At 43.2% G+C, this 57,671-nt stretch carries 55 protein-coding genes and 1 tRNA gene; 19 read left to right on the top strand and 37 right to left on the bottom strand.

The window, feature by feature from the left end; genetic code table 11:
* Positions 1-89: 89 nt before the first annotated feature.
* The 6 genes from JOC94_RS11855 to JOC94_RS11830 form a co-directional block, all read right to left on the bottom strand.
* On the bottom strand, positions 90-1,313 hold the full coding sequence (locus JOC94_RS11855; protein ID WP_205179411.1) for an RtcB family protein: 1,224 nt from the start codon (positions 1,311-1,313) through the stop codon (positions 90-92).
* Between the two features lie 309 nt (positions 1,314-1,622).
* On the bottom strand, positions 1,623-2,954 hold the full coding sequence (locus JOC94_RS11850) for a YjiH family protein (protein ID WP_077113812.1): 1,332 nt from the start codon (positions 2,952-2,954) through the stop codon (positions 1,623-1,625).
* 81 nt (positions 2,955-3,035) lie between these two features.
* A complete protein-coding gene (locus JOC94_RS11845; protein ID WP_077113813.1) occupies positions 3,036-4,010 on the bottom strand; it encodes an agmatinase family protein in 975 nt (324 codons plus the stop codon).
* A 3-nt stretch (positions 4,011-4,013) separates the two neighbouring features.
* On the bottom strand, positions 4,014-5,270 hold the full coding sequence (gene hutI / locus JOC94_RS11840; RefSeq protein WP_077113814.1) for an imidazolonepropionase: 1,257 nt from the start codon (positions 5,268-5,270) through the stop codon (positions 4,014-4,016).
* 27 nt (positions 5,271-5,297) lie between these two features.
* On the bottom strand, positions 5,298-6,968 hold the full coding sequence (gene hutU / locus JOC94_RS11835; RefSeq protein ID WP_077113815.1) for a urocanate hydratase: 1,671 nt from the start codon (positions 6,966-6,968) through the stop codon (positions 5,298-5,300).
* Between the two features lie 147 nt (positions 6,969-7,115).
* Positions 7,116-8,591: a helix-turn-helix domain-containing protein gene (locus tag JOC94_RS11830; RefSeq protein ID WP_077113816.1), complete on the bottom strand. Its 1,476-nt coding sequence runs from the start codon at positions 8,589-8,591 to the stop codon at positions 7,116-7,118.
* Between the two features lie 120 nt (positions 8,592-8,711).
* Here JOC94_RS11830 and JOC94_RS11825 point away from each other — a divergent pair, with 120 nt between their 5' ends.
* The 3 genes from JOC94_RS11825 to JOC94_RS11815 all read left to right on the top strand — a co-directional run bounded on the left by JOC94_RS11825 (position 8,712) and on the right by JOC94_RS11815 (position 13,156).
* Positions 8,712-9,998: a cytochrome P450 gene (locus JOC94_RS11825; protein ID WP_077113817.1), complete on the top strand. Its 1,287-nt coding sequence runs from the start codon at positions 8,712-8,714 to the stop codon at positions 9,996-9,998.
* 328 nt (positions 9,999-10,326) lie between these two features.
* Complete coding sequence (locus JOC94_RS11820) at positions 10,327-11,946, top strand: spore germination protein (protein ID WP_077113818.1); 1,620 nt, start codon at positions 10,327-10,329, stop codon at positions 11,944-11,946.
* Positions 11,936-13,156 carry a Ger(x)C family spore germination protein gene (locus tag JOC94_RS11815; protein ID WP_077113819.1) on the top strand — a complete coding sequence of 407 codons (1,221 nt, stop codon included), beginning with the start codon at positions 11,936-11,938 and terminating at the stop codon, positions 13,154-13,156. Before JOC94_RS11820 ends, JOC94_RS11815 begins: the two co-directional genes overlap by 11 nt.
* A 36-nt stretch (positions 13,157-13,192) precedes the next feature.
* Here the strand turns inward: JOC94_RS11815 and JOC94_RS11810 are convergent, their stop codons facing one another.
* Positions 13,193-14,284: a GerAB/ArcD/ProY family transporter gene (locus tag JOC94_RS11810; protein ID WP_077113820.1), complete on the bottom strand. Its 1,092-nt coding sequence runs from the start codon at positions 14,282-14,284 to the stop codon at positions 13,193-13,195.
* 112 nt (positions 14,285-14,396) lie between these two features.
* Between JOC94_RS11810 and JOC94_RS11805 the strand changes: the two genes are divergently transcribed.
* Positions 14,397-14,636 carry a hypothetical protein gene (locus tag JOC94_RS11805; RefSeq protein WP_077113821.1) on the top strand — a complete coding sequence of 80 codons (240 nt, stop codon included), beginning with the start codon at positions 14,397-14,399 and terminating at the stop codon, positions 14,634-14,636.
* Between the two features lie 287 nt (positions 14,637-14,923).
* On the opposite strand, the gene JOC94_RS11800 is transcribed toward JOC94_RS11805, so the two are convergent.
* Positions 14,924-15,376 (bottom strand): hypothetical protein, encoded by a 453-nt coding sequence (locus tag JOC94_RS11800; RefSeq protein WP_077113822.1) that lies wholly within the window; start codon positions 15,374-15,376, stop codon positions 14,924-14,926.
* 5 nt (positions 15,377-15,381) lie between these two features.
* Positions 15,382-16,386, bottom strand: a complete 1,005-nt coding sequence (locus JOC94_RS11795; RefSeq protein WP_077113823.1) for a DUF3231 family protein — start codon at positions 16,384-16,386, stop codon at positions 15,382-15,384.
* Positions 16,387-16,900: 514 nt separating this feature from the next.
* Between JOC94_RS11795 and JOC94_RS11790 the strand changes: the two genes are divergently transcribed.
* On the top strand, positions 16,901-18,019 hold the full coding sequence (locus JOC94_RS11790; RefSeq protein ID WP_077113824.1) for an NAD(P)/FAD-dependent oxidoreductase: 1,119 nt from the start codon (positions 16,901-16,903) through the stop codon (positions 18,017-18,019).
* 31 nt (positions 18,020-18,050) lie between these two features.
* Here JOC94_RS11790 and JOC94_RS11785 read toward each other — a convergent pair whose 3' ends face one another.
* Positions 18,051-18,245, bottom strand: a complete 195-nt coding sequence (locus JOC94_RS11785) for a hypothetical protein (RefSeq protein WP_077113825.1) — start codon at positions 18,243-18,245, stop codon at positions 18,051-18,053.
* Between the two features lie 666 nt (positions 18,246-18,911).
* Here JOC94_RS11785 and JOC94_RS11780 point away from each other — a divergent pair.
* Complete coding sequence (locus tag JOC94_RS11780) at positions 18,912-19,904, top strand: zinc-binding dehydrogenase (protein ID WP_077113936.1); 993 nt, start codon at positions 18,912-18,914, stop codon at positions 19,902-19,904.
* A 238-nt stretch (positions 19,905-20,142) separates the two neighbouring features.
* Here JOC94_RS11780 and aspA read toward each other — a convergent pair whose 3' ends face one another.
* From aspA to JOC94_RS11760, 4 genes are all read right to left on the bottom strand, one after another.
* Positions 20,143-21,570 (bottom strand): aspartate ammonia-lyase, encoded by a 1,428-nt coding sequence (gene aspA / locus JOC94_RS11775; protein ID WP_077113828.1) that lies wholly within the window; start codon positions 21,568-21,570, stop codon positions 20,143-20,145.
* Between the two features lie 351 nt (positions 21,571-21,921).
* The gene (locus JOC94_RS11770) at positions 21,922-23,262 is read right to left on the bottom strand and encodes an MATE family efflux transporter (RefSeq protein WP_077113829.1); all 1,341 of its coding nucleotides are present in this window, start codon (positions 23,260-23,262) and stop codon (positions 21,922-21,924) included.
* 29 nt (positions 23,263-23,291) lie between these two features.
* Positions 23,292-24,116 (bottom strand): carbon-nitrogen hydrolase family protein, encoded by an 825-nt coding sequence (locus JOC94_RS11765; protein ID WP_077113830.1) that lies wholly within the window; start codon positions 24,114-24,116, stop codon positions 23,292-23,294.
* A 14-nt stretch (positions 24,117-24,130) separates the two neighbouring features.
* A complete protein-coding gene (locus JOC94_RS11760; protein ID WP_205179409.1) occupies positions 24,131-25,396 on the bottom strand; it encodes a sigma-54 interaction domain-containing protein in 1,266 nt (421 codons plus the stop codon).
* 218 nt (positions 25,397-25,614) lie between these two features.
* Here JOC94_RS11760 and JOC94_RS11755 point away from each other — a divergent pair, with 218 nt between their 5' ends.
* The 4 genes from JOC94_RS11755 to speB all read left to right on the top strand — a co-directional run bounded on the left by JOC94_RS11755 (position 25,615) and on the right by speB (position 29,064).
* Positions 25,615-26,415: a carbon-nitrogen hydrolase family protein gene (locus JOC94_RS11755; protein ID WP_083717719.1), complete on the top strand. Its 801-nt coding sequence runs from the start codon at positions 25,615-25,617 to the stop codon at positions 26,413-26,415.
* Between the two features lie 16 nt (positions 26,416-26,431).
* Positions 26,432-26,584, top strand: coding sequence for a hypothetical protein (locus JOC94_RS11750; protein WP_171974031.1), 153 nt, complete (start codon positions 26,432-26,434; stop codon positions 26,582-26,584).
* Positions 26,585-26,615: 31 nt separating this feature from the next.
* Entirely contained in the window at positions 26,616-28,013 is a 1,398-nt protein-coding gene (locus tag JOC94_RS11745; RefSeq protein WP_077113832.1) for a purine-cytosine permease family protein, read from the top strand.
* Positions 28,014-28,107: 94 nt separating this feature from the next.
* A complete protein-coding gene (speB, locus tag JOC94_RS11740) occupies positions 28,108-29,064 on the top strand; it encodes an agmatinase (RefSeq protein WP_077113833.1) in 957 nt (318 codons plus the stop codon).
* Positions 29,065-29,203: 139 nt separating this feature from the next.
* Here speB and JOC94_RS11735 read toward each other — a convergent pair whose 3' ends face one another.
* Positions 29,204-29,785: a superoxide dismutase family protein gene (locus JOC94_RS11735; RefSeq protein ID WP_139345726.1), complete on the bottom strand. Its 582-nt coding sequence runs from the start codon at positions 29,783-29,785 to the stop codon at positions 29,204-29,206.
* 184 nt (positions 29,786-29,969) lie between these two features.
* Here JOC94_RS11735 and JOC94_RS11730 point away from each other — a divergent pair, with 184 nt between their 5' ends.
* On the top strand, positions 29,970-30,815 hold the full coding sequence (locus tag JOC94_RS11730) for a lipoate--protein ligase family protein (protein ID WP_077113834.1): 846 nt from the start codon (positions 29,970-29,972) through the stop codon (positions 30,813-30,815).
* Positions 30,802-31,746, top strand: coding sequence for a lipoyl synthase (lipA, locus tag JOC94_RS11725; RefSeq protein ID WP_077113835.1), 945 nt, complete (start codon positions 30,802-30,804; stop codon positions 31,744-31,746). Before JOC94_RS11730 ends, lipA begins: the two co-directional genes overlap by 14 nt.
* A 52-nt stretch (positions 31,747-31,798) precedes the next feature.
* Here lipA and JOC94_RS11720 read toward each other — a convergent pair whose 3' ends face one another.
* From JOC94_RS11720 to JOC94_RS11710, 3 genes are all read right to left on the bottom strand, one after another.
* Positions 31,799-32,356: a GNAT family N-acetyltransferase gene (locus tag JOC94_RS11720; RefSeq protein WP_408021919.1), complete on the bottom strand. Its 558-nt coding sequence runs from the start codon at positions 32,354-32,356 to the stop codon at positions 31,799-31,801.
* Between the two features lie 316 nt (positions 32,357-32,672).
* Positions 32,673-33,893 carry an MFS transporter gene (locus tag JOC94_RS11715; RefSeq protein ID WP_077113837.1) on the bottom strand — a complete coding sequence of 407 codons (1,221 nt, stop codon included), beginning with the start codon at positions 33,891-33,893 and terminating at the stop codon, positions 32,673-32,675.
* Positions 33,894-34,006: 113 nt separating this feature from the next.
* Complete coding sequence (locus JOC94_RS11710) at positions 34,007-34,600, bottom strand: TetR/AcrR family transcriptional regulator (protein ID WP_077113838.1); 594 nt, start codon at positions 34,598-34,600, stop codon at positions 34,007-34,009.
* Positions 34,601-34,956: 356 nt separating this feature from the next.
* On the opposite strand from JOC94_RS11710, the gene JOC94_RS11705 reads away from it, so the two are divergent.
* Positions 34,957-35,030 (top strand) — tRNA-Pro (locus JOC94_RS11705).
* Between the two features lie 471 nt (positions 35,031-35,501).
* On the opposite strand, the gene JOC94_RS11700 is transcribed toward JOC94_RS11705, so the two are convergent.
* The 7 genes from JOC94_RS11700 to JOC94_RS11670 all read right to left on the bottom strand — a co-directional run bounded on the left by JOC94_RS11700 (position 35,502) and on the right by JOC94_RS11670 (position 41,643).
* Positions 35,502-36,509, bottom strand: a complete 1,008-nt coding sequence (locus JOC94_RS11700) for an AraC family transcriptional regulator (protein ID WP_077113839.1) — start codon at positions 36,507-36,509, stop codon at positions 35,502-35,504.
* A 212-nt stretch (positions 36,510-36,721) separates the two neighbouring features.
* Positions 36,722-37,189, bottom strand: a complete 468-nt coding sequence (locus JOC94_RS11695; RefSeq protein ID WP_253191944.1) for a flavin reductase family protein — start codon at positions 37,187-37,189, stop codon at positions 36,722-36,724.
* A complete protein-coding gene (locus JOC94_RS11690) occupies positions 37,182-37,484 on the bottom strand; it encodes a hypothetical protein (RefSeq protein WP_077113841.1) in 303 nt (100 codons plus the stop codon). The genes JOC94_RS11695 and JOC94_RS11690 overlap by 8 nt, the downstream gene beginning before the upstream one ends.
* Before the next feature lie 212 nt (positions 37,485-37,696).
* The gene (locus JOC94_RS11685) at positions 37,697-39,166 is read right to left on the bottom strand and encodes an aldehyde dehydrogenase family protein (protein ID WP_077113842.1); all 1,470 of its coding nucleotides are present in this window, start codon (positions 39,164-39,166) and stop codon (positions 37,697-37,699) included.
* A 69-nt stretch (positions 39,167-39,235) separates the two neighbouring features.
* Positions 39,236-40,366, bottom strand: coding sequence for an LLM class flavin-dependent oxidoreductase (locus JOC94_RS11680; protein ID WP_077113843.1), 1,131 nt, complete (start codon positions 40,364-40,366; stop codon positions 39,236-39,238).
* 119 nt (positions 40,367-40,485) lie between these two features.
* A complete protein-coding gene (locus JOC94_RS11675) occupies positions 40,486-41,037 on the bottom strand; it encodes an NADPH-dependent FMN reductase (RefSeq protein ID WP_205179404.1) in 552 nt (183 codons plus the stop codon).
* Positions 41,038-41,493: 456 nt separating this feature from the next.
* A complete protein-coding gene (locus tag JOC94_RS11670; protein WP_171974032.1) occupies positions 41,494-41,643 on the bottom strand; it encodes a hypothetical protein in 150 nt (49 codons plus the stop codon).
* 149 nt (positions 41,644-41,792) lie between these two features.
* Between JOC94_RS11670 and JOC94_RS11665 the strand changes: the two genes are divergently transcribed.
* Positions 41,793-42,458: a DUF4097 family beta strand repeat-containing protein gene (locus tag JOC94_RS11665; RefSeq protein ID WP_083717721.1), complete on the top strand. Its 666-nt coding sequence runs from the start codon at positions 41,793-41,795 to the stop codon at positions 42,456-42,458.
* Between the two features lie 223 nt (positions 42,459-42,681).
* Here JOC94_RS11665 and opuFB read toward each other — a convergent pair whose 3' ends face one another.
* The 5 genes from opuFB to JOC94_RS11640 all read right to left on the bottom strand — a co-directional run bounded on the left by opuFB (position 42,682) and on the right by JOC94_RS11640 (position 46,768).
* On the bottom strand, positions 42,682-44,190 hold the full coding sequence (opuFB, locus tag JOC94_RS11660; RefSeq protein ID WP_077113845.1) for an osmoprotectant update ABC transporter permease/substrate-binding subunit OpuFB: 1,509 nt from the start codon (positions 44,188-44,190) through the stop codon (positions 42,682-42,684).
* Positions 44,183-45,133, bottom strand: a complete 951-nt coding sequence (locus JOC94_RS11655) for an ABC transporter ATP-binding protein (protein WP_077113846.1) — start codon at positions 45,131-45,133, stop codon at positions 44,183-44,185. Before JOC94_RS11655 ends, opuFB begins: the two co-directional genes overlap by 8 nt.
* Positions 45,134-45,203: 70 nt before the next feature.
* Complete coding sequence (locus JOC94_RS11650; protein ID WP_077113847.1) at positions 45,204-45,755, bottom strand: DUF4825 domain-containing protein; 552 nt, start codon at positions 45,753-45,755, stop codon at positions 45,204-45,206.
* Positions 45,748-46,419, bottom strand: a complete 672-nt coding sequence (locus tag JOC94_RS11645; protein WP_077113848.1) for a hypothetical protein — start codon at positions 46,417-46,419, stop codon at positions 45,748-45,750. Before JOC94_RS11645 ends, JOC94_RS11650 begins: the two co-directional genes overlap by 8 nt.
* Positions 46,412-46,768 (bottom strand): PadR family transcriptional regulator, encoded by a 357-nt coding sequence (locus JOC94_RS11640; RefSeq protein ID WP_077113849.1) that lies wholly within the window; start codon positions 46,766-46,768, stop codon positions 46,412-46,414. The genes JOC94_RS11645 and JOC94_RS11640 overlap by 8 nt, the downstream gene beginning before the upstream one ends.
* A gap of 123 nt (positions 46,769-46,891) precedes the next feature.
* Here JOC94_RS11640 and JOC94_RS11635 point away from each other — a divergent pair, with 123 nt between their 5' ends.
* Positions 46,892-47,677, top strand: a complete 786-nt coding sequence (locus JOC94_RS11635; protein ID WP_077113850.1) for a TIGR00266 family protein — start codon at positions 46,892-46,894, stop codon at positions 47,675-47,677.
* A 376-nt stretch (positions 47,678-48,053) separates the two neighbouring features.
* Here JOC94_RS11635 and JOC94_RS23545 read toward each other — a convergent pair whose 3' ends face one another.
* On the bottom strand, positions 48,054-48,134 hold the full coding sequence (locus JOC94_RS23545) for a putative holin-like toxin (RefSeq protein ID WP_408021918.1): 81 nt from the start codon (positions 48,132-48,134) through the stop codon (positions 48,054-48,056).
* Positions 48,135-48,273: 139 nt separating this feature from the next.
* Here JOC94_RS23545 and JOC94_RS11630 point away from each other — a divergent pair, with 139 nt between their 5' ends.
* The gene (locus tag JOC94_RS11630; protein WP_321189700.1) at positions 48,274-48,834 is read left to right on the top strand and encodes a short-chain dehydrogenase; all 561 of its coding nucleotides are present in this window, start codon (positions 48,274-48,276) and stop codon (positions 48,832-48,834) included.
* 45 nt (positions 48,835-48,879) lie between these two features.
* On the opposite strand, the gene JOC94_RS11625 is transcribed toward JOC94_RS11630, so the two are convergent.
* Positions 48,880-49,323 (bottom strand): GNAT family N-acetyltransferase, encoded by a 444-nt coding sequence (locus tag JOC94_RS11625; protein ID WP_077113852.1) that lies wholly within the window; start codon positions 49,321-49,323, stop codon positions 48,880-48,882.
* 118 nt (positions 49,324-49,441) lie between these two features.
* Here JOC94_RS11625 and pdxR point away from each other — a divergent pair, with 118 nt between their 5' ends.
* Positions 49,442-50,854 carry a MocR-like pyridoxine biosynthesis transcription factor PdxR gene (gene pdxR, locus JOC94_RS11620; protein ID WP_077113853.1) on the top strand — a complete coding sequence of 471 codons (1,413 nt, stop codon included), beginning with the start codon at positions 49,442-49,444 and terminating at the stop codon, positions 50,852-50,854.
* Here the strand turns inward: pdxR and JOC94_RS11615 are convergent.
* Positions 50,845-51,165: a hypothetical protein gene (locus JOC94_RS11615; RefSeq protein WP_077113854.1), complete on the bottom strand. Its 321-nt coding sequence runs from the start codon at positions 51,163-51,165 to the stop codon at positions 50,845-50,847. The two genes, pdxR and JOC94_RS11615, sit on opposite strands and share 10 nt — an antisense overlap.
* Positions 51,166-51,302: 137 nt before the next feature.
* On the opposite strand from JOC94_RS11615, the gene JOC94_RS11610 reads away from it, so the two are divergent.
* Complete coding sequence (locus tag JOC94_RS11610; RefSeq protein WP_077113855.1) at positions 51,303-52,043, top strand: MerR family transcriptional regulator; 741 nt, start codon at positions 51,303-51,305, stop codon at positions 52,041-52,043.
* 327 nt (positions 52,044-52,370) lie between these two features.
* Here JOC94_RS11610 and JOC94_RS11605 read toward each other — a convergent pair whose 3' ends face one another.
* The 4 genes from JOC94_RS11605 to JOC94_RS11590 all read right to left on the bottom strand — a co-directional run bounded on the left by JOC94_RS11605 (position 52,371) and on the right by JOC94_RS11590 (position 56,278).
* Positions 52,371-52,937: a class D sortase gene (locus tag JOC94_RS11605; protein WP_077113856.1), complete on the bottom strand. Its 567-nt coding sequence runs from the start codon at positions 52,935-52,937 to the stop codon at positions 52,371-52,373.
* A 585-nt stretch (positions 52,938-53,522) separates the two neighbouring features.
* Complete coding sequence (locus tag JOC94_RS11600) at positions 53,523-54,773, bottom strand: ABC transporter permease (protein ID WP_077113857.1); 1,251 nt, start codon at positions 54,771-54,773, stop codon at positions 53,523-53,525.
* On the bottom strand, positions 54,766-55,707 hold the full coding sequence (locus JOC94_RS11595) for an ABC transporter ATP-binding protein (RefSeq protein WP_077113858.1): 942 nt from the start codon (positions 55,705-55,707) through the stop codon (positions 54,766-54,768). Before JOC94_RS11595 ends, JOC94_RS11600 begins: the two co-directional genes overlap by 8 nt.
* Before the next feature lie 256 nt (positions 55,708-55,963).
* On the bottom strand, positions 55,964-56,278 hold the full coding sequence (locus tag JOC94_RS11590; RefSeq protein ID WP_077113859.1) for a cupin domain-containing protein: 315 nt from the start codon (positions 56,276-56,278) through the stop codon (positions 55,964-55,966).
* 411 nt (positions 56,279-56,689) lie between these two features.
* Here JOC94_RS11590 and JOC94_RS11585 point away from each other — a divergent pair, with 411 nt between their 5' ends.
* Positions 56,690-57,547: a nuclease-related domain-containing protein gene (locus JOC94_RS11585; RefSeq protein ID WP_236017073.1), complete on the top strand. Its 858-nt coding sequence runs from the start codon at positions 56,690-56,692 to the stop codon at positions 57,545-57,547.
* Positions 57,548-57,671 lie beyond the last annotated feature (124 nt).

The raw sequence follows: 57,671 nt of genomic DNA, 5'->3' as shown, positions 1-57,671 counted from the left end.
TTCTTTTAATCTCAAGTAGCGTTATTTTTCCACAACGGTTTAAGTAGGGCGAAATATTCTTTTGATTTTCATCATCTTACCTAAAATCTTTAATCTTTATACGGATCGAACTCGTTCGCACCTGCCATACATACCCCTATAGGTCTGAGTTCATGTAGTATTTCGATCGTTTCACTATGGGCGTTCAAAACGGTACGAAGCTTTTTGTATACAAATGGGCTTTCATCTGTACCCGCTCCCCGCAACTCCACTCCATAAGCTTCGATTGCTTCTTTCATTTGCTGAGGTGTAATTTTTCCCCCTCTGCGCCTTCGGGTTTTCCAATTCATTTTACCTGCCGCTTCCGTTCTGCTCATCATTCGACCGGCTCCATGAACAGTGCTATAATAGGCGTCTTTATTCTCTTGGCTATCTTTTCCTTTTACAATAACTGAAATATCGGCCATGCTGCCACCAATAAAGCCCAGTTGGCCGGGTGCCGAAGGTGTTGCTCCTTTTCTCACTACTATATACTCACGACCATTATGAGCTTCCTTCCAGGCGAAATTATGGTGATTGTGTACTTCAAATGTAGATACGGCTCCCAAAATATTTAAAACTTGTGTCATAACATAATCACGTCCGGCATAAGCATACCTTCCCGCTAATGTCATAGCCCTGAAATACATATCTCCGAGCTCACTATTTAAGTCGATCAATGTTGGTGGTTGGTCCATGCTTTCTCCCGGGGCTTTGTCTGAAAAATTTCTACCATTCGCCAAGTTTAAAAATCCACTCGCCGTTTTATGGCCGAAACCCCGGCTGCCAAAATGGTTGGCAACCCAAATGTCACCGGTCTTTTCCTCTACAAATATATCTACAAAATGATTACCGCTGCCTACAGTACCCAATTGTTTTCTTGCCAATGCCTTTAAGGAGTCATGTTCATGTATTCCGATTTGCTTGTAGACGTCCCAATCCGGATCGTCAAATAATTCGTGGTCTACTCTTTCGTTATTATTGCGCCCTAGACCAAACGATATGTTTTTTGCAATTTCATCCATAATGCCGGAAATATTATGTTGAACATCTTCATATTTTAAATTCGTTCTGACCGCTTTATTCCCGCAGGCAATATCATAGCCAACTCCAGAAGGTGAAACTTGTCCATCATACACAACTACTCCGCCGACTGGCTGCGAGTATCCTTTGTGATGATCGGCCATTAGCAACGTTTGCACCACATTTCCATGCTTAGAGCAAGTTATGGCTTGTGATACCGCACTTTCTAGAGGTTCTCCCCATACTCTTACATTATCTATTACTTGATACATTTTTTACTCCTTTTTGATCCATATTTTACGAATAAGTTTTTTGCCAGTGCTGCCAAACATCTGAAGCTCTCTTATTAGTTTAATATCGAACAACATCTTTTTAAAGATATGTAAGAGAAATTTGCTCATTTTTGAGATATCTACACTATTATCATACACCACCAACATCCCTCAGTTTCAACATGTCTAGGGCAAGATGACTCTCCCCCCTGCCCTATTTCGATTAAAAAACTCATGCACCGCACCCCTACGGCTTCCAATGCAAAAATAACAGGAGAGAGGCCTCCCCTCTAAATCTATTATTCTTTTCTACAAAATCAAATAGGCTATCGGCGTCACGATTAAGATTGTAAGAATAACCCGCTCAATCCAAATAATGATCAGTTGCGGAATCGTAATCGGAATTTCGGTTGCGACGATACATGGAACGACAGCGGAAAAGAAGATAATTCCGGAAACGGATACAACTGCAATGACGAATTTCACGATGAGCGCCGCCTCGGTGACAAACAGTCCCGGCAGGAACATTTCCGCGATGCCTAAAGAAGCGGCTTTTGCCACAAACAATGGATCGGGTAATTGTACGATAAAAGTAAAGGGGTAGAAGATATAGCCGAGCCAATCAAAGACAGGAGTATATTCGGCCAAAACGAGGCCAAGCAGTCCAATCGAAAGAATCGAAGGCAGGATAGCCATGGCCATTAGCAAGCCGTCTTTCAAATTCATCCATACGTTGTCCAGTAATTTTGGCGCCTCTTGGACTGTGTTTTTTGCTTCTTTCCAGGCAGCAGCAAAACGACTTTCTTGAATTTCCACTTCGGGCTGTGGAGTCGCACCCTCATGATATTCGTTTGCCATTTTTGAAAGCGGCCAGATTCTTACCGTAATTGCGGTAACCACAAATGTCACGATGAGCGTGATCCAGAAATACGTATTCCATATGTCCATTAAGTCGAGTGTTTTTGCAACAATAACCATAAATGTGGCTGAAACAGTTGAAAAACCTGTGGCAATAATAGACGCTTCTTTCGCGGTATATTTTCCTTCTTTATAGATTCGATTTGTAATTAAGAGACCCAGAGAGTAGCTTCCAACGAAAGACGCCACGGCGTCGATGGCAGAGCGTCCGGGTGTTTTCCAAACGGGTCGCATGATTGGCCGCATGATCACCCCAATGTATTCAAGTAGGCCGTACCCAACGAGCAAAGCCAAAAAGACGGCTCCGATCGGAACAAGCAGTCCTACAGGAATGACCAATTTCTCAAACAGGAATGGTCCCATGTCCGGATGGAACAGCCAAATTGGTCCGAATTGAAATACAAGCATGAGACCAACGAACAACCCCACTAATTTGAAAATTGAGAAAATAATATCTACGCTTGACTTTTTCCATGTTCCCGAAATAAAGGGATACATGGCTCCTGCAGCAATCACCATCAATCCATAGTACGGTGTAAACGTCCCAAGGTTTGTTTGAATGAAAGAGACAATATGATCCAACATGATTGAGTTTCGTTCCCCTATCGTAACAGGAATGAAAAACATAAAGACGCCGATAAAACTATAAACAAAAAATTTCCACATTTGTGTATTTGAGTCCGGTTTTATAGCTGTCTCTTCCTTTCTTCTTGCTGCATCCATGTTGATTTCCTCCTATTTGTTTTATGCTCACCAAGTTCATCTTGACCGCCGGCCCAGCCGGCGGCACAACAACTTGTGGTCTTATGTCTTCCTCGCCCCCAGCACTCTCCCCGTTACAAACTGAAGCCAGGCGTAAACACCCGCTTTCACGGTTTCAGCCACGGGAGAGTCTTTTGTCGGATCGAGGCAGACAAAATCGATATAGTGAACTTCCTTCCACTTGCCGATTTCAATGAGCGAGCCAAATAGTTCAATGGTCGTCATACCACCCGGGGTGGATGCGGGAACTCCAGGGGCTTGGGTGATATCCAGTACATCCATATCCACCGTGACGTAAATACGGTCCACTTTTTCAGCCAGGCGGCGCAGCGCTGCACCAACAGCGCTGGTAACGCCTTGTTCCCTCGCTTGTTTCAAAGTCACCATGTTGATCCCATGTTCTTTGGCATAGTCGATTAAAGGACGTGCGTTAAAATAGCCATGGAGGCCAATATTGTAGATATTCTCTCCTTTGACTGCACCGCCATCCACGAGTTGCCGAATAGGGGTTCCGTTTGCCGGACCCAATTCCGCCGGGTCACGGACATCCAAATGGGTATCGAGTTGAAGAATGCCGATTGTTTCATCAGGAAATGTTTCTTTTATTCCACGAACGGCACAGGCGGTTGTGGAATGATCCCCGCCGATCATAGAAAGGGTCGAATCAGGATAATGTCGTGAAAGATATGCCGCAGCCGTTTCAATCCGTTTGTGCGATGTTACAATATCGGTTGTGTGCATGGCGACATCCCCGGCATCCGCCACATGAAACCCTGATAAATCGACGTTTTCATCTAAATTGTATGTGGCGAAGCTTTTCCACATTTTGCGAAATTCCAGCGGATATAAAGACGCTCCCGAAACGCTGATCGAGGAGCGTGAAATGGGCGCTCCAAACAGGATCAGGCCGGGTGTCTCCCCTTCTTTAAGGGAGCGCACCCATTGGTGAACAATATCAGGTTCGCCATCAGCCTGATTCCAAAACCATTCGGGTTTTCTCAGCCAGTTATCTCCCATTTGCTACACCACCTGAATTCCTTTTTTCCAGACTGACTTGACGTGATTTACTCCGAATAAGTATTGCAGTTTCTGGTAGTTTTCAATATCCCACATGACAACATCCGCCTGCTTGCCTTGTTCCAGCGAGCCGACTTTGTCTTGGCGGTTGATGGCGCAGGCAGCGTTATACGTGGCGGCCGTCAATGCTTCTGCTGGTGTCATGCGCATTAAGATGCATGCCAAGTTCATGACGAGCGGCATTGATGTGGTCGGGGATGAACCGGGATTGCAATCAGTGGAGATGGCTACGGGGACGCCAGCGTCCACCATTTTTCGGCCGGCTGCCGCCTGTTCTCTTAAGTAAAGCGCCGTAGCGGGCAGCAGACAGGCGATAACACCAGCGTCGGCCATGGCCCTGATTCCCTGATCAGACGCTTTGAGCAAATGTTCCGCTGAAATGGCGCCAACTTTGGCAGCCAACTCTGCTCCGCCGTATGGTTCGATTTCATCGGCATGGATTTTTGGAATGAGGCCATAGTCTTTTCCCGCTTCCAGTATTCGTTCGGACTGCTCCGGAGTAAACACGCCTTTTTCACAAAAAACATCATTAAATTCAGCAAGCTTTTCCTCCGCTACTACTGGAAGCATTTCTTTGATCAAATGATCCACAAATTCATCTTCCCGTCCTTTATACTCGGGTGGAACAGCATGGGCGCCCATAAAAGTCGGAACGATATCAATCGCGTGGGCTTCCTGCAGCTTTTGCATGACCCGAAGCTGCTTTAACTCAGTCTCTATATTCATTCCGTAGCCACTTTTCCCTTCTGCGGTGGTGACTCCATGAGTCAAAAATGAATCCAGGCGCCGCATCGTTTGTTCCATCAATTCTTCTTCCGTCGCTTCCCGGGTCATCCGCGTTGTCGCGTGGATGCCGCCGCCCGCGTTCATGATCTCCATATATGTCGCGCCTTCCAACCTCATCTCAAACTCCCGTTCACGGCTACCGCCATACACAACATGTGTGTGCGGGTCGACAAGGCCAGGGGTGACGAGACAACCGGAAGCATCGACGACTTCCGCTTCATTTTCCCGCTCCCCATATTGTTCTTCCAGTTTTGCCGTCGTTCCAACCGCCTTAACCACGCCATCTTCAAGCCACAAGCTTCCGTCTTCAATGAGGCTGAGCTCCGACATTTCCTCTTTTACCCTTGGTCCTTTTCCATTCAAAGCAAGTGTCGCCAGTTGTGAAGCATGTTTGATCCAAACAGGTTTTGTCACTCTACCGTCCCCCCAAAAGCGATTTTTTCAAGTTTTGTTCGCAAGCATCGGTATTTGAACGCCTTTTTCACGCGCTGTTTTTTCCGCTAATTCGTATCCGGCATCTGCATGTCTTACGACGCCCATGCCAGGATCAGTCGTCAACACTCGCTCCAAACGGGATTCAGCTTCTTTCGTTCCATCCGCAACAATGACCATTCCGGCATGCAGGGAATAGCCCATGCCGACTCCTCCGCCATGGTGAACTGAAACCCATGTGGCTCCTCCGACCGCATTGATAAGCGCGTTTAATATCGGCCAGTCTGCCACAACATCTGAACCATCTTTCATTGCCTCAGTCTCCCTGTTTGGCGAAGCGACAGAGCCGGAATCCAAATGGTCACGGCCAATAACGATCGGCGCTTTCAACTTTCCGCTTGCCACCATGTCATTTATGATTTTTCCGAAGCGGGCGCGCTCTCCATATCCAAGCCAGCAAATACGTGAAGGTAGTCCCTGGAATTGGATTTTCTCCCGGGCCATGCGAATCCAGTTGCATAAATGTTTGTTATAGCTAAATTCACGTAAAATGACTTCATCCGTCTGATAAATATCTTCCGGGTCACCGGATAAGGCCGCCCAGCGGAAAGGCCCCTTTCCTTCGCAAAATTGCGGCCGGATATAAGCAGGGACGAAGCCAGGGAAATCGAAGGCGCTTTCGACCCCTTCGTCTTTTGCAACTTGGCGGATGTTGTTGCCGTAATCAAAGGTGACCGCGCCTTTATTCATCATCTCAAGCATTGCTCTCACGTGCGCCGCCATCGCTGCTTTTGAGCGTTTTACATAATCCTCAGGATTCGCTTTCCGAAGCTTAGCCGCCTCTTCCAGTGACATGCCCGAAGGAATATATCCATTTAGCGGATCATGGGCAGATGTTTGATCCGTCAAGACGTCCGGAATAAAACCGCGCTCAATCATTTCAGGCAGCAACTCCGATGCGTTACCTAATAACCCAATCGAAAGAGCCCTTCCTTCTTGTTTCGCTTCTTTGGCAAGCCTGATCGTTTCGTCTAAAGAAGTCGCCTTTACATCTGTGTAACGGGTTTCAATTCTCCGGTCGATCCGTTTTTCATCGACTTCAATTGCGATGCAAACTCCGCCATTCATCGTGACTGCAAGCGGCTGGGCACCTCCCATACCACCTAGTCCCGCCGTTACCGTAATCGTGCCTTTTAATGAACCGTTAAAATGCTGTTTGGCAAGTTCTGCAAAGGTTTCGTACGTTCCTTGAACGATTCCCTGGGAACCAATGTAAATCCAGCTTCCAGCCGTCATTTGACCATACATCATCAGCCCTTTTTGATCGAGCTCATGGAATGTTTCCCAGTTGGCATAAGCTGGAACGATGTTGGAGTTGGCAATTAGGACACGCGGCGCATTTTCATGGGTATGAAAAATGGCTACCGGTTTTCCTGATTGAACGAGTAATGTCTCATCGTTTTCCAATTTTTTTAATGATTTTACGATTGCGTCAAAACAATTCCAGCTGCGGGCAGCCTTTCCGATTCCCCCATACACGACGAGTTCATCGGGATTTTCCGCCACATCCGGATCCAAATTGTTCATAAGCATACGAAGTGCCGCCTCTTGGAGCCACCCTTTCGTATGAAGCTCTGTTCCCCGATATCGGATAACACGCTCATTTGTAATCGGTTTCAAAATAGTCAACCTCCTTTTCTATCATTATTGTAATTGTATACTGCTGTCTTTCTCTTTATAAATTAATAGTATTCTTATAAAATATTTCACTTTTATTTTATTCTGAGCACTTATTTTTAAATGGTTTCAAAACAAAGACATCATCTGTCAACTTAAATGACCCAGACCCATCCGATATTCTGTCGGTGTCTTCTTTTCCATTTGCTTAAATTTCGCGTTAAAATAGGTCCGGTACTGATAACCTACCAAACGAGCAATTTCATCAAGCGATAAATTTGTCTCTTTTAGAAGTCGCTTCGCTTCGCCCATTTTGATTTCATGTAATGTTTCGCGGAATGTTTTTCCCGACTCCGCCGCAAACCTCCGGCTTAATGTACTTTTATGAATCTGGAGTGTATTGGCACAGTCCTCCAAATTCCACTGCGGGTTCCAATAATTAGACTCCATCAAGCTTTTTACTCGGTCAACGAGTGTCTTAAAATCAGCATCAATACGCCCGTCCTGTTCTGTCAGCAAACGAATCGTAAATGATAAAAGATCTTGAACAATCCGATAAACAACCGGTTCCTGAATAATTTGCCGAAATACATCGTGGTAGTCCCTTTCCCAATTGGGGTGCTGTAGTTGTTGTGATTTCATATAGCGGCGAATTTGTGCCAATACGCTTGTAATCCGGATTCTAACCATTTCGGGAGGCGGATAGGGTTTTTCGTAATCGAGAAACGCATGCTCCATCCATTCGCGGATCGCTTGGATATCCCTCTTTTCAAGCATTTCTATCCATTGCCGCTGTTCCAGAGGCGTTAAAAAAGGGTCCATTGATGACCAGTGGATTTGTTCTGCCTTGGCTAAAATAATGTCATACCCTTCAAAAAAGATCATTTCGGTTAATTGTTTTGTACGTTCATACATTTCTTTTATCGATAACCCTTGCCAATGTGTATTCATGATCATGGCAAGCGGTTCATTTTGTTCCTCTTTCCATTGATCGAAAAACGCATAGTATTCCTCTTGATAACGGTTCTCTGCCGGTACTTCATCCACACATAAAACCAACTGTGAAAAGGCAAAAATGAGCTTTGATTTTGGAAAAGGAAATTCCTGTAACTTTGCATAAACGACAGGAAGCTTGTTTGGATCCTGCGTTAACAACGCTGTCATGGAATGTGGTTTCCTTATTTTTGGCCCTCCAAGGAAGATATCCGAATAATCAATGACTAATTTCTCTGGTGTTTCCCCCGGATTTATTGTTGCCTTTCGCTTATCATTCCTAATTTGAAATCGTTGCCGTTGGATGCATTTCATTAGTTCATCCGGAGCAATTGGTCTGAACAGTACATCCTGCGCCCGGAAACGCAGCCCCCTGTATGCCGTTTGAAAAATGCGTTCAGAAGAAATCCCGAGCCACCGTACCGACTGAAGCCAGCTACCGAAAGAATCGTCGTCGGGCTCCCATTTATCCATGTCAATAATGTAAAGCTCCGGTTGTTCCTTTGCGAACGCTTCCAACATGTTTTCAACACGATCAAAAGGAACAAGCTTAACGCCTGTTACATGAGATTCAACAAGCCACCTTATTCCTTTTGCTTCCAGCTCATCAGTTGTAAAAAGATGAATGATCATAAGTACCACCACCTTTCTTTATTATAACGAGATTCAAACATAGGAATAAATCATCTTCCGTTACAAATGATAAAAATATATTCATCGTGAAGAACGTGCTTTCAAAATGGAGGGATTGCCATGAGTTCAGTTATCCAGCAAGGCGGTTCAACAACAGGTAAAATACCGCGCGAAAAAGGATTGGATCAAACCCTTGCTTTGCTGCGGGAAGGATATGAATTTATTTCAAATAGATGCGGGCTGTTTCAGTCCGATATTTTCGAGACGCGTTTAATGGGCGAGAAAGTGATATGCATGAGTGGAGAAGAAGCGGCAAGAATATTTTACAATCCTCGGCTTTTTCAGCGAAAGGGAACTGCTCCAAAGAGAGTTCAAAAAACGCTGTTTGGAGAAAGTGCAATCCAGACGATGGACGGCGCTGCCCATGAGCATAGAAAGCAGTTGTTTATGTCGCTGATGACTCCGGAACGCATCGGTATGTTAAAAGACTTGACCCAACAATATTTTGCAATTGCCGGTTATGACTGGGAAGGAAAAAAAGCAGTCATTCTCTTTGACGAGATGCAGCAAATATTATGCAAAGCGGCTTGCAAGTGGGCAGGTGTCCCGTTGAACGAAGCGGAAGTGGAGAAAAGAGCGGGTGATTTCGGTAAGATGGTTGATGCTTTTGGTGCAGTGGGCCCACGGCATTGGCAGGGACGCCGGGCGCGGAAAAGAACCGAAAAATGGATCAGAAAAGTGATTGAGTACTTTCGCTCTGGCAAAATTCAAGCTCCTGAAGGCACGGCACTGCATGCCATGGCCACTTACCGGGATACGGAAGGGAAGCCGCTCAGTGTGCAGATGGCGGCGGTGGAACTGATAAACATATTAAGGCCCATTGTAGCAATCGCGACATATTTCACTTTTTGCGCCTTGGCACTTTACGAATTTCCCAAAACACGGGAGCAAATTGTGGCTGGAAATGAAGAGGATTTGTACATGTTTGTCCAGGAAGTACGCCGCTATTACCCGTTTGGCCCGTTTCTAGGAGCAAGGGTTCACAGTGGTTTTCAATGGAATGGAGTGCCCTTTAATAAGGGGCAACTTGTCCTGCTTGATGTGTATGGAACAAACCATGACCCAAGGCTTTGGGATGATCCATTTTTATTTTGGCCTGAACGGTTTCGCAATTGGAAAGGCGGTCTGTTTGATTTGATTCCCCAAGGAGGAGGCGATTTCCATACCGGACACAGGTGTGCCGGAGAGCTTGTCACCATTGAAGTGTTGAAGACGGGTTTGTCCTTTTTAACGAAGCAACTGGAATATAATGTACCAGATACACAAAATGTATCTGTCAGCTTAACAAGGATGCCGACTTTGCCGGAAAGCCGTTTTATAATTGACCAAATCAAATTAACGCCTTAAATATATACAGACCCATCCTATGGCGCATATAACCAACCATTTCACAAGCCTTCCTATCCGGATTTTTTTATGTATGACACAGCCTTCGCTGCTCTGTCTTTGATACGCCCCCTGAATCATTGCTCGTATTCTTTAAAGTATGAATGTAGCCCACACAAGTCACAGCTTTGAACAGCGCGAGCTATTGGAATAATGGTCACGATTAAAAAAAATGAAATGTCCATGCGCAATCGACATTTAAGCGAATTATCGTAACATTCACCCAAAGTATACAACCAGAGCGATATGGACAAAAAAGGAATAAAAACATTGGAAGGTAATTCTCATCATGTCCTCATTCTTCAAACGACTTAAGAAAAAACAAAACAGCATACATCATGATGCAGCAAAAGAGAAGAAAGCCATCTCCACATCATTGTCAGCCAACCTGGAGCTGGTTAAACAAAGAACAGGAAACAGTTCTGATATTTCGATACGGACTTTGAAAATAGGTGAAGTATCCCCCAAATGTCTGGCGATTATCTTTATTGAAGGAATGGTTGATACAAAGGCTATCAATGAGAAGATTGTTGAATCAATCATGAGAAAGTCCTTTGCTGATCATGATTCTTCCCAGCATTTAATTCAATCGCTGACAGATGAAGGGATAGCAATCGGAAGCATTAAAACGGTAAACACGCAAGAAGATCTTTTCCTTGCTTTAATGGACGGCAACACAATCATTCTTCTTGATGGGACAGATCAGGCTATCATTGCCAATACAGCAGGCGGAGAAACACGGTCGATTCAGGAACCGGAAAGTCAAGTCTCCGTTCGCGGGCCGAGAGATGGTTTTACTGAGTCAATCCAAACGAATATATCCCTTGTCAGACGCCGGATCAGAAACCCGGATTTATGGGTTGAATCAATGAAAATAGGCAAAAAGACAAAAACAAACGTAGCAATCATGTATTTAAATGGCAATGCCAATGAAAAAATCGTTGCTGAAGTCCGTCAGCGATTAAAAAAAATTGATATAGAAAGCATACTTGAGTCCGGATATATCGAACAATTGATTGAGGACCAGGCATTTACTACCTTTCCAACCCTGTATCATACGGAAAGGCCTGATGCAGTCGCAGGTAATATTCTGGAAGGAAGAATTGCCATCTTTGTGGATGGTACTCCCTTTGTTCTTCTGGCTCCCGCCGTCTTTATCCAGTTTTTTCAATCGGTTGAAGATTACTATACACGCTTTGATATTATAACAGCCCTCCGCTTTTTAAGGATATTGACTTTTTTTATATCCATTGTTGCGCCTTCAGTGTATATTGCAAGCACTACTTTTCACCAGGAAATGATACCGACACAGCTTGTGATTATTATTGCCGCACAGCGGGAAAATGTTCCTTTTCCGGCATTCGTCGAAGCGCTCATCATGGAAATTACATTTGAAATTTTACGAGAAGCAGGAATTCGGATGCCAAGAGCGGTAGGATCTGCCATTTCGATTGTCGGAGCGCTTGTCATAGGACAGGCAGCCGTTCAGGCAGGCATTGTTTCCCCGGCGATGGTCATTATTGTATCTATTACTGCGATCGCCAATTTTGCAACCCCTTCGTTTACCATGGCGATTTCAGCAAGATTAATTCGATTCTTATTTATGTTCTCTGCCGCCGTATTCGGACTATATGGAGTGATCTTAGGCGTGATTTTGCTTGCGGTACATTTATGCGCTTTAAGATCGTTTGGAGTTCCTTATATGACCCCCCTGGCTCCAATATCTCCTGACAATGTTGGAGGCGATACACTCGTTCGCGCACCACTATGGAAAACAAGAGAAAAGGCAAACTTGATTATGAAGCAAGGTGAAAATTTATATTCAGAAGACATGGACAAGCCAAAGCCTCCCCTCGGCCGGGGAATCATCACACAGAAAAAGAAAAAAGGTGACACAGATGAAAACTAAAGGGATGATTTGCCTGTATCTTGTGATCTATGTGCTTCTTTCAGGTTGTTGGAACCAAAGGGAATTGACAGACATGGCCATCGTTTCCGCAATTGGTATTGATATAAACGAAAACGGTTTATATGTCGGGACATTTCAAATCGTGAATCCCACCGGTGTACCAGGAACACTTCAAGGAGGAGCTACAAAAGGTTCATCTGTCGTAACGTATACTGCAACAGGGAAAAATATGGTGGAGTTGAGCAGGCGTGTGTCAAACAAAGTTTCCAGAGTCATCTTTTACTCCCATGCCAACTTGGTGGTGATAGGGGAAAAGCTGGCTAGGGAAAAGGACATTTCCAATATATTGGAAGCATTGGACAGGGATATTGAATTTCGCAAAACATCAAAGGTTGTCATTGCCCATCGTTCAACAGCAGCAGAACTATTAAAAGTAACCACTCCTCTTGATAAAGTGCCGGCAAATAAACTGACTAAGACACTGGAATTCTCGGAAGAAAGTTGGGGAGACACTTTTTCGTTGAATGTCCAGGAATTAATCGAATCCTTGACGACTGAAGGAAAAGAACCAGTTATACCAGGTTTTAAAATCACCGGAAATATAGAAGCAGGAAAAAAGGATGAGAATATCCAAATGATTGATCCCGATACAGTTCTCAAGGCTGTGGGAGTAGCTGTTTTTAAAGATGGAAGACTCGTGAGTTGGCAATATGATCAAGAAGCAAGGGGCCTCGTATGGGTCTTAGATAAAATCAAGCAAACGAATATCTCTGTTGATTGGGAAAACGAAAAGAACGCGATTGCCTATCAACTACTTAGGGCCAACACAAAAGTGAATGCTGAGATGGAGAATGGAAAGCCTGTAATATCCATTAAAATTAGCGCACAGGGAGATGTAGGAGAAGTCACTGTTCCCATTAACATAAAAGATCTGCATGTACGGACTGAAATAGAAAACAAGGTAGAAAAGGACATTAAGAATCTGATACAGCACTCCATTAAGCGTATACAGTCGGAACAAACAGATGTTTTTGGCTTTGGGGAAAAAATCTACCGATCATACCCAAAAAAATGGAAGAAACTTGAACATGACTGGAATGACAAACATTTCCCGACTTTAAAGATAAACGTAAAAGTGGATGCATCTATCATTAGATCTGGTTTAAGGAATAATCCTTTTATATTGCAAATGAAAAGCAATGAGGAATAATGTCTATCGAAATGATTCCAGTAAAATTTCTGCCGTCTATCCTTTCCAGTTTTTAAAAATTGCGATCACAAGCAGTATGAAAGGAATGATCACCTGAAAAGGAAGATGCAGATAAACCGGGATCATTTCCAACCCTTCTTCAAAATGCTCGGACATGTTACTTGCAATCACAATTGAAAAAATCAAAACAACGTACCCGATGGGAAAAGCAAGACGGGAAGGCTCTTTTAGATGAAACAAGTCGGCTGTACCAATAATGGCTACATAAAAGAAAATACTTATTTTGAAAAATCCAAGAATAATCATGGCCAGCATAAAAAAAATATCCAGGCGCTCCAAAAATTGCGCCAATTCAATGGCTTGAACCGTAACGAGCAAAGGGAATTGAGTCCGCGAGATATACGCTGCCCCCAGCACACTTATATTGACGGCTGTACTAATCGCCAGATTAATCCCGCTTAATCCGATGGCGAATATAGCCGTCGCTTTTAACTTACTCGGATGTTTCAAATAAGGAAATATCATACAAAACGCCACCATTTCACCAAAAGGAAAATAGATATTTTGGGTCATGGCCACTTTTACAACGGGGATGATGCCATGCTCAAGAACCGGCCTTAATTTATCGAAATTGATCAATCCTGATAAAACGATTAAAATAAATCCGATAATAGCCAGTAAATAAATAAAAATAAAAAATATTTCCCCTGTTCTCGCCAACACTTCGATTCCTTTTTTGATCGTATAAATAACAACTAACAATAATAATGCTTGATTGACCGCAATAGGTGTGTTGGAATAGCCCAAGATGGCAAGCATTTCACCGAAATCCCTAAGTACCCTTGCAGAAAGGTACACAAAATAAATCAAATAGAGAAAAGCGAGAATCCTCCCAAAAAATGTTCCGATGATCTTCTGCAAATAGGTTGTCGGCAAAGCATCGGGATAGTATGTATAAATACGGTAATAGATGAAAAATAGCAAAATGCCACCTATTAACCCAATTAACACAGCAATCCAAGCATCCTGTTTTACATCAGTAGCTAATGGTAATAACAAGGCACTGCCAAGTTGGAATAACAGGATGAGAACAAATAATTGGTATGAACTGATTTTTGCCTTTTCCACGGATAAATCACTTCCTTTACGCAAACCCTAAAATGGGTTCATTTTTCGTTTTATCCCAAATGAATCATTTTTATAACAAACCGGTATGACGTGTATGAGGAAGTGATCATGATTGAAGTTAATTGGCATCATATTGCTCATGATGATATCGATGACCATTTTTTCCATCATCATAGACATTTATTTATTAGGTTTTGGCTTGAGGTATGCAATCATTGATTGGTTTCGGCCTTTCTTTGTCACAACGTTTACCGAAAAAATTATTTTCTCCCTCTATCCCCTATCGATCATCGTGCAGCCGATTGTTTTCTATTATCAAAAAAGAAAACAAAACGTAAAGAACGGCAGATAACACTCTGCCGTCACGCTGTCGAGAAACCCTCGAAAGCTTCATCACGACAAACCCATTCACACTTTTCGAATTAAGCGACTTTTGGGAGTTACGATTTCTATTAGATTTACTAGGACTCTGGAAGTACTCGCGACTTTGAAGAGGTACGATCCACTTTTTCCAGTTACTCGCCATTTCGAAGAATACGAACCGCTTTTTCCAGTTACTCGCGAATTTTAAAAATCATATTCACTTTTGAGCTAATACAATCCGCTTTCGTTCCAGTTTAAATCCATATTGCCGTTCATTTATGCCGAACGTTTGATTATCACTTTTTTCAATGCAAGTCCCACAACGATCCCCGGGATAGCGCCCAACATGGGCAGCCAGAGGGGGCCGAGCAATACGCCAAACAATTTTATCTTTGCTGAAAAAATAATACCTAAAGTGACAAAGTAGGCGGTGATCGCAAAAGGAAGAAAGGAATAAGGCTCTTTTCCTCCCCCGGCATCTTTGTAAGCGTCCCACATCGCAAAAAAATATATACAAGGATAAAACATGAGCCACTGAAGATTTGCTTCACTGACCGCTTTATGAATATCACCATGGAAACTGGAAATAATGACTAAATTAAAATTGGCCATGATGTTCACTAAAAGCTCCAATAAAAGCAGTACAATTCCTTTCACATATTTGCCGTTTAAAAATTGTCCGAAACCGGGGAAAGCAATGCTCCAAAATAACGCTTCTTTCGCTTTCACAACTTTTAACCTTTCGACAACTCTTTTCGATCTGGAGCGGAAGGCGGCTTTTCAAACCATCCATTGTTAATCATGATCTGTGTCCCATCCATCACATATTCTCCGACTTCAACCATTAAACGGCTATAGGCAGTCGCTATATCTTTCCGGGGGCTTCCTGCCAAGCTTTGCCCATAAAAGCTCATTCCGTGATTGTTTAACGCATTTGTATGAAACATCAGCAGTTTGTCAGAAAATACGTGGTCTGTAGACTCAGTCACATTTAACCCCAACGAAACAGGTGTTAATATGTTGCTTTCGGATAAAAACTTACCGAAAACAGCACTATGGTGCTTGGCGATTTCAGATCCTCTAGTCATGAATTTGCGCACTTCTTTCGTCTGGGCAATTTGTGCAAAACCTGTCAATAGAGCCCCTCCAAGGGTATTACGGAACAAATTTAAATATAAAAAGGAAATCTCTGTACTTGTTAAAGGCCTTTGGTCTCCCATCCAGCCAGCCAAAAAATGCCGTTTTTCAACGAATTCAGTTAATGTTGGGTACGGAATAAAGGGCGAACGAATGAACACGCCTTTTTCCTGCAGTACATTTGCTGAACGATTAAACAAATCAGCAGAAGAATTCAGGCTAGAGGTAAAATGCTTGCGTATATCCTGCCGCGCTGATTGTGCGACTGCAAGACTGTATGAACTCATTCCCATTATTCCCAAGTTGGTGACATATTGAAGGATCATAACATCATTATAAATACGCGGAGCCTTCACATTGACGTCATGCTCTGTAAATCCTACCGGAATGGGGATTCCTTCTGCTTTATAAAAAGCTCTGGCGGTCTCAACCCGCTTTTCAGATAACTCCAAGGCGTATGCAACACAAACTCTTACATCTGGATCTTCTATATGCTCTAAAAAATAAGAAGTAACACAAACCACTAACGTATCTTTCAAATACGACATAAAAAAAACAGACAACTCACTAGCTGTTAATTGAATATGATCATGACTCGTCATTAGAATTTAACCTCCATTTTCATCTGACAAAGGATAGTATTTCCTATATGAAAAATCTTATGTCTATAAAGATGGAGCGATCTTTCACTTCTTGATAAATGAAAGCGTCATTCTGACGTTGAAGGTTAAACAGCATTCACTGTGATGGAAATGATGATCTTTCAAAAGAATTGGCATCACTGATTGCCCGCTTTTTGGCATTACAATTTTATGTATGTTAATTTATATAACGAGGCCATTGTGTAAATCACATTTGGAAAAGTGAAGCGGAGCCACTGGGAGGCTTGCTTACGAGGAGATCTGTCACATGGAACTGAGCACCAAAATCGACGAAAAATCGGCATGCCCTAAACTGCCAATTGAAAAAGAAAAGCTTCATGTTGATGCTGATGAGTTGATCGACGAAGAAAAAGCGGAGGCTTGAAGAATTGAAGTTGAAGAGAAGGTGGAACGCACATTCACTGGGCGTATACACATAGGTAAAAAAATATGATTCATAAAAAGGAGGGAAACAATGGAGAGAATAATCGTAATTGGTGCCGGAATACTCGGAGCTTCCACAGCATACCATTTAGCCAAAAAAGGAGCGGACGTGACAGTGATCGACCGCAGGGATAAAGGACAGGCGACAGATGCGGCTGCCGGCATCGTTTGTCCATGGCTGTCCCAACGGCGCAACAAGGCATGGTATTCACTAGCCAAAGGAGGCGCCGCCTTTTACCCAAGTCTCATTTCCAGCCTTGAAAAGGAAGGCGAAACGGACACCGGCTATGCCCGAGTAGGGGCTATCAGTGTGCGCCCCGAACACAAAACGCTGGTGGAAATTGAAAAAATCGCCTTAAAAAGGCGGGTAGATGCACCTGAAATCGGTGACATTCAAGTTCTTGGTCCAGCAGAAGCGCAAAAGCTGTTTCCGCCTCTTGCTGAAGGATACGGGGCGGTTTATGCAAGTGGTGCCGCGCGCGTGAACGGCCGAAAACTCCGTGATGCGCTACTGCGCGCCGCTGAAAGACATGGCGCTCGTATCATTTTTGGCGATGCCTCATTTATGTTGAATAGCGATCGGCTTGACGGGGTAAAAACAGAGGGGGATTTATTTAGAGCGGATACATATATTGTGACAGCAGGGGCCTGGGCAAAAGAACTTCTAAGAACGCTCGGGATCGAGTTTCGGGTCAAAGATTTGAAAGCCCAAATCATCCATATGAAGCTTCTCAATGAAAAATCCGATGAATGGCCGGTCATTATCCCGCCCGGAAACCAATATATTGTCCCGTTTGAAAATGGACGAATAGTGGCGGGAGCAACGTACGAGAATTTTACTCATTTTGATATTCGTGTGACCGCCGGAGGGATGCATGAAATTTTACATAAAGCGCTTGATATCGCGCCTGGACTTGCTGACAGCACCATTCTTGAGACGAGGGTCGGATTCCGGCCATATACACCCGGCTCTCTCCCTGTCATCGGGCCGCTTCCGGGTTACGGCAATGTTTTGGTCGGAAACGGACTTGGCGCAACCGGGCTTACCGCCGGACCATTATTGGGCTCTGTCCTCGCCAACATAGCACTGGGACAACAGCCCGGCGTTGACGTGGAACTTTATCATATTGCAGGGGCGATTCAACAATAAGTTGAAAGGGGCACTGTCCCTCCCCCTCTGTTTACCAGAATATTCCAATCAATACAATCGCGCCCAATATAAAGCCGCCAACCTGGGAAATGACTTGTGGTGTAAGAACTGGTTTTGGTGTAAAATATTTAATATCCTCTATATCTTTTTCCAATTTTTCTATCTTCGCGTTCAATGCTTTTATTTCGTTAATCAGTTGCACATTTGTATTCTCTTGATCCGCCATAGTAATATCGGCCTCCCTTCTTCTCAATATAACATACGGTTGAACAAGACAGTTTGTTTCATTTTTTACTAGGAAGATGAACGCTTTATGCTTCTTTTTTCATTGCCATAATAGTTTGCTTTGAAACAGTGACCGTAAATAGAATGTGAGATGGTCCGGGATGCCAATGATATTTAAACCGTTTGTTTTCCGCTCTTCAAGTCATTTTTGAAGTTGATTCTAAAAGGTATTAAATAAAAGCATTCATCTTTGTTATACACGGCATCGGAATGGGTATTTTTTCATGAGCCATTTTTGATGCTAATTGATTTTCCAGCCCAATACATGCTCCACTTTCTGTACATGATTTGAAATGGAATGTGTAAACATTACACGTATTTTGACGGTCCTCCCCCTCCCCTGCGTTTTACCCTCGGCTGTTCTCCCTTTCGTAAAACCCGTCAAAATAAAGAAATCTGATTTAGCGCTAAGCCATTGGGCAAGAGTTGCACTTGGTCGTAACATTTACATATTCACTTTTTCAACAAATGATTATCTTTCTAAACATGATCAAAAACGCGATAGGCTTTTGGCATCATTAAATAGTACTAGAAACATACGCAAATGTTCCGTATGATAGAATAGAAGATAAATCGAAAGAATTATTTTACAAACGGAGGGATGATGTTGAAAGCGATTGTTCATGAAGGAAAATCGGGAATGAATGGCCTTTTGCTCCGTGATATGGAAGAAGTGCAACCGGGCGCCGGCGAAGTGAAAGTTAAATTAAAAACAGCAGGGATGAATCACCGCGACCTGTTTGTGCTTCAGCGCCACAAACCGACTGATCCGCCACTTATCATCGGGTCTGATGGGGCTGGCATTATAGACGCAGTTGGTGAAGGCGTTACCAATGTCGAAGCGGGAGAAGAGGTCATCATCAATCCGGGGTTGGGTTGGAAAAAGACGAGTGATGCGCCGCCCCAGGGTTTTGAAATTGTGGGACTTCCATTCCATGGAACTTTTGCCGAATACATAGTGATTCCGGCGGAAAACGCCGTACCGAAGCCAGAATTCTTAATTTGGGAAGAGGCTGGTGTGCTGTCATTGGCTGCTCTTACCGCTTATCGCGCCCTTTTTACGAGAGGAAAAGTTACACCGGAAACAACGATACTCCTTCCAGGAGTAGGGAGCGGCGTTATTACTTTTATTTTACAATTTGCCAAAGCCGTGGGCGCCACCGTGTATGTCACATCACGGTCCGAAGAAAAACGCAGACAGGCCATCGATCTTGGAGCCGACAAAGCCATTGACAGCAATGACGATTGGAACGAAGCATTGGAAGGGGAAAAGGTGGACCTAGTCATTGAATCTGTCGGAGCTGCTACATTCAACAAATCAATCGCCCAACTTCGTCCCGGTGGTACAATTGTCACATTTGGCGCATCGGCGGGCGATGAGATAAAATTGGATCTCCGAAACTTCTTCTACGGCCAATTCAATTTGCTCGGATCCACGATGGGAAGCGCAGAGGAATTTCAAGAAATGCTCAACTTCATCGAAAAGCATCGCATTAAACCAGTCATTGACCAAATCTTTCCATTAAGCAAATATGAAGAAGCCTTTCAGCGTTTGGCAGATGCCGAACAATTCGGCAAGATTGGCTTTTTGATAGATTAAGAAAGCGCCAAACTTTGTGCGCTCCCTCTCTTACCTTTTTACAAATGTTGCGGTATCACCATTTTCGACTTTACCTTGTAAGGAATATATCCTTTTTGGACCTTCCTTCCTTTGAAAAAAGCCGACACCAGGCAATATTTATTGTAAAACTTTACAGTGGGCAGTGTGAGTGCCAAAGCATGATCATACCAAAAGAAAACAACCCGAACCGATATCCAAGGCGGTCCGGGTTGTTTCATTATTTCCTTAATAAAGACGCTCCTGCTATGCCCGGGTTCGTCATTTCGTGCGCATCAAGTATTTGATCTAATTCGCTTTCTGTCAAAACACCCAACTCAAGGCAAAGCTCCCTGACGGATCGGCCCGATTGTAACGCTTCTTTGGCAATGGCCGCCGCCGCTTCATACCCGATATGCGGATTGACAGCAGTAATGATACCGATACTCGATTCAACATAGTTTTTCATTCTCTCTTCATTTGCTTCAATGCCGGAGACACATAATTCTGTAAACACTTTGAATCCATTCGTCATGACAGTGATGGATTCAAGCAAGTTGTACACAAGGACCGGTCCCATTACGTTTAATTCAAATTGCCCTGCTTCCGACGCAAGGCCCACCGTTTGGTCATTTCCGATTACTTGGAAGGCAATTTGGTTGATGAGTTCGGCCATAACGGGGTTTACTTTCCCAGGCATGATGGACGATCCGGGCTGTCGTGCCGGCAAACGGATTTCTGCAAGGCCGGTAAGCGGTCCGGACGTCATCATTCGTAGGTCGTTCGCGATTTTGGACATATTAATCATGCATATTTTTAATGCGGCAGATACTTCTGTATAAGCATCCGTATTTTGGGTCGCATCCACCAAATCGTCGGCGGCAACGAGCGGCAACCCGGAAATGTCGCGCAAATGACTGACAGCCAATTCAATATAGCGCGGATCAGCATTTAAACCGGTTCCAACAGCGGTTGCGCCCAAATTGACTACAAACAGGTTCTCACGTGTATTCTTGATTCTTTTTATGTCTCTTTCGATGACACGGCTGTATGCGCCAAATTCCTGGCCAAGGCGAATGGGAACCGCATCCTGTAAATGTGTTCTTCCCATTTTGATCATGTGGTCGAACTCTTTTTGCTTGTTGACAAAAACGTCCCGCATCTCCTCCATTGTGCACAATAATTCGTCCAATACACGCAACACGGCAACATGTATGGCGGTCGGAACCGAGTCATTCGTTGATTGGGACATATTAACATGTGAATTGGGGCTGATGACGGAGTATTCCCCCCGCTTTTTCCCCAATATTTCAAGTGCGCGGTTGGCGATCACTTCATTGGCGTTCATGTTCATCGACGTGCCAGCACCGCCTTGAATCGGATCAACAATAAATTGGTCATGGAGCTTTCCGTCAATAATTTCTTCGGCGGCTTGCACAATCGCTTCTCCCAATGAAAAAGCAAGCAACTCTACTTCCATATTCGCAAGTGCGGAAGCCTTTTTGACAATGGCGAGTGCCCTGATTAATTCTGGATGCAGCTTGTTTCCAGTGATTGGAAAGTTCTCCACCGCTCTCATCGTTTGAATTCCGTAATAAGCAGCGGCGGGGACTTCTTTTGAGCCGAGAAAATCCGACTCAATTCTCACCTCTGTTACCGTAGTTCCCATTTTTACTGTCCTCCAAATTACATATTCCAATATAAAACGCTACCCGGATCACAATTTGATCCGGGCTAAAAAATGATTTGATAGTCCTATCTTACAACGTAAATATCTTTTTGGAAATAGAAACTGCCAGAAATAAATAAAAATAATATAAATTGAGCTAGCTTGACGAAAGTTCAATCAGAAGACTGCAGTGTCACGTCCGAGCGTTTTCTTATCCCTATTTCGGGTTTAGCGGAAGTTCAGCAAGAAGACCGCCCACTTACCCGAACTTCCTACCCCATTTTACTATGGGCTTTTAGATAATATGAGCCAAATATTTTTTCCATTTCGTTCTAAAAAATTTTGACGATATTATGTTTTTGTTTTAAAAAGTTCCCGTTCCCGCCATTTTCCGTACTTATAGTAGCCGAATGCCAGCATACTGCTGATGACAAAACTCGTGCCTATGCCATAGCCGATCCCTTTTTCCGCAAAAAATTGGGCGAATAAAAATGTGAGTGGATAACGCAGCAACCAAAAAGAAATGATGTTCAGGACGAGTACTTGAAACATCGCGCCCGAAGCCCGGACAACGCCGTTCCAGACAAAATTAAATCCAAGAAAAGGGTAGAAAAAAGCGACGATTTTCACATACTCGGTGCCAAATGCAACCGCTCCCGCATCCTGAATGAACATCCTGATTCCCCAGCGGGCAAAAATAAATATGAGCAAGGCCGCCACGAGCATCGCACCCAAGTTCAAAAATGTGGCGTAAATGGTTATTTTCCTAACCCGATCCCACTTGTTCACCGCAATATTTTGGCCGGCCATGCTATTGACAGCAGTACCGAGCGCGTGTGCGGGAAGCATGATGATGCTGTCAAGCCGTTGGGCAGCACCAAATCCGGCCACAACATCCCCGCCGAATCGGGTGACAACACTCATAATGGCAGCCATGCCGGCAGAGATGACGGTCATCTGCAGTCCAGCAGGAATGCCCTGCCGCAAAATGAGCAAAGCTTCTTCTTTTTCCGGAAGCGCCGGCCTGGAAAACGGAATCATTTTTCGAGAAATACTTATGAACAAACCATAGGAAAAAGCGGAGCCCTGCGCAATGATTGTAGCCAACGCCGCCCCTTCAATCCCCCACTGAAAAACATATATGAACAAAGGATCAAGAATCGTATTGAGAATAACCGCCATCATGACAAATCGAAGTGGCGTCTTACTGTTTCCCAGCGCCCGAAAAACTGTGCCAATAAAATTATAGCCGAACAAAAAAAGAATCCCGAGAAAGTTAATTCGCAAATAGCTTGCCGCCTGTTCCAGCATTGCATCCGGAGTTCCTAAAAACAGTAGAATGTTTTTCGCAAACACGAACCCCACCATACCGAGAAGCAAGGATAACCCGCCAAGAATGACAACAAAGGCATTTACAAACATGCGAAGCCTTTGCTCATCATCTTTCCCTTTTAATTGGGAAAGTATCGTTAACGTTGCATGATTGACACCAATGATAAAGGACAGTACCGTAAAAATAACCGTGCTAGAAAGCGCCACCGCACCGAGCGCATCCGCCCCCAACAAATTTCCCACCCATAAACTATCAATAAATTGATAGGAAACTTGAAGCAGATTCGTCAATAAAATCGGAAGCGAGAAAACGAGCAGCTGCTTTCCAATCGGCCCGGTTGTAAAATCATGTTGCCTCACGAAGGATTTCATTCCTTCCCAAACGATATTTATATTTGTTCTTTGATAACTCCGTTTACCAAACCTTCTGAACGATATAAGTCTACCCTGCGATTATTAATATAATCAAGCAGCCCCTTCGCCGTGTTTGTTTGGGCAAAGTCAATGTCCACCGTGGAAATCAATTCGTTATTATATGACTGGTAAATGGTTTTTCCCGTTGGATGGATTACCTCGCTCTCTCCAAAAAAGATATGGTCGTTTTCCAATCCAACCTTATTCGCCAACGCAACAAATACATGGTTTTCCATGGCTCGCGCCCGCAAAAAGACGCTTTGGTATGTCTGATACGGCACCATATTTGCAGCCAGCACCAAAATAAGGCGCGCTCCTTTTTGGGCAAAAATGCGGGATGTTTCGGGAAACTCCATATCATAGGTAATCATGACAGCTATTCTGCCGAAGGGCGTGTCAAACACCGGACAAGAATCACCAGGAGAAAACCATTGTTTCTCGAAATCAAAAAGATGGGTTTTTCTATACTTGCCAATGATATCTCCATTTTTATCAATGACGATGGCAGTATTATATATATGGTCGTCTTCCTTTTCTGGAAGACCGACGATCATTCCCGTTGAATGTTGACTGGCTATTTCTCGCATATAATTTACACTCTCGCCTTCAATCGGCTCTGCCAGGTCCGTTACATTTTCATTTAAAGTATAACCTGTCAAGTACAGTTCGGGAAATAGCACATAGTCCGCTTCTTGTTTCCCGGCTGCTTCAGCAACAGTTTGGGCAATTCTGTAAAGATTTGTTTTCTTGTCATATAAATGACTTCTTAATTGCGCAAGCGCTAAGCGCATGACTGCCATCACGCGGCCCCCTTCTATTTATGAATATTGTACATTTTAATTTTTTTGGCGACCGTGGATTGGTCCACCCCCAAAGCTTCGGCCGCCTTATAAGTCGTTTTATATTTTTTATAAGCCCTTGAAATCAGATCTCTTTCCAACAACTGCTTTGCTTCTTTAAGCGGGATCAACTCTTTTACTTCTATACTCCGCTCAGAGGGGACGGAATGGCTTTCACCAGGAAGCCATTCATCGGAATTGGTAACGACAATTCTTTCTACTACATTTTCAAGCTCCCTGATATTCCCCGGCCACTGATAATATTGCAATCTGGATATCATTTCCGCAGACAAAGAGACATTCAGCCCATACTTTTGGTTGCATTTTTTCACAAAGTGGTTTACAAGCGATGGAATTTCTTCCTTTCTCTCTCGCAAAGGCGGGATGGCGAGCGGAACAACATTCAGACGATAATACAAATCTTCACGAAATAGTTTCTGGTCAACCATCGCTTTAATATCTTTGTTCGTTGCCGCTATGATACGCAGATCCACTGTTTGGCTTTTTGTGCTTCCTACTTTTCGAATTTTATTTTCTTGAATGACATCCAACAGCTTCACTTGGACATTCATCGGCAGTTCGGCAATTTCATCAAGAAAAACCGTACCTGTATCCGATTCTTCAAACAACCCTTTTTTTCCTCCCCGTTTGCTTCCAGTAAAAGCCCCGTCCTCATAGCCGAACAATTCGGACTCGATGAGAGATTCGGGAATTGTGCCGCAATTGATGGCCATAAACGGCTTATCTGAACGGTTGCTGATCTGATGTATCATATGGGCGAGCTTTGACTTCCCAACCCCGGATTCTCCTAGTAGCAGGATCGTAGAGTTTACACCAGCGACCTGATAAATAATATCAATGATGCGCTGCATTTTTTTGGAGCCATACAAAAGCTCATCATCCTCAATTGTTTTGTGTTCTTCGTATATTTTTGTTTGCAGCGTGTTCAGACCATCAATGCCCATCATGATCATAATCCACAAGTTATTTTCTTGGAGGTATTCAAACAGCAACATAAAATGTTGGCCATTCGTTGCCGGAAGAAGCTCTAGCTTATTTCCCCCAAATGAAGGAGTCTTCATAAAAACCTGCTCCCAATTGATATCCTTTAGATAATACCCTTTCTTAAATAAATCAGGAAAATATGTTGCTATCAAACTTTTTTCCCCATACGCCTCTTTTATTTGAGTAGATTGGTCAAAAACAATGATTGCATATTGCCTCTCCACCTCTCGTAACATGTCCCTTATCGCCTCCTCATCATGAAAAAAATCATTATAATGAAAATAATCATTAAAACTAATGAATAAAGCGCTTTCTATAGGAAGAAGGATATTCCAATAAAAAAATGATGAAAATATTCATCAATATGTTATTATTATATGACAACTTTCTTGAAATACAAGACTTTTTCTCATTGGCACACTATTTGCAATAGTAATAGCCAGGAGGGATAAACTTGAAAAGTATCAAAGTATCATTAGCCCAATTAACCCCAAAGCTGGGGGATAAAAGCCATAACCTGCAACTTTTAGAGAAAGCGATTGCACAAGCCGCGGAACAAAAATCAAACATGATTGTTTTTCCGGAATTATTTTTGACCGGCTATGCGATTGGTCATCAAGTTCCATATTTGGCCGAAACAAAAAACGGCCCAAGCTTAACCAAAGTGAAAGAGTTGTGCAAAACATTCTCTATTTATACTGTAGTCGGTTTTGCAGAGATTGATAACGGTTTTTACTATATCTCCTCCGCCTTGATTGACGATCAAGGCGAATTACGAGGAGTCTATAGAAAAACCCATTTATTTGACCGGGAAAAAGAGTTTTTCACACCCGGCACCGACATTCATGTATTTCCTACATCACTTGGAAAAATTGGTATCATGATTTGTTTTGACGTGGAGTTTCCGGAACTGGCGAGAACATTAAAAATCAAAGGGGCGGAGTTGATCGCTATCACGAACGCGAACATGGAACCGTATGAAAGACACCATCACATTTATGCCAAAAGCCGCGCGATGGAAAATGAAATACCCGTCGTGATTTGCAACCGCCTCGGTGAAGAAGGATCATTAAAGTTTTGCGGGGACAGCATGGTCATTGACACTCAGGGAATCGCCTTGCTAAGCATGGAAAAGGAAGAAGGAGTAAAAACAGCGGATTTGCCGCTACTAACAACTCTTGATCCAAAACTGGGTTATATTTCCAAACGGAGACAAGATCTTTATCTAGCATCATCTAAAGAACAATTCGTATAACAGGGAGATGAGAATAATGGATAGAGAAACGAATCATGAACTGGAAGAGATCTTGGCACAAGGAGTCGAGGTGGACGACGTAACGCAAAAAGATCATATGCTGGTCATCGCAATTGGTTTTATCCCGTTTATTGCATCCTTAATATGGTATGGAGCTTACATTTCCTGAAAGTGAATCTGGATGAAGGAGGGAATTTTTGATGAAGAAGACTGGAACAAGCATTTTGCCCATTCCTATAAAAGATCGGAATGCCGGGGGCTTTTCCCTTTTTTGGCTTTGGTGCGGTGGAAACGTTTTACTCGTTACATTCATGGTCGGCAGCGACTATGCTCCGGCAATCGGTTTGATACCCACCATATTTCTGACTATTTTTGCAAACTTGGCAGCCTATACATGCATAGCGTGGTCGTCGCAAAGGTCTGCCAAATATGGCATTGATGAAATCATCGCCTTGAGGCCAACTTACGGCATCCGAGGCTCGATTTTCGGTGTCATGATTCTCGTCGGAATTAATTTTGGCTGGGTCGGCATTTTAACCGCCTTGGCCGGAAAATCCGCCAAACACGTCATGATCACCTATGCCGGTGGATTCACGTTTGCGGGAGATTACATTATTTATTCACTGATTGGCCTATCCATTCCGATCGTATTTTTATTAATTAACCCGAAGTATGGTTTCACGCTAGCAAAAATCACATTTCCATTTTTTATTGCCTTAACCATTTATATTCTATATAAATTAATTCAGCCTGAAAATTGGAGCGCAATGGCAAGTGTAAAACCTACCTTCGAAGTGGGCGGAGCTTATGTCTTTGAACTATGTGTCGCCTTCGCTGTAGCATGGCTTCCTTATCTAGGCGCCTGGAACAAATTTGCCAAATCCCAGCGCCATGCCTACTGGACATCTTATTTAGGGCTGACTGCCATGGGGATCCTTTTTGGATTGGTTGGAGGAATGGCTACGCTATTAACCGGGGAATATGAACCTCCCGCTTGGGCAGGAAAAATCGATGTAGGCTTACCGGCTTATTTAATTATCGTATTTGGAAACATTACGACGATTGCCCTTCTGACATATGGAGGTGTCATGGCTGTTTTATCTATTTTTCCAAAATTGAGATATCAGTTGGTCACACTGGCTCTTGCCTTACCGTCAACCTTGTTTATTTTTTCAACCAGCCTTCAAGATATGTTTAACTATATCTTACTTTTCGTCGGACTTTTGGCCGGTCCTTATTGGGCGGTATCAATTGCAGACTTCTACTTTTTGAGGAAAGAAAAGATAGATGTAAGAGAATGCTATAATCCCAAAGGAATTTATAAATATTTTCACGGGTTTAACCCAGTTGCGATTGGTGCCCAACTGATTGGCATGATTGTTTGGGTGTATCTCGGAGGCTGGATGAGCGGAATGAAAACCTTTTCTTATGCAAGCGGCGAAGGATTGTTCCATCTCTTGTCCGCTACATTTCCAGCTATGGTCGTTGCAGGCTTTGTATATGTAATTGCTGGCAAAGTTGTTTTTTCAAAATACCGGCAAGGAGGCTACACTTTTTCAAAACAAAAGGACAAACAGACAGATCGCGCCGCCGGTTGAAACAAACGCTTGTAAAAGCTGTTGGCATAATGAGGGCAATTCGCCATCCGGCTTTTTCAAATAAAATGCTCTATACACTTAGGAGGAAGATAAAATGGCAAACGATACTTGGAGTACCGTATTACATGCAGGATTGGCAACTTTTATGAAAAGACCATATATGGAGCCGAACCGCCAACTCATCAAAGAAGCGGGAGTAAAGGCGGGCATTCTCGGAATTCCTTTTGACGGGACGACCATTGTCCGGACAGGTTCCACAATGGGACCGAGACGTTTTCGTGATTGTTCATCCCTGTATATTCCTTACCATCTGGATTATGATGTGGATGTCGTCGAAAAGTACAATGTACACGACTTTGGAGATATCAACGTTGTCATCGGCAATGCCTTTGAAACACTTGAAAGCGGAAAACGTGATATTCTGGAACTTCTTCACGGAGGAGCCATGCCCGTCGTCATCGGCGGTGAACACCTTGTGACAGTGGCTGCCACTCGTGCATTAGAAGAATTTAACCCGAATGCAAATTATGGATTTATCTTGTTTGATGCCCATTTGGATACAGCCCCTGACGTTGGCGGCGACAAATGGAATCACTGCTGTCCAGTCCCAAGATCAATGGAATTAAGCTGTTTCAACCCGAAAAATGCTGTTATCATCGGTCCACACGGTTCCATGAACCCGAAAGAAGAACTAGAATATGTCCGGGAAAATGACATTAGTCTCTTTACAATGAGAGATATTTATAAAAACGGAATAGAAGCTGTCGTCAAACAAGCAATTGAAATTGCTTCTGATGGAACAGACGGCGTATATATTACTTTCGATATGGACTCTTTGGAAGCTTCTCAGACTCCTGGAACATGCGCTCCAACACCTGGCGGAATTACAGTCAGGGAAATGATCCAAGCAATTGATTTGCTCGGAGAAGTCAACTTGGTAGGGTTTGATGTAGTTGAAATCGCTCCTCCTTATGATCATAGTGATATTACGGCCATTACCGCTTCCAGAATGGTTGTCGATATGCTGGCTTCCAGAGCCCGGTATTTGTAAAAAAGCCTTATGACACTCCAAAGGTTAGACACAGCTTAACATTAAAAAAGGTTGTCACAGAAGCCCGTTTTCACTGACTTTCTGGACAACCTTATTTTAAAAATGGCATCAGCAATTCATACGTTTTCAAAAGGTGGAATTACGATTCATTCCCCGCTTTCACAATCTCTCCACATACGATCCGGTCTCCCGCATTTCCAGCCGGGTCGGTTTTGTAGTCATCGGCTTTTTCATGAATGACAAGGGCGCTGCCGTCAGCATCCAAAAGGGAATTCGGCTTCCCGGTTTCTAACGTCACATCGGCTGTTTGTAACACAACATCAATCTTGCCGCTTTGCGGAACTTCAATATTGGGCAAATCCCCGGCATGATACCCTTTCGGATTGTGAAATCCATGCTGCTTGCCGAAAGGATTAAAATGGGCGCCGGCCGATTTAAAATCGGGCGGTGTGCATTTTCCCGTTTCGTGAATGTGGATGGCTTTTGTTCCAGGCTCGAGCCCTTCCGCCATGACGCGGATTACCACGCCTTTATCCGTTTCAACAAGCTCCGCTTCGCCTGTTTTCTCCCCTTCCCGGTTGATCAATGAAATATTGATCGGGGATTTACTGCTCGTCGGCACTGCCTCGTCTTTTTTATCAATTGTCTGATTATCGTCTCCACTACATCCAACCAAGGCCAAAGCCGATGTCAGCCATAACAGTAACAAAGTATTTTTCATCGCGATGGATACCTCCATATGTAAACAAGTTTTTAGCATCATTAACTTAAATATCATCATTTATACTTTTTGACCGTTTTTCTCCAGTTCGTGAAGCTTTACTTATAAACTGTCTTTCGTTAAGATAAAGGCAATATTTGAGACTTTTCGCTTCGTAAGCGTTTCACCTTTAGGAGTTGATGAAATGTATGATACTTGGGGATTGTTAAGCTCCGGCTTTAACGATGCTGCGGTAAATATGGCGATGGATGAAGCATTGTTGAATTGGCATAGCGAAGGAAAAATCCCTCCCATTCTGCGTTTTTATGGCTGGTCAAAACCTACGCTTTCCGTCGGCCACTTTCAAAGAATAGAACGGACAATCGACCTGGATGGAGTTAAGCGCAATGGCTGCGAGTTTGTCAGAAGACAAACAGGCGGCAGCGCCGTCTTGCATGATGATGAGCTGACCTACAGCGTCGTAGTCTCCGAAAAGAAGGACTATATCCCGCCTTCCATTCGGGAAGCATATTACGAGCTATCTAAAGGGATTATGGCGGGTTTCAACAACCTGGGCATCAACGCCGAATATTCCATTCCGAAAGAACGTTTTCGCGACCGTACGGCAGTATGTTTTGAAAGGCCGTCCGACTACGAAATGCTTGTGAATGGAAAAAAAATTTCCGGACACGCACAAACGAGGAAAAAAGGGGTGCTTCTCCAACACGGATCCATCCCGTTTACTATGAACAAACAATTATTGTTTGACCTTTTTCAATTTCCTGATGAGGATACCCGGTCCGCCAAACGTGAAGCTTTTTCAACCAAAGCCATTACGATTCATGAAGCATCCGGAAAAAGTATTACGTATGAAGAGGCTCAAGAAGCATTTCGCAAAGGTTTTGAAGAAAAGCTCGGTCTGACACTCGTACCTTTCGAATTGACAGATGAACAATGGGAAGAAGTACGTGAACTTGCTGATGCGAAATATCGCTCTGACGATTGGAATTTACATTTTAGAAAGAAGGTGCTGGCCAGTGGCAAAAAATGAGGAATACATAAGGAAACCGGATTGGCTTAAAATTAAAATCAATACAAACGAATCCTATACCGGACTGAAAAAATTGATGCGTGAAAAAAGCCTGAATACAGTTTGTGAAGAAGCGCGCTGTCCAAACATTCATGAATGCTGGAGCGAAAGAAAAACCGCCACATTCATGATTTTGGGTGACACTTGTACGAGAGGATGCCGTTTTTGTGCTGTTAAAACAGGCTTACCGACAGAGCTTGACTGGGGAGAGCCGGCACGCGTCGCGGAATCGGTCAAAATTATGGGACTTCAGCATGTTGTCGTTACTGCGGTGGCGCGTGACGATTTAAAAGACGGGGGTGCCGCCGTTTTTGCGGAAACGGTGCGAAGAATCCGCGAAGCAAACCCGGGATGCACGATTGAGATCCTTCCTTCAGACATGAAAGGCGATTACGAAAGTTTAACAACACTGATGTCAAGTGCCCCGGATATTTTTAACCATAATATTGAAACGGTACGGCGCTTGACTCGACGTGTCCGCGCCCGCGCAATGTATGACCGCTCACTTCAATTATTAAAACGCGTAAAAGAAATTGCACCGGACACGCCAACGAAATCCAGCATGATGGTCGGGCTCGGTGAAACAAAAGAAGAAATTCTTGAAACGATGGACGATCTGCTCGCCCATGATGTGGATATTATGACAATCGGACAGTATTTGCAGCCGACCAAGAAACATTTGAAAGTGGAACGTTATTACCATCCCGATGAGTTTGAAGAACTCAAGGAAATCGCTTTGTCAAAAGGATTTAGCCATTGCGAATCCGGTCCGCTCGTCCGCTCTTCATACCATGCTGATGAGCAAGTAAACGCGGCTTCCGCCCAAAGACGCATTAAATATATGAAGGGTTATGAAGAACAAGAGAAAACAGAAGTGAACTTTACCTTTTAATCAAACAATTGATCAAGATCCATTCAACCTAAAAAGGCACGCCTCATTGGAGTCAGGCGGTGCCTTCTTCTTTTTTTGCAAGCCAGTCTTTCTTTAACATCCCATAAACGATATGGTCGACAAACTTTTCATACAGCCACTCAGCCTCGCGGATGCATCCCTCTTTTTGAAAACCGAGCCTTTCCGGAATTGCCCTGCTTTTTTTGTTTCCATCAGCCACCCTGATTTCTACGCGATTCAGCTTCAGTTGGGTAAAAGCCAGATCCGTCAGCTCACTGACAACCCTTGTCATGATCCCTTTCCCTGTATACTCTTTGCCAAGCCAGTATCCGATGGTGGCATGTTTGTTTTGCCAATCAAACTCATTAAAACCGGCTACCCCGACCACTTCGTCTTTATACACGATTACCGTATTCATGCTTTTATGTTCTTCATAGTTTTTAAGACTTTCTTTGATAAAATTTTCCGTATCCCGCACACTATACGTGTCATCCACCCAGGGGACCCATTTCCTCAAATGCATCCTCGAATCCTTCGTCAGCTGAAATACCCTTTGTGTGTCATTCAAATCTACCAACTTTAAATAAATGTCTTTATCTACGATATGCACAAACAACTCTGTCACATCCTGACATCATATTGTCACTAAAATATCATATTATTAAATAAAATGAAATAAATCTAGAGAAGTGATCATTTTGAAACAATATCTTGTGTCAATTGAAGCAAGCCCGTCTTCCGTTTTTAAAGGAATATGTTGCTTCATTGTATGATGTAAGATAAAGAAAAAGCACTCAAACCCTTGAAATGTAAGGATTGAGTGCTTTTTAAGCTGATAAGGGTGACAGGGTTTGAGCCTGCGGTTTTGTCCCCAATGAAGATGTACCATGAGGCTTTTAGCCGCAACTGCCTTTTCTGCACCGTCACTATATCACATTGACATCTTTTCTTACCTCTGATGAGAAAGGAAGCTTGAGGCTGATAAACGATGCGAGGAGAAACAGAACTCCGGCTGTAAAGTACACAGCAAAGATAGATGTCGATACCATAAATACCCCCGCGCTTCCCGAACCAATCAGCAGTAACGCGATAAATATCGGGGTCATCAATCCATTCAGCCTGCCAACGAATTTCTCGTCCACCTGGCGGATCATCACCGCCATCAAAGCCGTCTCGGCCAATGCCAGAAGGAAGCCAGTCAAAAACCGCATCGTTCCGGTAAGTACAGGCCAGACAGAAAGCACCTCCACGAAGGTAGACACCCCAAGGAAGGCCAGCCCGATAAACATCAGTGTTGAGCCCTTCAGCTTTCCTGTAACCACAGCGGCAGTAATTCCTCCCACCAGCATGCCAAAGCCATCCAGCGCCGTGAACCACTGCACATCAGTCATATTCAAATCCAGCCGTTCAGTAATGACAAATATATCCAAAGGCTGAACCAAACCTGCTCCCAGAGCCAGAATGACATAGACACACATCATGATTTTCAACATCTGATGACTTCTTACATACTTCATACCATCACTCAAATCTTTCATGAAAGAGCCTGACGAATCATTGTCTGATGCGGTCACATCTACCGAAGAAGGAATCAATGCGATGAATAAAGCCGAACCGCCAAATATCACAAGCAAGCTGATGAGCGAAGCTTCAAGCCCGACCATTTGAAAAATAGCCGTGCCCATAATCGGCCCCACAATCACAAATAGCGACATCATGGTCTGGGACAATGCCGTAGCAGCAGGAACATGCTCATCCGGCAAACATCGTTTAATGATTTTCATCGAAGACGGCTGTGAAAACTGGGAAACGATCGCTGAAACGAGCGTTACCATAAAGACAGCCTGCCAATAACCCGCCAGAACGACAAACAAGATGAGCAATATGGAAAGAAAACTTAATATATCCCCCCACAACATCGTCCGTCTGGGACGCCAACGATCGGCCAGCACGCCGCCAACAATCGAAAACAGAAAAATCGGCGCATATTCAATGATCGTCAACAAAGAAACAGCTACCGGATTTCCACCACTTTTTTCCATTACAAAAAACAACAAAGCCATATTTCGAATCCAAATCCCGATGTTTTGCATTAGGTCAGATAGCATAAGAAAAACAAAAGCACGGTTGGAAAATAAATGCTTCATAAGATCCCCTCTTTTCTTTCTAGAATGAAAACCGACCGGTCGGTTTAATATATGTCAAAACAAACGGTATTCCTTACGCTTTAAGAAAGGCACCGTTTGGACTGTCAACAAGCTTAATCCTTATGGTTGTGAAGAACACCTTGCAGGAAGTACTTTACAGCCTTTTTGTATAATACACGAAGCTCATCGGTCGAACGTTCATAAAACGAGGTGACAAGACCATCCAGCAGTGAAGCAAAGACAATCGCTATGTCATCCAGCTCCTCTTCAGGCACTAGCCCTTCTTTCACTCCCTCGGCAAAAATGTCCCGGTAGAGCTTCCGCGGCTCACGTATGATTGCTAAAATTTTTTCCAGCAGCTCTTCGTTCTCCGGATTGCTAATGTAAAACTCTTCGCCCACTTTAATAAGCGGGTTCTGAAAATCATCCACCATATGATCGGCGATACCGTAGACCTTCTCCTCGAAGCTGGGAAAATCAACCGATTTCTCAACCCAGGCGTTTATCCATTCCTGATTTTGTCGGATAAGAAGTTGAACAAACAAATCCTCCTTACTCTTGAAATGGTAGTATATGCTTCCCTTGCTTACCCCGATATACTGGACCAAATCCTCCATAGAGGTAGCCGCATATCCTTGCTGGATAAACAGCTCTTTTGCTTTGTCGAGGATGAGATCGCGTTTTTTTCTCCCTTTATCTGTAGCCATGATCATCCTCCTCAGTACATTCAAAAACAGCCACTCAAAAAAACCGACCGTACGGTTTAATATTAAACGATGGATGTTGTTTTGTAAAGTAAATATAGAGCGAAACATATCCCGCCTTTGGATTCCCGGCTTTATGTTCAAAAGCATTGTGGCATCGCTACTTTTTGAATGTGAATTTTAAGGAATAGATCCTTCCTCTCTGCCGACCTTGGGTGCGATGGCACATCATTGTTTCAAATGTATTTCAGAATCCATGAGCCGCCCACCCGCCTCCTAAAAATCTCAGCGGAAAAGAAATGTCCCATTATCATTGTTTTTTATGTCTATTTTTCGTATAATGAAAATGTCGCTTTTCCCGGGATGTAGCTCAGCTTGGTAGAGCACTAGCATGGGGTGCTAGGAGTCGCAGGTTCAAATCCTGTCATCCCGATTCATCAAAACGCTTGCCCTTCAAGGGGTTGAGCGTTTTTTCATTTGTGCAGAAAAAAGAATACCGGGGTTTATTTTTAGGAATATTGACGGAGATTTTGAGGATTTTTTTTCATAGATTCTTCTTTTTCAAAAAAATAGTTCCTTACTCGTCCTCAATCTCTTATCAAATCTGTTTTTGCTACTTCAAATCTCTGGTTTTTCATTGTTTTAAATATCATATGATGCAAGGGAGGTGTCCGAAAAATAATATTTCAGCTTGTAAATTTAAAAAACAAACCCAAGAATGCTGTAAAATCAACATTCTTGGGTTGTAAGTTTTAACTCCTTTAATTTAGACAGCCCCGCGCCTCTCTATTAGACTTTCAACTCCTTCATATAGAGTGCGACTAATACATAATGTATCGGCTTTATTTGAATCCACGCACTCCTCATTTGAGTTGCAGTCATGCAATTACTTTGGAAAATATATTTAGTTCTTTTCGGCCTTCATAATTGTTTCCCTTGGACTTTGGCCGTACATCGCCTTGTACATTTGAGAAAATCGTCCGACATTGTAAAATCCCCAGCGCATGGCGATATCCGTTACAGTTTCACCCATATAAAAAGCATTTTCAAGCTGTTCGTGAGCACGGTGCATGCGAATATTTCGAACATACCCCATTGGGCTAGTCCCGGCATGTTGCTTAAAGCCGTTTTGCAAGGAGCGCGCACTTACTCCCGCATACGTGGTCAGTTCTGCCAATCCCGGCAGTTCGTGTACATTTTCTTCTATATAATCTTTTACTTTTTGAACAAGCATTTTGCTGGGACTTTCGTTTTGATGGTGAATTCCGTAAATTTTTTCAGTATATGAGCTTTTGGCAGCCAACAGAAAGTTTGTCATGACGAGTGATTCAATATGACGCCGCGCGACAGGCGACAATATTAATGTGCTTTGTTCCTCCCATTCTGCCTGGAGAAGGATGCAGGCTCGGAGCAAACTCCTTCCCGCAGTATTTTGCAGGTCAAAGGTCAGATCAAAATCTATCGGTCCATCGACTCTTTCATTGATAAGTGCGGATAAATGATTTTCCAGTTTCCCCCTCAGGAATTTCAAGGCATATTGCTTTGCATCTTTTGTCCATAACACACTGGCCTTTTCGTCTGGAAGCAATACTGCCCCACTTTTCATACCTTCGGTATACGCTGTTTTGCCATTTCGTCTCACGCAACTATTACCTGCCAATGTAATGTTCACATGGTAGCACGGTGGCAGCGGCGGTAAAACAATTTTTGCGTCCACTCCGTATGTCAAGTATCCAAAAGTAAATTTTGTCCCTTCTACGGCATTCAACTTCGCGTCTACTTTTGTACCATGCACCGGAACCAGTGAATGTTCGCAATATACTTCTGAAACCAAAGATTGCGAGAAATCTACATCATTTGATTGAAGCAGGTTGAAATTACTTAACGGTTCGTTTCCATGTAATAATTGCATGCCAATCCTCCTCAATGAAAGAATGTAATAAAGGGGATTCGGGAAGTTTTATTCTAAAAATTCAGGAAATTGAAAATTAGCTACTCAGAAAGGGCTTTCATCATTTTTTAATGATGTTTATTATATTATTTCTTAACATGAAATCCAACTATTTTTTTCCTATTGGAACTTATTGGCAGGTTCGGTGCATCTCCGTTGGACGCAATGACGTATTATTCAGGAACAACGCTTACATTTCTTTGGTAATAAAGCATCGGTTTATGATCGGTTTTGTGTAAATCAATCACTTTTCCTATTAAAACGATATGATCCCCGGCTTCGATTTCTTGTACTTTTTTACATTCCAAAACGGCAAACACATCTTTCAAGATGGGAAGCTGATTCGCTGATCGTTCCCATGATGTTTTGGAAAAGCGATCACTCTCTTTGCTGTCGGCAAATATAAAGCATTCTGCTTTTTGATGTTCCGATAAAATATTTACTGCAAATGTATCAGATTTATGGAACGCTTGGAGACTGCTTGATTTTTTATCAATACACCACGAAACTAGCAACGGTTCCAGTGAAACGGAAGCAAATGAATTAACCGTCAATCCTACCGGCTTATCTTGGTCCATCGTTGTTACGATAGAAACGCCCGTTGGATAACTGCACATGATTTCTTTATATGTTTTAATCACAAATGACCACATCCTTTCCTGCGAATTCACCTTCACACCAATATTCATTTAACTTCATGGCTAATCTTCCGCTCCCGAACCTGATTCTAGTTTGTGCCTGATGACGGAAATCCGCCGCCATGAATTCCAAAAAAGCCAATATTGCATGCCGGCGCCTAGTAATTTTCGTCATGCCTTTTGTGTAAAACCAACTTTCAATTGTGTTATAGACACCGCGGTTTATGCCAAAATGTTCTTTGCAATATGTTTGGAAGGAATGATCTGTAAAATGAATGACTTTGCTGTTACAATACATCGAATGACCTCCTTCAAATAGGCACATGATCAAATACAATTAGGCCGGTACAATGATACATCGATCCACAGCCCGTCCGTAAACATGATCAAAATCATGAAGTCCAACTAGGCAGCCAAAAATAAGCTGCCCAACATAGTTATTTTTTTGGCATTGTCTGGCTTGTCCACATTGCTGAAGACTGTAAATCTCAAATGACATGCAGAAAACCCTTAGTTTCCCGCCTGGACGACATGCTTATATTCTTGAAACTCTGCGAGTGCAGTCCTTCCGTTTAAGCGGCCAAACCCACTTTGTTTGAACCCGCCTTCTTCAAATTGATCAAATACAACCGCCCAAGCATTGACCCATACAGTACCCGCCTCTATTTTACCCGGCATGCGCAGTGAACGATCGCGATTCGCTGTCCAAATGGATGCCGATAAGCCATAGTCAGTGGCATTGGCTCTTTCAATCGCTTCTTCTTCGCTTTCAAAAATCTCAAAGCTGGCCACTGGGCCAAATATTTCCTCCTGAATGAGCGGAGAATTCACATCTTGGGTCGCAAGTAAAGTTGGACGATAGTAAGCATCATGTTCAGAAACATCCGATCCCTCTGTTTGCCCCCGGCCTCCCCTGACAATGACTTCCGCGCCGTCGGCAATCATTTCTTCCACTTTTTGGTCGACACGAGCTGCATTGGCCGCATCGATCAGAGGACCCATCTGACTGCTTGGATCGTCTCCGGGACCTACTTGAACGGCTGATAAAACTTCTGCCAGCCGTTTACGGACTTCACCGGCAATGCCGCTTTGAACGAGGATTCTGCTTCCAGTCATACAGAACTGACCAGTAAATGTTGTGATCCCCGCTACAATAGTTGGAATAACTGCATCTAAGTTGGCATCATCAAAAACGATCATCGGTGTTTTTCCACCTAATTCCAACGACATTCGCTTTAATCGTTTGGCACAACCTTCCATTATATTGCGCCCCACTTGTGTACTTCCCGTATAACTGATCACTTCCACTTCTTTCGCCTCAACGAGTTTTTTGGAAGCAACATTGCCTGATTCCGTTAAGATGTTCAGCACTCCTTTAGGGATTGAAGGCGTGTCGGCTATTATCTCCGCAAGCAGGCCGTTCACCAAAGCGGTTTGGGCGGGCATTTTGACCACACAAGTACAACCCGCGGCAAGCGCCGGCGCAAACGAACGAACGGAAAGAATGACAGGCGAATTCCACGGTACGATGATACCGGCAACGCCGATAGGTTCACTGACTAATGTTGAATGGAGGCCGTGCTGAATTTGCGCTGCTTGTCCTGTATCCGTCAACGCCAAGGCGGCATAATAACGAAGCTTTGGCGGTGTCAGGCTAAACTCGAATTCCGCTTCGCCCAAAACCTTGCCATTTTCTTTTGATAAAAGCTGAACAATTTCCTCGCGGCGCTTTTCAAGTTGATCTGCCAGGTCATTTAATGCTTTTGCCCGCATATGACGATTATGACGCCATTCCGAATGGACAAAAGTTTTTTTGGCCGCTTGTATAGCATCATGAACATCTGCTTCACTTGGCTCATAATAATGGCCCAGCACTTCACCATTTACCGGCGAAGTAGCAACATTCATTTGTGCAGATTTTCTCCATTCTCCATTAATCCAATTGGCCCTAACCGGTAAAGTACCCATTTTATTCGTCATCCATATCACTCCCAAGGAATTTTTGGAAGGGCTTGCAATTCTTGTAAGCCCTTTCCCATTCATTTAAAATTAATATCGCAACCCGGCTTGTTTCATCAATGGTAAAATGTGATCGCCAAAGAATTTCAAATCTTCGTGGTAGTCCAAGAAGCCGAGCAACATGCCATCAACACCGGCCTCTGAAATTTTTACGAGTTGATCAACAACTTGTTCCGGAGTTCCGATTAATGGATATCCGCCATAGCCAGTAATGAACCTTTCTTGCATAGCCTTAATTTGTTCGAATGACCCACTTTCCGAACCTAATCCTTTGGAAACACTTTCCGCTACACCCCAGTCACCCATGTCGAGGATTTGGTTATAAAGTTCTTGCGTTTCCTTTTCTGTTTCACGGCTAATGATATTTCCATAACTTAAAATTCCCAAATTCTTGCCATGATTACGGGCAATACCGCGAACACGCGCCGCCGTTTCTTTTGCCTCCGCGGCTGTCGCAAAAGCAATAAAGTTAAAATCACACTCTTTGGCACAAAACTCTAGTCCCGCAGGTGAGTTCCCCGCATTAACAAGTACGGGATATGGTTCTTGAATTGGCTTTGGCTCTGCTTCCAGCCGTTTTAAGTCGAAGTATTTCCCTTTATAATCAAACTCCCCGTCTACCGTCCAAAGTTTTTTCATAATCTCTGTCCATTCAGAGCCATATGCATAACGCTCATCATGTTCCCGTTGTGTTACACCGAACATCCCCATCTCAGCAGCGTACCAGCCCATGGTTAAGTTCAACCCAAATCTGCCGCCTGAAATATGATCCACAGTAACTGATTCTTTTGCTGCAACAACAGGGTGTTTGGCAGGTACGTGAATGGTAGAGAACACCATTATTTTTTCTGTCGCTTGTGCCAATCCGGCAGCCCATGTGTGAGTTTCGTAGTTTTCACCGTTAAAATTACTCTCTCCGCCCATCCCTTTGTAGCGCGCAATCGGTACCATTGCTTCGAATCCAAGATCTTCCGCCTGTTTTGCAATTTTGACGGTATGATCCCACGTCACTTCATATGTGGAGGGAGCAAGCGAAGCCATGACACCATAACTGCAGTTACTGCCAAATACGCCAAGCTTCATTTTCTGATCATTAAAAAGCGGTACCCCACTAGCAAGGCGTGCTTCATATAACTCATCGGAAGTTAATACTTTTCTCATTATTGACCACCTCATCATTTATCATTGTTTATTCCGTCTCGGGGTATTTTTTATGTTATTGAAACTCCCCGGGACAAACTACCCATAAAACGAAACGTAACAATACAGATAGCGAAACGTCAACGCCCATGAACTTCAGAAAGCGGAGGCGGTCCCAATATTTTGCCTCCGAGGCTTTTTGACAGGATCAATGTACTGTCCACAAGCTGTACAATTTGACTCATAACATTTGCAGGAATGCCATCATTGAGAGTCGGAGCAGTGATATAGCAAGTTGCCGGTACATAAAGTGCGCCGAACCACGTGAGAATATCAGTGATATGCCGCTCCACGCCCAAATAATGCTCAGCTGCATTGCCCACAACATATAATCCGACCGGCTTAGAACGAAGGGCCTGAACAGAAAGAAGATCCAATAGCTCCTTGAGAATCGCGGGTATGGACCCCCGAAACACCGGAGAAGCAATTAAAATGGCATCCGCTTCCTCTATTAAACGGAGGGAATCTTCCTTCCAGAAAAAAAACTTTCCACTTTCATCCAATGAAGGACTTATCCGTTTCACTTGTGCGCCTTGTCCAACTGCGTACTTTTCAGCTACATTCAAAACAGATGCCAAGCGCCCTGGAGGGGTGGGACTTCCATAAATGGTTACAAGTTTTATATGATTCATTAGAGAACCTCCTGACATATCATTGATGGAACGAGCTATTAACCCAACAAACCAAAACCTCCTCACCATTCCGGGTCTCACAGATACCCCTAAGGAACATATCGTTACCCGAGTAATTTACATCTTATGTAAAAACAGTTTAAGCAAACTACACCTACAACGCAGGAGCACTATACAAAATCCGCAAAGTCCCCATCATGAGCAGGCGCATAATGAACTCATGCCGTCCTTTCCATAAACACCCATATTGAATTTCAGAAAAGATGCAAGCTACAACAGGCATCCTTGGGATCATTCTGAACTCTCGTGTAAAACAAAAATAACCTCCTCATTGGTTAATGCGAGGAGGAGACTTTTCCACATTTTTCAAAAACATGAAATATTGTAATGATGCCTTCAACATATTCCTGACTACCTTGTCATTGATGATGGATCTATTACCAACTTATTGAATCCTTATTCACTTTTCTGATTGAAGAAAAGTGTTTTTAATAAGTAACCAATTCCCAGGCCAATCAAAACTCCGGGAATTGCATGATCAAAAGACAAGCCAATACCAGCACCTATAATGACACATGCATAAATCAGGATATCTTCTTTTTTCACAATGAAAACCTCCAGTTAAGAGATTGAACAGCTAGTATAAGTATACAAAATGACGCGAGGTCGCTTTCAACTATGACAAATTGTTTGTTTGAAATGGTTGAGAAGGACCTTACGTCATCTCTTATACTAGTTGGAAAGGAGGGTTCAGGATGATGAAATCAATTTTATTTCCCATTTTCATAATGATATTTATGATTTCTGGCTGTGCAAACACCGAGAAGGACACTCAAGTTCAAAAAGCTCCTATAGATGAAATTGATCAGATTTATATAGATTTTGGAAGTACGGATATGAAATTTTTTTCTAGTAATACCCAAGAGCTTGAAGCTCGAATCACTTTATACGATAATGGCCCGGGAGTGACTTTGGATCATACTGGCAACAAATTATTCGTTGACGTAGAAAGGGATATGACACGTCTTTTCAAAATTGGAAAGAAGCCGAAGTTTGAAGTGTATATTCCGAATGATTATAAAGGACTCGTCATACTAGATGGTTCATCCGGAAATGTTTCAGGTGAAAAATTGCAAATAAATGACTTAGAAATAAAAGCAAGCAGTGGGAATGTTCAGCTTGATTTTCTGCAATTCCATAGTGATACGAATATCGTTACAACTAGCGGTCATATAGAAGTGGAATTCAATGATCAAAATCCCGACCTGGACTTAGACCTAAAGACGAATAGTGGAAGACAATCGGTTGATATTTCATTGAACAAACATGAACAAACCAAAAAAGGACTAGTTGGTATTTCAGGTAATGGAAAATATAAAATGAATTTAGAAACTGCTTCAGGAAATATCACCTTAAAATAAAGTGGAAAAATGATAGATAAGCTTTTTCCGAAACCGATCGTGCAGGAAATTATGACTTCCCCGTCATTTACTGTTTCAAAGGCGCATAAATAACATGCGCCTCAGCGATATGAATGTCATAAAAGCTGACAAAAAGAACCTCCTTGCAGGTGATTAGCAAGGAGGAGTGATATTGAATACATTTATCTACCTTCATGAAAAAGACCAATCAGCATATCGTTCATTATAGTCCCACTCGTTCTAAATAATCTTTGGCAACCTCCGCGGGAGGCTTTCCTTTCACATTCACTTCATAGTTCATTTTTCGCATTTCGTCATCTGTTATTTTTCCGGCCAACTCGTTAAGCGATTCTATGATTTCCGGATATTTCTCAGCTGTTTCTTTCCTCATAAGCGGCGCCCCTTGATACGGCGGGAATAGATGTTGGTCATCCTCCAGCACTACGAGCTGATACTGCTCGATTTCACTGTCTGTCGAGTAGGCATCAACAAGGTTAATATCACCTGTTTGCACAGCATTGTAGCGAAGTTTTGGCTCCATTGTCGTTAAGTTGGAAAAAGTGAGGCCGTATCGTTTCTGAATGCCTTTATATCCGTCCTCCCGATCGGAAAACTCAAGGGTGAAACCAGCCTTTACTTCGTCCGCGACTGCCTGCAAATCTGATATTTTATCCAGTTGGTGCTGATCGGCAAAAGGCTTTGACACCGCTAGCGCGTATGTATTGTTGTAGGCCATAGGTTTCAGCAACACAAGATCATGCTCATCAAGACCCTTCCTTGCCTGCTCATATACTTCTTGGCTGTCAGTACTTGCGGCTGTTTCTTTTAGAAGCTCGGAGATGGCTGTCCCGGTGAATTCCGGATAAATGTCGATACTTTCATTTTGCAACGCATTAAATAAAAACGATGTTTTTCCAAGGCCCGGCTTTAGTTCTACTTGCAAATCGGTATTTTTTTCGATGAGCTGTTTGTACATGTTGATTAATATTTCCGGCTCCGCGCCGAGCTTTCCCGCTATCACAATTTGATCTTTTTTCCCGCCGGCAATCCATGGTGCGGCAAGTGTCATAATGGCGATCGCCGTAATCAATCCGACGGCGGCAACAGATTTTTTAAAAGAAAGTTGCTCAAACCTGCGGAGAAGTACATCGAACAATATGGCCAATAAGGCTGCCGGAACAGCACCAAGCACAATTAGAGAAGTGTTGTTACGGTCAATTCCAAGCAAAATGATATCTCCCAAGCCCCCGGCGCCGATCAGGGCGGCAAGCGTAGCCGTTCCTACGATGAGCACCATCGCTGTCCGTATTCCCGCCATCATAACCGGTGTTGCAAGCGGAATTTCTACCTTGAGCAAAAGCTGGCGTTCATTCATCCCCATCGCACGGGCCGCTTCAATAAGTGATGGATCCACTTCCTTAATCCCGGTATACGTATTTCGCAAAATGGGAAGCAGCGCATAAGCGACAAGCGCAATGATGGCAGGAACTTTCCCAATACCGAAAAGAGGAATTAAAAGCCCAAGCAATGCAAGTGATGGGATCGTCTGTAAAACAGCAGTCACCCCAATGATTCCTTCCGCGGCTTTCTTTTTCCTTGTCAAAAAGATGCCGATCGGAATGGCGATAAACACTGCAAAAAAGATGGCAATAAACGATAATTCTATATGCTGTACCAAAGCAGTCAACAAGTCTTCCCGACGATTGGAAAATACGTTAAGAAAGTCACCCATGGACGCCGCCCCTTTCAGCCAGGAAACGAATGACGGCCTTCCGGTCAATCTGCCCTATGATTGTACCGTTTCTTTCTACTGAAAGCTGATCGTGACAGGCCAATTTTGACAAAGTTTCCTGGAGAGAAGCCGAAACAGAAACAGGTGAACCTGACAAGCTTCTTTCTTCGGACAACGTTGGTGTCATCAATCGCTCAAGCTGAAACGCATCCTCAGCAGATCCATGCACTCCGACGAAGTCACGCACAAAATCGCTAGCGGGATTTTGAACAATGTCCTCGGGTTTCCCCACTTGGACTACCGCTCCATCCTTCATCATACAGACGCGGTCAGCGATTTTAAGTGCTTCCTTCATGTCATGCGTAACAAAAACAATCGTTTTTTTGATTGTTTTTTGCAAATAAAGAATGTCATCCTGGAGTTTTTCCCGGCTGATTGGATCAAGCGCGCTGAATGGTTCGTCCATTAAAATAATACCGGGATCGGCTGCCATGGCACGAGCCACACCAATCCGTTGCTGCTGACCTCCTGACAGTTCTTTCGGTTTTCTGTCCCGATAAACCTTCGGTTCCAGCCCCACCATTTCCAACAATTCATCCACACGTTTTTGAACCTCGGCTTTCCCACATTTTTTTAATTCGGGTACAACCGCGATATTCTCCCCAACTGTCATATGGGGAAATAGGGCGATTTGCTGCAAAACATACCCGATATTCCAGCGTAATTCATGGATGTTGTAGTCATAAATATTCTTGCCATTGATGGAAATGGAACCGTGCGACACTTCAATCAAACGATTGATCATTTTCAACGTAGTCGTTTTTCCACAGCCGCTCGGGCCAATCAATACAAAGAACTCCCCTGTATGAATGTGTAAATTCAATGCATCTACTGCTTTACGATTTTCTGAATAAAGCTTTGAGACATTTTCAAATATGATCATTTTTGGCCCCTTTTTTTAAAATGATAGGGTTATTGTCGCAAGGATTGTGGGAGAGCGCAAATGAAAGGCACTAATAAAACAGCGAAAAGCGTTTCCTTACATAACTTATATTCGCCAACGGATCCCGAACCTCTTTGTTCCATTTGTCTTTGTCCTTCAGTAATTCCTCCAACTCTCCGTAATGCTCTTCAACCGTCTTTCTGTCTATTGAAAAAGCTTGATCATGAAAGCGGTATGTAACTTTTTCCAAGTTGCCGAGCAGCGCGAATGCCGCGGTTGAATTGTAGATGAGGCTTTTCTGAACTTTTTCCGCTCCAATATTTTCCACTGTGCTGCCATAATGTATGATTGCTTCCAATTCATCCGAGTTTAACTCAAAATCTTTGACTTCTTTACTGAGCGGCAAATGAAGAAACAATTGAGATGTATTGGAGGCGTTCCCCATATAATCATTTTTCCATCTGAGAATATAGTCCAAGTCATGGGTGAGCGGATGTTGCTGTTCCTTCTCGTATTGTTCTTTGGCCGCATCTTGTTTCGGAATAATGAAGAATTGCACGATGCCGAACAGTAGCAACCCCGCCCCAAATAATATGAGAATCCATGTCCTAAGTTTATTCATCTTCCACCCTCACTTTCGAAGAAAAAACCAATTTTACCCATGTACGGAAAGTGAGTGGAACAATGATTGAAAAAAGCGGAAGCACAAATTGGGAAATCAACAGACCAAACTGATAAGGACCGTCAATAGCCGCCGCTCTTAAAAACCAAATATTACTGCCAAATTCTACAGCCGCCATATACCCTGATATTACGCATACATACAGTCCCCACAACATCCAAATGATCTTTTCAACTTTCCGCATTGCCTTTACATTGATTTGGCCCACCTTTGGTTGATGTTGCTTTTTTGCGAAAAACATATAAACGGCTCCCATAGCAAGGCAGATGAGAAACAGGAAAGCATGTGCTACGGACCCCATATGGATCATTACCATCGGAATGGTTGCTATCCAGGCAATCGTAAGATATAAAAAGGCCCATTGAAATGCCTGAAAGCAAAATCTGTTCAAGTGAACAGAAACATTTCCGTCTATGAGGTTATCCACACTTTCGATACTATTTTTAGCTGCTTGAATCGCTTCTTTTTCATCCCAACCCCGTTGCTGCATATGGACCGCCTTATCCTTTAAGTTTCCCAACATTTCCTCTTTTAAATCGGATACGGATGGCCCGTTTTTATATGTACTGAATGGAAAATCCACATACTCTTTTAATTCATTCACGAACTTCTCCCCTCCTTGTGATGAGCAAATCTATCACTTCTTTTGCCTCGCTCCACTCATTAACAGCTTGCACATAGGCTTGCTTTCCTAAATTGGTCATATGATAATATTTCCGCCTTCCGCCCTGGCTCTTATTTCCCCAATAGGCATCAATCATTTTTTGTTTTTCCAGTCTCTTTAAGCTCGTATAAAGCGAAGGCTCTTTTAATTCGAATTTGCCGCCGCTTTTTTCGAAAATTGTTTTGATCATTTCATATCCATAGCTGTCGCCTTCCCATAAAATGTTCAGAATCATCGTGTCGATATGTCCGCGAATGAGATCGCCTTTGATCGGAATGTTATTCCCCATTTACATCCTCCTTAGGGTGGATTGTAGCACATAGTACTATGTAAAGCGAAGTAATATTTTAAAACAAGTTGAAACCAAATTATTCGTTCAATCGTACTAAATTCAAAAGGATGGTGTACATACATGAACAACCATGAAATTGATTACAAAATATACGGAGATGACATGCAATTTGTAGAAGTTGAACTGGATCCAGGAGAAACAGTCATAGCAGAGGCCGGAAGTCTCATGATGATGGATGATGGGATTGACATGGAAACCGTTTTTGGAGACGGGTCGAATCAAAGTGGCGGCCTTATGGGAAAATTGATCGGCGCCGGAAAACGGGTGCTTACGGGAGAAAGTCTGTTTATGACGACGTTTACGAACAGTAGAAGCGGTAAAAAGCACGTTTCTTTCGCTTCTCCGTATCCGGGGAAAATCATTCCGATGGACTTAAGTGAGCACGGAGGAAAAATGATTTGCCAAAAGGATGCTTTTTTAGCCGCCGCAAAAGGAGTAGCGGTCGGGATTGAATTTCAAAGAAAAATTGGGACAGGGTTTTTTGGTGGTGAAGGATTCATCATGCAGAAACTGGAAGGAGACGGAATGGCGTTCGTCCATGCCGGAGGCACGATTCATCAAAAAACGTTGGAGCCGGGTGAAGTGCTTCGCATTGATACAGGCTGTCTTGTGGCCATGACGAGCGGAATCGATTATAATGTGGAATTTGTCCGCGGAATCAAAACAGCCTTGTTTGGCGGAGAGGGGCTCTTTTTCGCCACATTGCGCGGTCCGGGTACCGTATGGATTCAATCTTTGCCGTTCAGCAGGCTGGCGAGCCGTGTGTTTGCCGCAATGCCGGCAAAAGGCGGTTCCAGTGATGAAGGTGGAATCGGCGGACTGTTTAATTTATTTAATGATAAATAAAACGGGGATCAGTGTTATGTAACAAATCGGGATTTTTCCATCTAAACTTTTAGGGTGGAAAAAATGCGAGATAAAAAGGAGCCGAGCGCAAGTTATCTTTCGTTCTGGCCGCCTTTCCGAGTGGACACTATTCTTAATCCACTCATGATTACTTCTTCGTTTGACATATTAAGAAAAAAGTCCCAAATAATTGGGCTTTCAAGTCAATGAGGTATTTTCACAACTGAAATATTGGGGTATAATGAGAGAAGAAAACAAATATATATAAATCGTTCCGGTGCTGCGAACACCGAAACGATTAGCGCAATAGCACGGTCCCTTGGGGATCGGCGCAGTTATGTCAAAGCCGCCGGAGAGGGCCATCTCAAGGGCGGCTTTAGTCTTTTTTTATTGACAAAATCGCCACAACCAACACCGCAAACGCAATCATTGTTGATATGGATTCATATATTGTCATATTGGCACCACCTCCCCTCATAAACACTGAGAAGCGTGTGCCGACCGCCCTTGAGAAACCTGTACTATTGTATATTTATTATAACATTTTTTTCCGGGATGGGAACATATGTTTTTATTTCTGGGAATATTTTTTGGAGGTGATTCCATTGAAACATGCTTTGGTTGTTGGCGGGACAGGCATGCTGGCGGGGGTTTCTCTTTGGCTGGCAGAAAAGCGTTATCATGTCTCGGTGATTGCCCGAAACGAGAATCGAATGAATACACTCATATCCAGAGCGTCATCGCCTTTTTCGATCACCCCTTTATTCATTGATTACTCGGATGAAAATCGACTGCGAAAAGAAATGCAACGTACGATCAAACAAAACGGGCCACCGCAACTTATCATCGCCTGGATTCACTCAACAGGAAGAAACGCTTTGGGTATCATTGCTGAAGAAGCTTCAAAAGCGGGCGGGAAAAACGGGAAGCTGTATCATGTCATCAGCAGCAGCACAAATTTGGAAGAAGCGGTCAAGAGTGTAGAAATTCCCGTTGGCTGCCTATACCGGCAAATCCAGCTGGGCTTTGTCATCGAAAATGGCGATTCCAGATGGTTGACACATGAGGAGATTGCAAGCGGTGTCATTGAAGCCATTTGTCATGACAAGCTCCTTCACATCGTGGGCACGGTTGAACCTTGGGACCGAAGACCATGATAAAAAGCCTGTCGTTGTCCTTAAAAACCGACAGGCTTGAATATATTAAATCGTGTAATTGATCCAGTCGCCACGTACACCGCCCATTTTTTCATAAAAGCGCTTAGCACGATCATTATCAGTAGCTGTTATCCAAGACATATGGACATAACCATTGCTTTTCGAATAATGTTCACATGCTTTGAATAACTTTTGCGCGACACCCTCGCCCCTGGCTTTCTCGACGACATAAAGGTCATTCATAACCGTGATTCGATCTGCCTTCGTTGTACTGTATGTAAAATACAATGTTGCAAATCCAAGCAATTCTCCCTCGCTATCAGCCACAAACTGAATCCCTTCTTCTTTTTGAAGCAATAAGTCAAAAATATGGTCCACTTTTTTGACAGGCGGCTTTTCCCTTTTATAAAAGTCCACAATATACTCATACATCAATACATTCATTTGCTCTCTGTCCTTTTGTTCTGCCGGCCTCACTTCAATAGTCATGTAAAATCCCTCCCATATATATAAAAATTTAATCCTTTCGTTTATTATAAAGACAACTGACTACTAAAAAAGATACAGAATCATATCATTTGACCAGTACAGATGGGAGAGAATGAGCATGAATATCATCCCCAAATTGGACAAGCACCTAAAAAAGCCGTTATATATCCAGCTTTATCAATATTTTAAAGAAGAAATACGGTCGGGAAGAATCCCTTCGTTCAAACGCCTGCCATCGATTCGACAGCTTGCGGGCGATCTTCATATCAGCAAAACAACGATTCAATGGGCCTATCAACAGCTCCTCGCAGAAGGTTATATAGAAAGTAAAGAACGGAGCGGATTTTACGTTGTGGAAATGGAGAGCCAGCCCTTCGGGCACATATTCGGTTCATCAGAACAACCGATTCCTTCCCCTTCTGAAGAAACCGAGATTGTTTATGACTTTTATATGTCCCATATCGATGTTGATCATTTTCCTTTTCAAAAGTGGAAAACATCCCTCAATCAAACGATGCTTTCCGATCCGAAAGAACTCCTTTTTTATGGGGATCGTCAAGGGGAACTAGAACTTCGGATTGCCATCAGCAGTTACCTCCGCCAATCGCGGGCGGTAAATTGTTTGGCCGATCAACTTGTGCTTGGTGCCGGTACCCAAACGCTTGCCAGATTGTTATGCCATCTGATCGGACATGAAGAACAAAAAGTAGCCATGGAAGAACCGGGTTATGAAGGCGTGCGCCATGTGTTTCAACTGTTGGGTTTTCAAGTCATCCCGATACCTCTGGAAGAAGATGGGCTAAACGTGGATGAATTACACAAAAGCGGCGCAAAAGTTGTGTATATTACACCATCCCATCAGTTTCCGCTCGGCATGGTGATGCCGGTTGCCAAGCGGATGAAGCTGTTAAAATGGGCAGAGGAAAATGGTGGTTTAATTATTGAAGATGACTATGATGGCGAATTTCGCTACCATGGAAAACCGATTCCTTCATTGCAAGGTCTGGATGTAAACGGCAATGTCGTTTATGTGGGGACATTTTCCAAATCGCTGATGCCTGCCGTTCGAATGAGTTATGCCGTTTTGCCCGAACGGTTGCTGACCTTGTATCAGCACAGTTATCAAGGCTACGACCAAACTGTTTCCAGACTGCACCAAAAAACATTACAATTATTCATGGAAAGCGGGGAGTGGGAACGCCATCTTCGCAGAATGAAAAAAATTTACCAAAAAAAGCACGACATCCTGCTACAAACGATTCACCATGTGATGAACGGTTCCGTACACGTGACAGGCCAAAATGCCGGACTCCACGTTGTCATAAAAATAAACAGCGATAAAACGGCTGATGAATTAGTTCATATTGCTAAAACATCCGGTGTCCAAGTCTACAGCACAACGAATAATTGGGTGTATAAGCAAAAAGAAGAAACCCCACTTATTCTCCTTGGATTTGGCGGGTTGTCGATCGAGGAAATACAAGAAGGAATCGAACGGCTTCATGAAGCTTGGCTTCCTTTTTATAGATAAAGTGAAGCGGGGGTAACCAGAGCTATGGTGGCTGAGAACCTCCGTTCCCCCCCGAGCCTTAAGATCAGCTCAGGCAGCGTCATCCTCGAAAAAACAACCGCTGAACCGACGATGCGATGGTGCTTTTCCTGTTTTCTTCGCGAACCGACAATGCGATCAATGCTTTTCCTGCTGTCTTCGCGAACCGACAATGCGATCAATGCTTTTCCTGGTCCTGTCGCTTCACTTGGGTACCATACATCCTGTCCTGTACTGCGCAGGCCTCTGGTGTCGACATCCTTAAAAAACAACCGTTGCCGAAGTTTTTTCATGTCCTGTCGACCTGACGAGTCGGACTTTTACTGGCAGTTGATCCCCCACTTTTAAACTGGACACAATTTTTAAAAAAAGTATTGACTCTCACGTTGCGTGATCCTTTATATTCTGTTTGAAGGGAGGTTCTTTTGGAATGAAGGTAAAAGAAGTTGCAGAACTAGCGGGAATCAGCGTACGAACGCTTCATCACTACGATGCAATTGGTTTATTGGCGCCTTCTCAAAAAACGGCGGCCGGTTATCGGCTATATTCCGATGAAGATCTGGGGAAGCTTCAACAAATCTTGTTTTTTAAAGAACTCGGCTTTTCTTTGAAAAAAATAAAGGAAATCATCCATAGTCCTTCCTTCGACAAGTGCGAAGCCCTTCAACTTCAGAAAAAATGCTTGCTGGAAGAACGGGAGCGCCTTGACAAAATGATCGGTTTGATCGAAAAGACCATCAAACACGAACAAGGAGAGATTGAAATGTCCAATAAAGAGAAATTTGCAGGCTTTGACTTCAGGCAAAATCCATACGAACAAGAAGCACGCCGGCGATGGGGAGACGAAGCAATCGATCAATCCAATGCAAAATTGGCTGAAATATCCGAAGAGGAGCGAAAGCAAATGGGCGAGGAGATGAATGAAATTTACCGAAAGCTTGCGCACTTGAAAGACGGCTCGCCTGAATCAAAAGAGGCGCAGGCTGCGATCGCTGAATGGTTTACCTTTTTAAACAGGAGTGCGGGAAGTTATTCGCTGGAAGCGTTTAGGGGCTTGGGAGAAATGTATGTCGCCGATGCACGCTTCACAAAAAATATTGACCAATTTGGCGACGGACTGGCAAAATTCATGCGTGATGCCATGGCTGTCTATGCGGATCAAAATAAATAACCAGAACGCCTCAAATCAATTTTGAAATGCCCATTTATTTTTTAGGCGCCAGATTAGGCATGGACCCGCTATTGAATCGGGGCCCATGCCTTTTGGGTATTCCGAATTTGTGATACCACTGAGCACACAAACACCTGCATATTTGTAGTTCATTACTTTTAGCGATTAATCATTTTGAGTTTTAAACATGTTATCCAAAATATTCCTTCGTCTCACAATTCAATAAAAATAAGTGACATATTGTTTAATATGCCACCGTACATTTTTCCTTAGTGAATCCAGCTTTTTAATCTTTAACAAGGTTGTACAGCTTCTGGACAGGACCCATCATTTAACTGGATAAGCGTATGTCACAAACCGATCTGGCGCATCCCCTATGTAGCTAAATGGATAACAGGTCGTTACGACGAGCACCTCTTCCCCCATTTCTCGTATGACGGTCGTGTCATCTTCCGGAACGATTTCCGTTTCCCGGATTTCATACGTGTAGGAGCCGTATGGCATCGTCAAAACAAACCGATCTCCAATTTCTATTTCCCCAAACTTGCGAAAGACAGTATCACGATGCCCTGATAAAAGGATTTGTTCCCCTTGCCCAGGATAGACGGACTCGGATAAATGACCCACCCCTTTTTCCAAAGCGTCAGGGTCTGTCCCTTCAACTACCGGTAACGTTTTTCCCAGCTTAGGTATCTCCAATGTGGCAAAAGCTTCACCGTACTTCGCTTTAAAGTCTCTCAATGCTTGATCCGTATCTTTCGGGGAGTTTTGAATCCTCTCTTTTGCTTCAACCAAAGATTCCTTTTGTGACTGATTGTGCTGAAATAGTTGGTAACCAAAAACCGCCAACAGCACAACCCCTGCGATAAGCAGTAAATTTCCGATAACTTTCAAGTGGGAATCCCTCCTAAATGAAGGCTTGATATATTTTATTATAACTGATATATCAACGTAAAAGAAGAGACTGGGACACAACAAAATCAGCTGATTAAAAAAAGAACAATAAAGTGAAACTTCATTCAGTAGGAGTTTTCTTCCATCTCCTACTGAATGTTAGTTGAACGAATCGGGCATTTAGGTGCCGTTTGCTCCCACTCCTTTTGTATTAACTCAGGTCTTGAAGTGGGAGTCTTACGGCACCTTACATACGGTATAAGTTGTCCTAGTGTATAATACGCAAGCTTTTAGCGTAGTCAAAATATGTAGACTCCTGCGGGAATAGCTCGAGCTGAAGATCCCGCAGGAAAGCGATCTTTGCTTTCTGAGGAAGCTGAAGCCGTGCCCGCGGAAAGCGAAATATTTTGACGTAGCGATGATAGGGATTTTTTTAACACAAATAAACCGAACAATTTTAAATGGATTGTTCGGTTTTTGCTATTTCGTATTTGCTTATGTCCCAGTCTCTTCTGTCTTTTTATTCATAACCGAAAACTCTTCCTCTATTCAGCCATCAATAACAGGTATTTCCGCAGCAATTTTTTATGTTCGTATCCATTTCCAAATTTCTTTCGGTGTTGCATTTTTTCCGTACATTAAAATGCCAACTTTAAAAACTTTTCCCGCCAGCTTCATCATGAGCCAAATGCTGGCGGTAAGCACGATGAGAGCAAGGACAATTTCCATCCAGGGCCATGTTTCCAATAGTGATAACCGTATCAGCAAGACACCGGGTGCTGTAAACGGTATAAACGAACCGATCATAGCCATTGTTCCACTTGGATCGCTCAAAATGGGACCGATAAAAATGAGCGGCAAAAATGGCAGCATCATGACCATACCCTGAAAATTGCTAGTCGCCGTCATATCTTCAACCGTAGCCCCAATACCGACAAAAATGGCTGCGAATAGTAAGTAGCCCGCCACTGCGATAAATAACAAAAGCGGCAGTTCAGGTACGAGCAAATATTTAAAAAGAGGGATATCGATTTTCCAAATAACGAGCGGGATGGCAAAGGCAATCCACACAGTGACTTGTGTAATCCCCAACACAAAATAACCGATAATTTTTCCTTGCATTAAATCCCCTGGTGTTACTGAGGATAAGATGATTTCCGCGACCTTTTCCTTCTTCTCCTGAGAGGCTGAAGTAAAAATCATCATGCCGGTCATCACAATGGAAAACAAGATTACGCCGGAGAAGATGCCCGGTATAATTCGTTTAAGCGGATCGGCGTCCGCGCCACTTTCATTGGCTGGTGTCTTTTCAGCCGATATCTTTTCAGTGACCGGTTCTAATGTGATCCCTTGCGAGACAACCGTTTTTTGCTCCTCCGTCAAGTCAAGCTTTTCGATTTGCAGTTGGCGAAGAACATTTTCGATCACGGATACCTCGTATATAAACTCCTCATACACATGATCGTTTATGTAAACGGGAACATGCGCTTGAGCCATGGCTTGTTCTGTCAAAGGAAGGAACACGGCTTGTTCATCCGATTTCGCAATTTGCTTTCTGATCGTCTCTTCATCTTTTGCCGTTTTTATCAGGTGCCAATGGTTAAGTTCTTGCGCAGATGCCGCCTCCTTGATTTGAGTAAATACGTTCAATTCATCGTGTACGTATACTTTAACCGTATTTTCCGCCGCATCATCGCCATCATTATCGTTAAATAAGGAAGGAACAAAAAAGAAAAACGCAAATAAAAGTGGGGTCAATAACAAGGATATGACAAATGATTTGTTTTTCATATTTCTTTTAATTTCCCATTTAGCTACTTTCCAGCTGTTACGCACCGACTCCGCCTCCTTCTCCACTGCTTGACAAAGTATGATTATCGGTTGCAATATCAATAAAAATTTCATGGAGAGAGACTCGGTCAATGGACAGCTCTTGTATATGGAGCTCTTCGGGAAGATGTTTGATCCAGCCAGGGATATGTACATCTCGGGTTAAATACAAGACAGACACGTCCCCGTTTGTTTCAACGCGTTGTACGTCAGGAATTCTGCCAAGTCGTGCAGGTTCGTTATGGCCGCGGATCGTACATTTGAAATTGGCGTATTGATTTTTGACATCTTCAATCGGCCCGTATATGACTTTTCGCCCGCGGTGGATCATGAATAACCGATCACATACCTCTTCAACCATATTCATTTGGTGTGATGATAGGAGAATTGCCGTACCATTTCTTGCCTGCTCCTTAATTTCCTGTTTAAAAACTTCCTGGCTAACGGGATCAAGTCCAGAAAACGGCTCATCCAGTATAAGCAAGTCAGGCTCATGAATAATCGATCCGATGAACTGGACTTTTTGCCCCATCCCTTTGGACAACTCTTCAACAGGAACTTTTTCTTTACCTTGCAGCCCAAATTTTTCCAGATATTGCAAAGCCCGTTCCCTCGCTCTTTTCAGCGGATAATCTTTCAATTCTGCTAAATATAAAATCATGTCCATAACCTTCACATTTTTGTAAAGGCCACGTTCTTCAGGAAGGTAGCCGATCGTATGCCGGGGTATTTCTCCCGCTGGATAATCACGAAACTTGACCGTGCCCTCATCCGGATACATAATGCCCATTATGTTCCGGATCGTCGTAGATTTCCCCGCACCATTAGGGCCCAAAACCGCCATAATTTCACCTTTATGTACCTCAAAGGAAATATTTTGGATAACACGATTTTGCTTAAACGTTTTACCAAGGTTTTCTATTGCCAAGAGAGGTTCTATAGGTCATCACCCTTTCATACTCTCTAATACGAAAAGGGCGGAAAAAAGTTTCATACTAATTGATAACGGGATAAGCCCCTGTTCGTTGTTTTACATTGCTATTTTGATCATTTACTTGTTTCCCGTTATGAACAATCGAGTGAGATTTTACGTACTATTATAATTGTTTTGTAGTTGACAAGACTGATAATGGCATAAATAGGAGAATCCATTATCCTATAGGCGTTTTTGCTCCTATGTCCAGCACGGGGTATGCTTACTCCTTCGCGATAACAACATATACACTAAGAGGACCATTGCTCGTATTTTCGATCGACAGCATTTCTTGATCTTCACAGTGAATGACATCATGTGTTGTGATTGGGAAGCTTTTTTTGTCGATTGTACATGTACCTTCCCCTTGAATAACAGATAAAAATACGTTGGATTGGGGGTGAGGGTGGGGCGGAATAGACTGGCCGGGCAACAAGTTCAGCAAAAAGACCGTGCTTTTTCCTTTTTGAAAAAGGTTTTTCCGAGTAAATTTTTTTTCGTTAAATACCAATTCTGGTGCAATATTCTTTATCTCCATTCATGTTTCCTCCCGTTTTTTGATAGAGCTGCCCATCTATGACTGTCAAGAGCTCCACCTTTTTCTTTTATTATACTGAAAGTATTTATTTTTTCATGTAAGCCGTTACACTAATGAAGCCATATCCATTGTTCCGCAGGGCTGGCTTTTTTCGCCGTTGAAGCATCGGCGGCGTAAACTTCCCACGAAGAATAAGAATAAACTTTTACGAGTATTTAAACTGACAGATTTTTACTTTTGTAAAGCTCCTACTTCATGTGGTACGCGTTTTCTTATTATGGTACGATTCTGATAAGGACTAGCGAATGGAGATGGAAACCCATAATCGTCCAAAACAGGGAAGAACCGCTTTTATTGAAAGGCATTCGTTTTACCCTAAAGCGGTTGCATCCTGACCATGAGGTATATCCTTTGCTTGACACAAAAGCGGTTATCTTGAAAGCTGGCCTCTCTGGAGAAGAAAAGTTGGCCGAAGTTCTTAGAAACGAAACTTTTTCGTTTGCTCACCACATTATTCACGACCTCTCCTTGGAATCATGCAGCCTTTTTCAAATCGACTCTTTGTTTCTTACCCCCTATTATGCTGTTGTTTTTGAAGTGAAAAATATAAGTGGACGCTTGAAGTTCATTGAGAAGCCTCCTCAACTAATCCGAACACGTGAAACAGGCGAGGTAGATGGATTTGAAAGCCCTGCTGCACAAGTTGAACGCAACAGTGAACTGCTTGGCCTCTGGCTTAGCGATCGCGGAATTCAAATACCGCTTTACCGTGTTGTTGTTTTAGCATATCCAAAGCAAATTGTTGAAAAAGCCCCGACAAAGACGAGAGTGCTATTCCCCAGTTTAGTTCCCTCATTCCTGCGAAGTCTCCCCCGTGAGAAAACCATGCTTGATCAAAAAACTTTCAAATGGTTAACAGAATCTCTTTTGAGCAGCCGCATTCAACATATTCCTAGGCCCGTCTGCGAAATGTATAATATTTCCAGAAGCGCTATTCGTACCGGTGTAATCTGTGTTGACTGTGGAATGATTGGAATGGTTAAAATCAAAAGAAGTTGGCGCTGTGAAAAATGCGGACGTCGTGATCCTAAGGCGCACGAACAGGCGATCAGAGAATGGTTTTTATTAATCGGAAGAGAACTGACCAACAGGGATTGCCGCGATTTTCTGCATGTGGATTCAGATACGGCATACAGAATGATGAAGAGCATGGGCTTGACATCAAGAGGAACTTATAAAAATCGCTCATATAGAATGGACTTTACATAACACTTGTTGTTTTTCTCTATCCGCGGGTATTTTTCTCTATCCGCGGGTATTTTTCTCTATCCGCGGGTATTTTTCTCTATCCGCGGGTATTTTTCTCTATCCGCGGGTATTTTTCTCTATCCGC

The organism is Siminovitchia thermophila (assembly GCF_016909185.1).
Taxonomy (GTDB): domain Bacteria; phylum Bacillota; class Bacilli; order Bacillales; family Bacillaceae_C; genus Siminovitchia; species Siminovitchia thermophila.
This window is presented reverse-complemented; position numbering and strand designations above follow the sequence as displayed.

Bases quoted from the DNA above. Each gene is read 5' to 3' on its own strand.
- JOC94_RS11745 (WP_077113832.1), top strand. From the start codon at position 26,616: ATGAAGAAGACTGGAACAAGCATTTTGCCCATTCCTATAAAAGATCGG.
- JOC94_RS11685 (WP_077113842.1), bottom strand. From the start codon at position 39,166: ATGACGAATAAAATGGGTACTTTACCGGTTAGGGCCAATTGGATTAAT.
- JOC94_RS11850 (WP_077113812.1), bottom strand. From the start codon at position 2,954: ATGGATGCAGCAAGAAGAAAGGAAGAGACAGCTATAAAACCGGACTCA.
- JOC94_RS11640 (WP_077113849.1), bottom strand. From the start codon at position 46,768: ATGGGGAATAACATTCCGATCAAAGGCGATCTCATTCGCGGACATATC.
- JOC94_RS11815 (WP_077113819.1), top strand. From the start codon at position 11,936: ATGAAAACTAAAGGGATGATTTGCCTGTATCTTGTGATCTATGTGCTT.
- JOC94_RS11765 (WP_077113830.1), bottom strand. From the start codon at position 24,116: ATGGCAGTCATGCGCTTAGCGCTTGCGCAATTAAGAAGTCATTTATAT.
- JOC94_RS11710 (WP_077113838.1), bottom strand. From the start codon at position 34,600: ATGGCTACAGATAAAGGGAGAAAAAAACGCGATCTCATCCTCGACAAA.
- JOC94_RS11750 (WP_171974031.1), top strand. From the start codon at position 26,432: ATGGATAGAGAAACGAATCATGAACTGGAAGAGATCTTGGCACAAGGA.
- JOC94_RS11830 (WP_077113816.1), bottom strand. From the start codon at position 8,591: ATGATCATTCATCTTTTTACAACTGATGAGCTGGAAGCAAAAGGAATA.
- aspA (WP_077113828.1), bottom strand. From the start codon at position 21,570: ATGGGAACTACGGTAACAGAGGTGAGAATTGAGTCGGATTTTCTCGGC.
- JOC94_RS11650 (WP_077113847.1), bottom strand. From the start codon at position 45,755: ATGAATAAACTTAGGACATGGATTCTCATATTATTTGGGGCGGGGTTG.
- JOC94_RS11615 (WP_077113854.1), bottom strand. From the start codon at position 51,165: ATGAAAAAACTTCGGCAACGGTTGTTTTTTAAGGATGTCGACACCAGA.
- JOC94_RS11655 (WP_077113846.1), bottom strand. From the start codon at position 45,133: ATGATCATATTTGAAAATGTCTCAAAGCTTTATTCAGAAAATCGTAAA.
- JOC94_RS11845 (WP_077113813.1), bottom strand. From the start codon at position 4,010: ATGGGAGATAACTGGCTGAGAAAACCCGAATGGTTTTGGAATCAGGCT.
- opuFB (WP_077113845.1), bottom strand. From the start codon at position 44,190: ATGGGTGACTTTCTTAACGTATTTTCCAATCGTCGGGAAGACTTGTTG.
- speB (WP_077113833.1), top strand. From the start codon at position 28,108: ATGGCAAACGATACTTGGAGTACCGTATTACATGCAGGATTGGCAACT.
- pdxR (WP_077113853.1), top strand. From the start codon at position 49,442: ATGAATATCATCCCCAAATTGGACAAGCACCTAAAAAAGCCGTTATAT.
- JOC94_RS11730 (WP_077113834.1), top strand. From the start codon at position 29,970: ATGTATGATACTTGGGGATTGTTAAGCTCCGGCTTTAACGATGCTGCG.
- JOC94_RS11735 (WP_139345726.1), bottom strand. From the start codon at position 29,785: ATGAAAAATACTTTGTTACTGTTATGGCTGACATCGGCTTTGGCCTTG.
- JOC94_RS11825 (WP_077113817.1), top strand. From the start codon at position 8,712: ATGAGTTCAGTTATCCAGCAAGGCGGTTCAACAACAGGTAAAATACCG.
- JOC94_RS11625 (WP_077113852.1), bottom strand. From the start codon at position 49,323: ATGACTATTGAAGTGAGGCCGGCAGAACAAAAGGACAGAGAGCAAATG.
- JOC94_RS11790 (WP_077113824.1), top strand. From the start codon at position 16,901: ATGGAGAGAATAATCGTAATTGGTGCCGGAATACTCGGAGCTTCCACA.
- JOC94_RS11690 (WP_077113841.1), bottom strand. From the start codon at position 37,484: ATGTATTGTAACAGCAAAGTCATTCATTTTACAGATCATTCCTTCCAA.
- JOC94_RS11590 (WP_077113859.1), bottom strand. From the start codon at position 56,278: ATGGAGATAAAGAATATTGCACCAGAATTGGTATTTAACGAAAAAAAA.
- JOC94_RS11635 (WP_077113850.1), top strand. From the start codon at position 46,892: ATGAACAACCATGAAATTGATTACAAAATATACGGAGATGACATGCAA.
- JOC94_RS11760 (WP_205179409.1), bottom strand. From the start codon at position 25,396: ATGTTACGAGAGGTGGAGAGGCAATATGCAATCATTGTTTTTGACCAA.
- JOC94_RS11820 (WP_077113818.1), top strand. From the start codon at position 10,327: ATGTCCTCATTCTTCAAACGACTTAAGAAAAAACAAAACAGCATACAT.
- JOC94_RS23545 (WP_408021918.1), bottom strand. From the start codon at position 48,134: ATGACAATATATGAATCCATATCAACAATGATTGCGTTTGCGGTGTTG.
- JOC94_RS11675 (WP_205179404.1), bottom strand. From the start codon at position 41,037: ATGAATCATATAAAACTTGTAACCATTTATGGAAGTCCCACCCCTCCA.
- JOC94_RS11680 (WP_077113843.1), bottom strand. From the start codon at position 40,366: ATGAGAAAAGTATTAACTTCCGATGAGTTATATGAAGCACGCCTTGCT.
- JOC94_RS11700 (WP_077113839.1), bottom strand. From the start codon at position 36,509: ATGCAATTATTACATGGAAACGAACCGTTAAGTAATTTCAACCTGCTT.
- JOC94_RS11785 (WP_077113825.1), bottom strand. From the start codon at position 18,245: ATGGCGGATCAAGAGAATACAAATGTGCAACTGATTAACGAAATAAAA.
- JOC94_RS11665 (WP_083717721.1), top strand. From the start codon at position 41,793: ATGATGAAATCAATTTTATTTCCCATTTTCATAATGATATTTATGATT.
- JOC94_RS11795 (WP_077113823.1), bottom strand. From the start codon at position 16,386: ATGACGAGTCATGATCATATTCAATTAACAGCTAGTGAGTTGTCTGTT.
- JOC94_RS11855 (WP_205179411.1), bottom strand. From the start codon at position 1,313: ATGTATCAAGTAATAGATAATGTAAGAGTATGGGGAGAACCTCTAGAA.
- JOC94_RS11610 (WP_077113855.1), top strand. From the start codon at position 51,303: ATGAAGGTAAAAGAAGTTGCAGAACTAGCGGGAATCAGCGTACGAACG.
- JOC94_RS11715 (WP_077113837.1), bottom strand. From the start codon at position 33,893: ATGAAGCATTTATTTTCCAACCGTGCTTTTGTTTTTCTTATGCTATCT.